The following is a 57,671-nucleotide window of genomic DNA, read 5'->3' on the forward strand; positions in this document are numbered from 1 at the left end:
GCAAAAACGTTTAAATGAATTACAGGGAATCTAAATGCCTGTCAAAAATATGACCAAAAAACAAATTCAGACTTTTTTTGAACGTTTGCGTACGCAAAGACCACATCCCCAAACTGAGCTGAATTATAACTCTCCTTTTGAGTTACTGATTGCTGTTTTGCTTTCTGCACAAGCAACCGATATCAGTGTCAACAAAGCGACTGATAAACTCTATGCAGTTGCCAATACTGCACAAGCTATTTTAAATCTAGGGGTTGATGGCTTAAAAGAATATATTAAGACGATTGGCTTATATAACGCTAAAGCTGAAAATGTGATCAAAACTTGTCAGATTTTAGTTGATCAGTATCAAGGACAAATTCCAGAAACGCGAAAAGAACTGGAAGCTTTACCGGGTGTAGGGCGTAAAACGGCAAACGTCGTGCTCAATACCGCCTTTGGTCATCCCACTATGGCAGTCGATACCCATATTTTCCGTGTTGGCAATCGTACTGGTTTGGCAGTAGGTAAAAATGTTTTAGAAGTCGAAGATCGATTAATTAAGGTTATTCCTAAAGAGTTTATTATTGATGCTCATCATTGGCTGATCTTGCATGGACGTTATTGTTGTATAGCACGTAAACCTAAATGTGCTGAATGTATCGTATCCGATGTCTGCAACTGGCCTGAGCGTTTTGAATTTGGAGCCGTAAAAACAATTCCAACAAAAAACCTCAGTTAATCCTGAGGTTTTTTACGCTGCTGTAATTTAGGATGTAGCTGACGTTCTCGACCATTTTTCTTATTTTCCAAAGCCTGTTGTTTCTGCACATGACGCAGCATTTTTTGACTTTGATACAATAAAAACAACAGTAAAGCTAAACTTAAAATTACCACCACAATCAAAATAATTTTCAGCAAAGACATATCCTCAATTTACTCATACGTTTCGACTTGCATGCCGTAACATCATCTTTAACCTCTATTATGTCAGATTTTGCTGGGTTGCATACCATGCATGAATATCTCGTTTTTCAATAGCCGTCGCCATGAGTTCTGGAAATTGATCAGGTGTGCAGGCAAACGTTGGAATCCCCATATCCGCAAAGATCTGTGCATGTTGAGTGTCGTACCAAGGTGCACCGTCATCAGACAATGCCAGTAACGTAATCACTTGCACACCACTATCTAGCATTTCAGCCACTTGCTTGAGCATTTGCTTAGCATCTCCACCTTCACACAAATCACTGATAAGAATAAAAATGGTATCTTCTGGGCGAGTGATTTTACTACGACAGTATTTAATTGCTTTAGCAATATCGGTTCCCCCACCCAACTGTGTACCGAATAACACATCCACTGGGTCTTCGAGTAAAGGGGTTAAATCGGCTAACTCAGTATCAAACACGATCATTTGTGTACTGACTGCACGAATACTTGCCATCACCGCCGCAAAAACACTGGAATAAATCACGGAAGGTGCCATCGAACCACTCTGATCAACACAGAGTACAATGTCTTTTAAAGCCGTTTGTTGGCGTGGATGCCCATGTAACTCATGTGGGATAATCGTTTTAAAATCTTCCTGCCAGTGTCTCAAATTGGACTGAATAGTGCGCTTCCAGTTAATGTCTTGCATGCGCTTAGGACGGCGTGTATGTGCTGAGCGATTAATACTGCCTCGAATCGCTTGCTGTAATGGTTGTTTTAAACGGTTTTCAAGCTGCTCTACCAACTGACGTACCACGATGCGCGCGGTTTCTTTAGTTTTTTCAGGCATCAAATGATTGAGTGAAATTAAGGTAGAAACCAAATGAATATCGACTTCTACACTCGCCAACAATTCAGGCTCTAACAACATTTGTTGTAAATTCAAACGCTCTAAAGCATCTTTTTGAATAACTTTTACCACAGAAGATGGGAAATACTGGCGAATATCCCCCAACCATTGTGCCATCCTAGGACTAGAATGCCCCAAACCACCACGGCGATTAGGCTGTTGCGCCTGATAAAGCTCATTCAGACATTCTTGCATTTTGGTATCTTGCACCGACCAATTCGGTAAATGCGAAGTCGAATTTGGGACTTGTCCTAAAATTAATCGCCAACGTCGTTCTTGTTCCGCAAGGTCAGGTTGCTCTAAAGTGATCAGTTCTTCATTCATATTCATCACTTAAACCTCGACAGCAACAGGCTGTAAATACGCGTAAATTTCATCTAATACCGTTTGAGCACGTGCAATATCTAAAGTACCGACCTCTTGTTTGACTGCGGTCGCTTTCTGCGTCACTTTCTGAATTAATTGCTGTGCTTCAGCAGGGCTAAAACTTGAAGCTGTTCTGGCCAAAATTGGCAATAACTCAATGAATTGCTGTTCTTGTAATTGATTGACCCATTGGCTCACGGTGTCCCAAAGACTTTGCTCATGAATCAATAACAAAGCTTGATGGGTCAAGAAACCTTCAAACCAAGCCGCACTATAATCCGCCGTCTGCCCAATCGACAAAGCTCGAGACAGAAATCCCTGTGTTTGCTCCACATCAATCAACTGCTGTTCTCGTGCTAAACGTACACAACAACCATGCAAATAACCTTGCATCTGTTCTAATTGCAATAACTGTTGCAAGGTCTCTTGCCAGAGCTGTAGCAATTCATCTTGTTGTAATTGTTCTAAAAGCTCATATAAAGTTTGTAGTTGTTGGGCAAATTGCTGTGCCATTTCGGCATTCAACTGTACACAATAACTTGGCAAACTCAACATTAACCGAATCGCTAAATGCTCTACCACTTGATGTAAATGCTGCATTGAAAATTGGCGCACACTGCCATAACGAATTGCAGTAATCAGTGGCTTTAAGGTCGCCAAAATAATACTTGGGTCTTGATGCTGAGTAGTGAGCTCATTCAATTTATCCAAAGCCAAATTTAGGCTTTGATCCAAACCAGACAATAAAATGCTTTCGATCAGTTGCGCAATTTGCGCCACATCTTCACATTGTCTAATCTGATGTTCGACATAACTTTGTGTGGCAAGCTGAATGCTATTGCCCCACAACGACATTTCATTCAGATATAAACTAGTTTCAGGCTGCCAAGACAACTGCCAAACTTCTTTAAAGTTACCTTGTTTTGAGCCTGTACCTGCTAACTCTGCCCAAGCGAGACCAAGTAATTTCACGCAATGTAAAAATTGACTTTTTGCCAAGTCGAAGGCTTCACGTAAATCCAGACTAATGTCACGATGAGGTGCTTCGAGCTTCAGACGGAAATGCTTCACTTGCTGTAAAAAGTCTTTTTGAATGGGCAACTCAATCAACTCATCAGGCACTTGCCCCAATTGCTCGTCTTCAAGCAATTTAGCTAAAATCGGTTGCGGAATATCTAAGCCGTGATTTAAGACCGAACGAGTTGCCTCAAATAAATCTTCCAAATCAGGAATACGTCGTCCACGTAATTGCAATAAAGATTGAATAAGTTGTACCGCATCAATAATCTGAGCACTAGAGGCATCATGACCTGCTTGGCGTAAGGCATGGGCAAATTTGCTTAACCAATCAATCGTAATTTTTTCGCCATCTGCCTCTGCATCTAAGGCTTGTTGGTAATGCTTCCAAAGATGGGTATACCATCCAACCGCTTGTACACCTGCACCATAGCCATTGTCCCTGCTCAATCGCCCATGTGTCCATGCAATCCATGCAGCATCTATCTTTACCTTAGGTAAGCCTTTGAGCAAGGCGGTATCTGCTTTATTTTGCGCTTTTAAATCCGCCAATACAGGTGCATGCCATGCACCACAAATCACCACAATATTTTGGTAGCCTTGCTTTTCTGCCTGCTTGATCACTTTGCGCATGTAGGCTTCGCGATACTGCTCTAGCAGTTGATCTTCACTACTATAATTTTCAGGTTGCTGGCTTAGCAAATAATCACGCAAAGCTGCCATGGCATCGCTAATTGCGGCAAACATTTGTCCAGCGTGCGGTTGCTGTTCGACCAAATGTTCCCAAAAGCGTTCACTGTCTTGATAACCTGCCTGTTCTGCCAAAAGTTGAATTGGATCTCGGCGAATCGAAAGATAATGCTGTTCCAAGTTCTGTTCTGGCTCAACATCACCTTGCTGATTAGACTCAATTTCTTGCTCGTCTACTAATGCTTGCTCGTCTGCTGAAGCTTGCTCTAAACGTTGTTCTGCCCATTGTTTTTCCAGCGCAAAACGATGTTGCAAAGGCAGATCCATAAACTCTACTGCAATTTGCTGACGCAACGCATATTGTAAGGCTTGCCACTCTGGTGAAAACTCAGCAAAGGGATAAAAAACCGCTTGTGAACGCACTTCTTTTTGTACAGGGGTATTCAACAATAATGCAACAGGCGGCTTAAAATCTGCATGTTGCAATTGAGCAATGATTGAATTGGCATCAGGTGGTCCTTCAATCAAAATACAATCAGGTTGAATCGAAGCCAAAGCATTACACACACTACGCGCCGAACCAGGCCCATGATGACGAATACCGAGAATATGCAGCATTTTTTATCCTTTATTCCGATCACAGCTTCTCCCTTTCAAGGAGAAGATTGGGATGAGGTTTTTATTATTTGGTTTTATTCTAAATCACGACAAGCACGATACAGGTCTTGCCAACCCTCACGCTGTTTAATCACGGTTTCAACATATTCTTTCCAAGGTACGATATCTTGCACAGGATCTTTTAATACTGCACCTTGCAGACCTGCAGCCAACTCATGATCAGTGACATCGCCCGAACCAAAATGCCCTGCCATCACCCAGCCATGACTCATCACTGAAATGGCTTCAGCCGTTGATAAAGTTCCTGTGGTGGTTTTAAGTTTTTGCTTGCCATCTAAGGTTTGCCCATGACGTAACTCTCTAAAAATCGTCACCAGTTTTTGAATTTGAGCATCCAAAGGCTGAATCTCAGGCAGTTGTAAACTTTTACCTAATGAATGAACACGCTTTTGAACAATCTCCACTTCTTCAGCGATGGTGGCAGGCGGCGGTAAAATCACCGTATTAAAACGACGCTTTAACGCAGAAGAGAGTTCATTCACCCCTTTATCACGGTTATTGGCTGTTGCAATCACACTAAAACCTTGTACCGCTTGATACTCAATTCCCAACTCAGGAACAGGCAAATTTTTCTCAGAAAGTAAGGTAATCAAGGTATCTTGGACATCGGCAGGAATACGAGTCAGTTCCTCCACACGCGCGATCTTACCTTCTTGCATCGCACGTAACATAGGACTTTTCACCAAAGCATCTTCACTTGGGCCTTTGGATAAAAGTTGCGCATAATTCCAACTATAACGTAAGGTATCTTCGCTCGTACCTGCCGTACCTTGAATCAATAAAGCACTATTACCTGAAATCGCCGCAGCCAAATGTTCTGATACCCATGATTTTGCCGTACCTGGTACGCCCAATAACAATAATGCGCGATCCGTCGCCAACGTTGCGACAGCAATTTCCATCAAACGGCGATTACCAATATATTTTGGTGAAATCACTGTGCCATCAGCTAAAGTTGTTCCTAATAAATAGTCAACCACTGCTTTTGGTGAAAGCTGCCATTGAGGAGGTTTAGCTAAACGATCATGTGCTTTTAATGCATCTAATTCATGAGAAAACTGTTGTTCTGCACGCGCACGTAAAACTTGTTGAGACATGTTGGTTATCCTAATTTATGATTTCTTGATCGTTAAGCAATAATTTTTTGTTTGTATTGATTCAATTGAATGAGTTGTTTCCACTCTGAAACAGAGAACAGCGGTTTTAAGCCACTAAAGTCGATTGGATAGGCTTGCAGAATCAGCCACTGTGCTCGCTCTTTTAAGATCGCAAATTTTTTCTGATCTTGTTGTAAATCCAAGAGTGCATAAGCATGTTGTAATAACACGACCGCCATTTCTGTGATGTTATGATCTTGATACAAAGACTTGGCACGTTGCCAAACAAACCAGAAATGTTCTAAATCTTGATTTTGGTAATGGGACTCGAGTTGCTTTAATAACAATCCAGTTGCTGGTTCTTGGTCTAGTAAAGTAAAGACTAACTCACGTTCAAACATGTTCCCACTTGATGTCGTCACAGCTTCACACCATTTGACTTGATGTTGGTAAAACCATAAAGCTAAATCACGACGTTGCTCTCGATAACAACACACAATAAACGCATTCCAAAGTGAATCTTTTTGCTGTGAATGCAATAAGAATAAATGTTCCCAAGCACCAAATAATTCTAACCAATACGCAAGTGGCAATTGGATTAAAATTCTTTTGAGATAAAGCACGCCCTGCGAACTTGCACAAAATGCCTGATAAGCTTGCTCGACTTGAGCACTTTGGTAAGCTGTTTTTAAACTTTTACGACTTTCAACCAAATTAGCTTCTCGATCAAAAAAGCCATAATCATTGAGTGCATCATCTTGATCTAAGTTAATGTTGAATTTAACTTTTTTAGCTTGGGCATCGTAGCTCAAACATACACGCAGTAACGCCATAACTTCATTATAAAGCGCGTTATCTTGATAATATAAATAGAAAGCTAATGCAGCATTACCACTTACTGTCGCTGCATTCTGTGGTTCTAATGTTTTTACATGCTGGTATAAAGCTTCAAATTGAGTCACTGGCATATTATATGTCACAAGACTTTCAGCATGACTTTGCAAATGATTTCTCTGAATCGATTCTGACCAAAACTCTGCAATATGTTGATGAATAAAGTTCGGCAATTGACCGCATAATTGGCTCATCAACAAGGACCATTCGCTACTTTTTAATTTCAGTAATTGGCAGATCAATGGTGCTGCGTCTTGTTGCTTCACATATTTCCATACCCTTTTTGCATCATCCAAACGCGTTGTCACATCGCCCTGAAATGCAAACTCAGGTAAGACTGATGCCAACAACACGGGGTTCCGACACAGTGGTAAAACTTTTAACACCAAATAACGAGGAATCACTTGCTGCTGCAGTTGAGCAAGTTTGAAAATTTGATTGACCCAATCCTGATACAAAAATGGTGACTCTTGTGCAACAACCCATTTCAAAATTTGAACAAGCTCATAATCCAATGGCTTTTCATTGTGTACCTGAGCGGTATTAGTCATGTTTTTTTGGATCGTTTCAGGTACACCTTGTGCTTGATAACCTGCTTGTTGCATGAGCACCCAATATTGATTCAAAACCAATAAGTCTTGAGCTGAATCAATCTGTTGAGGCGCATAAACTTGCAATTCATTCGGCACTTTTACAGTCTGTTTAAATTGCTGTCCTAGCGTCAGTTTGAGCAGTAATTGCTGGTTAAACTCACTGTATGATGTGCTTAAAGACATTCAAAGTGCCCTCCTTGCCAAATACTCACCAGTTTTAGTTGCAATCCATTCCATTCAACGCCTGCACTAAATGGCTCAGCCCCCACTAAAAACCATAGCTCAACAAATTGTTTAATTTCAATTTCACACATCTTTTGATCCTGATCGACCAAATAAATTACTTTGTCATGTTTGACTAAATGCAATTGCTCTAGCCAGAAAAAGCGTACTAACTGCAAAGGATATTGTTTTAAGCCATTCGCATATTGAGTAAATGCTTGATCAAAATTTTTAAAGCCTTTTGGCGCAACCAGCGTTAGGCTCAAATCATTGAATGACATTAAATTATCTTCCAAACGAAGACGTTGTTGGCTTACCACTGGATAAAGTTTGGCATTTAAAGCCAGTTGTTTTTGGAAAGGCAACGTTAAGCCAAAGTTTGAATAAGGCGGAATTTCAAAATCTAATATCAAATAGTCACGTAAATTTTGACTATCCCATAGCCATTGACGGCGATAACGTCCACGAGTATTGACCAATTCCTGCGTGACTTGTCCCAGTGCATACACATTTAAAGACTGTACTGCAATTTGATCCCACGCATCCGTGGGTAAATTCACACCAAAAAGCTGTTTTACTTCTTCACACAGTTCTGGCTGAAGCTGCTGACGGTTTTGCCATAAATGAACGGCTATTTGTAATTTAGCTAACCAAAATGAACTCTGCATTTGCCAATTGCTTTGATACAGCGCACTCGAAAACTCATCTAAATAACTAACTAAGCCAGCAACTTGGGCATCGACCAAACGGCTTTGAATATCGCGGAATTTTTCATGTTGTTGTTGACGTAATCGCCCAAGCCCCATCGTGACAACATCATTCAACCATGTTTGTAATGCCTCAATGCCTGCATCCATTTTTTTTTCACGTGCCAATTGGCGTTTCGCACGTGCTTCTTCATCAATCGGTTTATCAATCTTGTTTTCTTTTTTCTCAAGTGTTTTAGTTTTTTTATCTCGCCATTTTTGTACTCGATCAGGTATGCTTTGTTCATCTGATTGCACAGTAAATTTATCTTGATACTCGGTATAAACAAACAATAATGCTAAAGCATGTTTACAAGGTCGTTTAAAACTTGGACAACTACATTCGCATTTAAGTTCAGGTAAAAAAACTGCGCTTTGATAAATCGCACTACCCTGAATTTCTCCCCAAATCCACTGATCAGTCGAACCCGAGATATTGTTCCATGCTTCAAATTTTGCGAGTTTCTTGGCTGATTTTGCCGAACTTGCATCTGGAATAATTTGCTCGACTTGATCAGATTGAATCGTCAGCAACATAGTTAACCCTTTAAAATAATTCTAAGTTTCAGTATTTTTAAATTGTACGCTTGAATGAAATATAACGTTTTTTGTTTAGTTTTTATATCATTTAATCTGACATAGCGACATTTTATGTCGTAGATAATTATAGGTATAAAAAAACTGTCTTATGGCTACATAAGACAGTTCTATCAAAACTAAATTATTTATCTAAAATAGCAAATAATTCTTTTTGAACTTCTTCGATTGCACGTAAGCCATTCAATTTATCATAAGTTGGTGCATTTTCACCTGAAGCAGCACGACCTTGATAAAAACCTACTAGCTGTTCAGTTTCACTATGGTATGAACCTAAACGCTTGCGAATCGTTTCTTCTTGATCATCTGGACGTTGTACCAAGTCTTCACCAGTTTCATCATCCTTACCTTCTACTTTAGGTGGATTATAAACAAGATGATAAACACGACCAGAAGCTGGGTGCTGACGACGACCTGAAAGACGTTGAACAATCTCTTCATCTGGAACATCAATTTCAATCACATGATCAATTGAAATACCCGCCGTTTCCAAAGCTTCAGCTTGTGGAATCGTACGTGGGAAACCGTCAAAAATACAACCGTTCACGCAATCTGGTTGAGCGATACGCTCTTGAACCAAACCAATAATGAGTTCGTCTGATACTAAACCACCAGACTCCATAACACTTTTCGCTTTAAGACCTAGTTCAGTTCCTTCACGAATTGCAGCACGGAGCATATCACCGGTTGAAATTTGTGGGATATTGTAGCGCTTACAGATCAACTGAGCTTGAGTACCTTTACCTGCCCCAGGTGGTCCGAGTAAAATAATGCGCATAAAAGAACATCCTCATTTAAAAACAATAAATCTTAAATTGAGCAATATGATACAGATTTATTGCTCAACCAACATCAAATTAATTATAAGAAAGCAACAAATAAGTGGATTAAACCTGCAAAAAAACCAGTCACACCACCCAATACAATTAGGATCCACTCATCTTCTTGGAACGCAGGTCGCAATAAATTCTGGAACTCTTTCGGTGTTAGTTCACGGATGCGGTCTCTAAACATTTGAAAGATCTTCTGCGCACGACTTGCATTCAGAGCTGGGTCACATACTGGACCCATAGTAATTTCAATTGAGCGATCAATCAAGTCGGTCTTGAGTCTAGCATATTCTCTTGGCCCCAATGAAAGCTGCAGTGAAGTTCTGACCAATGGAGTTTCCATAATTTCATTGATATGGCGCTTGACAATCCGACGAGTTTTATCTTTTTTACTACCATACATCATTTCAGTCATGATGGATTTCAGAGTAATTAAGTCTTCCGTTACCACGCTTGCAAATACATCTGAAACTTCCTCTTGGCGTTTCATAAATGCACCTTGAACGTTATATGTACCAATCCTTAGCACAGGAACGATCCATGGAAACTTACGGTCTTTGGTCAAACGGAAAATCTGTGGGTAACGGATATAGTGCGGTTCAATTGGGTTAAATACCATCCAAATCGCAATCCAGTTGGTTAAAAAGCCCCAGATTGATGCCCAAAAAGGAACTGTCCAATGCCACGGCACCACAAACCAAACGATCATTTGGAAAACACCAAAGAACATTCCAATTAACGCACTGATATGCCAAATAAAATTAATTTCTTTCTGACCAACTTTAAGGAACATACGTACCATTAAACGGCGATCACCTTCCATTTGGCTGACCACCATTTCCCGCATGTCCACAAGTGACTCGACGTTCATGGTCAGCTCAGTCACAAGTTCTTTTAATGTATTTGGCAACTGTTTATGGGCTTGCGCATAAATTCGACGTTTAATCGAGTATGGTAAGTTCTCCCACAACACCGCATTACGATCAACCATAACTTCATCAATTAAGTGTTCAAGTTCAAAACCAACTTGCTCACCTATGATCATTGCCATATCTTCTGGATCCATTGCCTCTAAAAACTCACGCAATGAACCCAACTTAGATAATGTATTATCGGTAATGATGCCCGAAATACGCCCTGCTTTACGCGGCACAATCCCCTGCCAACCTACAGGTAAAGGTCCTAAATGGAATCCCCAAAAATTAATTGGGTAAAACACCATTTTTAAAGCCATCCATACATGAGCCCATGTTACTAGGGCTGTCACTGGAATAATACTTAGGACCGCCAGATGGTCAGGTCGATTTAAAAAAATCTGCCACAATTCATTGACGTAATCAAACATGCATGACTCTCAGAATTATTGATACATTAAGACTTATAGAAGAATGAACAATCAGTCACACTCCTATAAGCCAAAACTTAACGTGTAAGAAATCTGAAAAACGGGCTCTACTTTTTTAACAGTATTCCCATTTCCATCTTCTATCTTGTCACGCACTCCCGCTCCCACACTAAATGTACTAATTCGATCACTATTCAACCAAACAAATGCTAAATCAGTACCAACACCTAAATTCCCTTTTTGTTTACCGCCATAGTTTTTACTATCTAAATGACCAGCATAAAGACCAAGGTAATAACCATTTTTATCTGTACCTGTTAAATAATATGGATAACGAAAGCCAATTTGCGCACCAGGTTCATTATCATCATTTAAAAAAGCGCCTACTTTTGCATAAGCAATACCGTATGGATTTACCCATTCAAGATTGGCATGTAGTAATTTTTTAGTAAAACCAGCACCAATATTCCAAGTTGCTACGTCTTTTGCCCCTTTTAATTTTGCTTCAGGCATATATGGATTTTCTTCAGCATGGACAACGCCGTTGAATGCTAAAACCGCTAGTAAAAGGTAAGATTTTTTCATTATTTTCTCCATTTTCCCTAAGAATGTATCTTGGACAATCCTATTTCAAACAGTTTGAGACTTTAACAGAATTATTTTGCATCTAATATACAAGTCCCTACAATTTTAATGTCTGCAAAGTCAAAAACTGTTGCGTCATCATTCAGATGATGTATTGAAAATACTACAGTATGATCATGCAACTTACGTTAAAATGATGCGCCTTTTATATTTTCTCCCTTGTAATTTAAGTCGACACCCTATGAAACAGCACTTTCCTTTAAAAAACATGCAGCAAGAAAAGCGCATTTACAAGGGTCGAATCTTCTTTGCTATATTTGTCGTCGCTATTTTTCTACTTTTATTAATTTGCCGTTATGCATATTTACAGATTATTCATTACGACGACTTTACAACAGCCTCTGATAAAAACCGGATTCGTTTACAACCTCTTCCACCCGCACGTGGCTATATTTATGATCGTAATGGCGTACTCTTAGCGGATAATTATCCTGTTTTTACAGCAACACTAAGTCGTACAGATGTCACAGATATTGATGGAACTATTGCACGTTTAATTCCAGTCCTGAGCTTAACCCAAGAAGATGTCGATCGTTTTAAAAGTCGTGTAAAAACTGCACGTAAAACGGAAAGAATTGCCATCAAGTTAAATCTAACTGAGGCAGATATTGCGAAATTCAGCGAAGTTAAATACGACTTTCCGGGTGTAAAAATTGAAACACAAATGACACGTTACTATCCTCATGGCGAATTATTTGCGCATGTGATCGGTTATGTGGGGCGAATTAACGACAAAGAACTAAAATCTATTGATAAAGATTTATATGCAGGCACAAACCTGATTGGAAAAATTGGTGCAGAAAAAAGCTATGAAGAGTTATTACATGGAACACCGGGCTATGAATCAGTTGAAGCCGATGCACATGGTAATGTACTCCGTCATTTAGGTCGTCAAAACCCAACGCGTGGAAATGATCTTTATTTATCGATAGATTATGGTCTTCAAACCATTGCAGCTCAACAGTTGGCCGATCGTCGTGGTGCAATTGTAGCAATGGATCCTCGAACAGGAGAAATTTTAGCACTGGTATCTAGCCCGAGTTTTAATCCAAATTTATTTGTTACAGGCATCAGTTCAAAAGATTATAGTGGTTTACGTGACAACTTAGACCAACCACTTTATAACCGTGCCGTACAAGGTGTTTATCCACCTGGTTCGACGATTAAACCGATGTTCGGACTTGGTGGAATTCATTACGGACTTGTCGATTGGGGCACAGCAATTTCTGATCCTGGTTATTTTAATTTACCAGGAGATAGCCACCGCTTCCGTGATCATAAAAAGACAGGTCATGGTGCTGTAAATTTACATAAAGCTGAAGTTGTATCCTGCGATACCTATTTCTATATCCTGTCTTATCGTATGGGTATCGAAAAAATGAATGACTGGATGCGACAATTTGGCTTTGGCGCAAAAACAGGTGTAGATTTACCAAGTGAAAGCACAGGTTTATATCCTAGTCCTGACTGGAAAATGCGTACACGCAAATCGAAATGGTTAAAAGGCGAAACCATTTCTGTGAGTATTGGACAAGGTGCATTTACTGCTACCCCGTTACAACTTGCGATGGCTGTAGCAATTACTGCCAACAAAGGCTCTCACGTTACACCTCACGTTTTACGTGATAATAAGGGCGCAAAAAAATATTCTGTGCATAATGCTCCTGACGGTAAAATTCAATTTAATGGTACAGAGCAAGATTGGCTCAACATGCATGCAGCCATGATTGATGTCATTCAATCTGGAACAGGGCGTGGCATTAAGGGCGGATTACAATATTCTATTGCGGGTAAAACAGGTACAGCTCAGGTCAAAAGTATTGCTCAGGGCAAACGTTATAATGAAGCCGCTCTTTCCTCTCGACAATGGGACCACGGTTTATTTGTTGGCTTTGCACCAGCGGATAATCCTCAAATCGCAATTGCTGTCGTTTGGGAGAATGGTAAACATGGCGGATCGGCAGCTCAACTTGCACGTCCAGTCTTTGATTACTGGTTAGTCACTCGTAAAAATAATCCTATTCGTCCAGCCAACCATCAAGTGAGTGGCGGTTTAATGACTGCGGGTATTAAACCCGGTGAACTACCAAATAGTTCTGATTCACCTGCATCAACACCAGCAGCGTCAAGTCCAGTTACAACAACTGCTGCTTCTCAGTCCAATGATGGAGTTACTGAATAATGAAAAATCAATTACGTATCATCGGTGGTGATTGGAAACGTAGAACGCTACCATTCGCTAGCATTGAAGGTTTACGTCCGACACCAGATCGAGTAAGAGAAACATTATTTAATTGGCTCATGTGGGATATACAAAATTCACAAGTTTTAGATTTATGTAGCGGCTCTGGTGCACTGGCTTTTGAAGCTTTATCACGCGGCGCTGCAAAAGTCGTCATGATCGAACCCAACCCGATTCAAGCTCGCTTTTTGAAAGAAAATATTCAATTGCTAAAAGCAGACAATTGTCAGCTACTGACACTCACTGCACAACAAGCATTAAAGAAATTAAACACTCATTTTGATGTTGTTTTTTTAGATCCCCCTTACGACCTAGCATTATGGGAAGAACTTGCTGAATTAGCTGATCCAATTATTACGGAGAATGCGTTTATTTATGTAGAAGCGGATCGAGAATTATCTCAATTGCAACTCCCATCAACATGGCAAAAGATCAAAGAAACCAAAGCTGGGATTGTGAGAGCTGGGCTGTATCAAAAAAATGCTTAGAAAATACGCAACCAAAACAAACGAATTAACTGCCCACGATCAAATGGAAAACTGGAAAGATATTCATAACCAATCCGATTATTTTTATTCAATTGATACACCATACCGTATCCAAGTGAAATCGAAAAATCATCTAAAGATAGATTGCTCGTATCTCCCGTTAAAATCTTTTGATTAAATTGATTCGTTTGGTAAGCGGTATAGTTATAAACACGCCAACGATCATCTTGGAAAAAAAGATTATGCAAGATTGAATAATCTGTTTTAATTTGCGGATAAGCAGCATCAAACATACTCTCCGTTTCATCATGATCTTCTGCAAAAAAATCATAATCTTTGGCACTTGCCAAACAAGAGCAACAGATTAGCAAGACATATAAAATAATGTTTAAAACTCGCATAAGAATTTGGATTGATGATGCTCATACATAGCATAACGTGAAATCTTAGTCTTTATAAATATTCATATTCTAGATCGTGTTAGAAATACCATTCCATCCGTCTACCATTTGGCATTCTTTGAGTGTTTTCATCTTTAAAAGCTGTTTCTTCTACGACCTTAAAACCGATTCGCTCATATAAGCTTTGCCCTTTTGGATTTGCTTTAGAAACATCTAAAGATAACCCTGAATATCCTTGTTCAATGGCGTGCATTTTTAGATGTTGTAATAATTGAGTGCCGATTCCTTTACTACGATAATTTGGATGCACACCAAAATTTGCCACATGTAAGCTCGTCTCACTGGGTTTTGTTACAACTGAACTAGAATTTAGTGCTCGCATCAACACACGAGGAAACCTAAATTTATACATTTTTAAAATATTTTTAATAGTTCCATTATCCATACGAGACAAATCTTTTGTTGCATAGCATGCCACGACAGCAATCACTTTCCCCTGATCCTCAACAACCCAATGTAAGTTATAGCTGGTATACCCATATTCAGACAAAAACTCTTTGTGAATAAAATGCTCCGCCGTAATTTGTTCATGCCCATAAATGTAATCAAATAGAGGCACGCCCGCACTATAGATCAATGGAACACAATCATATACGTCTTTTTTCTCTGCTTTTCTTATGTACATCATGATTCTCAGGTTATTTATCTTTTTTAAAAAACAAAAATAAATTATTAAAAATTACTTAATTTTTTTTGTGTTGGACATTAAGAATTAATTTATTAAATTAATTTAATATACAATAATACAATAACTCAAATTTTACCTTATTTATCATGAAGCTTTTTTTCTCGTTTGTGCTCACAATCTGTTTAACTGGATGTGTTTTTGGCAAATCCAGTGAAGTAAAACGTGCAGAAAAAATTTTACAGAATTTCGAATGTAAAAATATTGAGACAAACCAAGTTGCCCCATCATCAATGTCTAACTTTTACCAAGAAACACTTGCGGTCAATAAGGAAAAAGTCTCAACTTATATCGAACAATATAAAAATGGTGAAGATCTTTTTGATATCCCACTAGATGAGGTTGTACAACAAAAATATCAATTATATAAACAAGCTTGTCAGGCACTTGGTGGTATATCTACAGAAAAACAACCAACCGACTTAAATACAAACAAGTAAGGTAAATCATATTTGCCTTAATTCATTTTGGATATGGCATGATAGAAAAAGAACTGAATTTAAAACACTACCTTGCTTTAGCTAGCATTGTACTGAGTGTCATCATCGCAAGCATTCAACCTTTAGAGTTTGAATCCTATTTATTGCATCAAGCAGGTACTGTTCTGATGCTGATTGCCTTGTTAGTTACACTGAAAAAGATTGGCATCAATTTTTATAGTTTCTGTCTCTATCTCGCCTTCCTTTTCATTCATATTATTGGTGCACATTACCTATATTCTTATGTTCCTTATAACGATTGGATCAATACGCTTTTTCACTTCGACCTAAATCAAAGTATGGGCTGGTCACGTAATATGTATGATCGCTTTGTGCATTTTGCTTATGGCTTGTTGCTGTACCCATTTTTTTATCGATGTTTTCAAGTATGGTTACCCAAGGTAAAACCATTCTCTCTATTTTTATTGGTGATTCAATTTGTAATGGCAAGTAGCTTATTTTATGAATTGATTGAATGGTGGATTGCGATGGGTTTATCTCCTGAAGATGCTGAGAATTACAATGGACAACAAGGCGATCAATGGGATGCTCACAAAGATATGTTTCTTGCTACGCTTGGTGCGATTGTTATGGGGATGATTCAACTCTACAAAAATAAAACGCTTATCGATAAATAAGCGTTTTATTTAAAAATTCCAATTTAAATGATCGCGTGTTGCAATATATCGAATTGATCAAAAATCTCTGGTTTAATGCTTGGAATAAAATCAGAACCTATTAAACTCTTATCCACGACATCGTTGGTAGATGTAGATGATGTGGAAGCAAACTGGTTTAACACCTCATCAAGTTGGTTATCATGTTGATTTGACGAAACTAATATATCATTTAATGAAACTTTTTCGACTGAGGGTAATGGTGTAACAGCTATTTGTTTCGTTTCTAACGAACTTAAATCAATCTGATCTACGAGCGAAGCATGACTCAAATTAACATCAATATTTTCATTTTGCAGCAATACCAAGGTCGTCGTTGGAGAAACGATCGTAAAACTAAATACATCACTCATTTCACTAGTATTCCCAGCGGCATCCGTCTGAGTCAATGTAATTTTATGCAGACCTAATGCTAGATCATGATTTGGATTAAAGACCCAACTTCCATTACTATTAACACTAACAATTCCTATAGCCTGCCCATTATCATAAATCGTTAATAAAGCCTTAGATTCTGCTGAACCCGCTGCTCCAGAAATGGTTGGTCTAACATCATCCGTTGTACCACCTGCATTAATAGGACCTTTAACATCACCAATATCATCAGTTAATTTTGGAATTATGGGTTTTGTCGGAGGTGTAATATCTTTCGCGCCATCAATATCCATCGCTCCAGATGAGTTACCAGACGCGTCAATTACATATATTTTTGTCTCTTTTGACACAGTTAATCCTGTTGAAATTGCAATCGTAAATTTACCCTGTGCATCAACAACTCCACTTGCAATTAATTTACCACTTGAATCTTTAATTTGAATTTTTGCATTTGCTTCAGCGGTGCCCGTAATCAAGTCACCTGCCGCATTTAATTGTGCTACGGCTTTGTCAGGTGCAATGGTATCTTTTCCTACACTAATTTCTAATGGCTTAGACTGATTTCCTGCCACATCTTCGAGCACAACTGCTGCTTTTTGTGTTGGCGTCAAAGCTGGCGAAAGTGTAATGTTAAATTTACCTTGTGAATCTGTAATACCACTTCCTATAATTTTTCCATCTAAATCTTTAACTTGTACTTTTGTATTTGCTTCAGCTCGACCTAAAATTGAAGTCCCTTCTTTATTTATTTCTACCAACGGTTGATCAGGAGATATAGTATCTTTTCCTGCAATCACCTTAGACGGCGTAGACTTATTACCTGCCGCATCTTCAGCAATCACTATTCCACCTTTATCACTCGTTAACGCAGGTGAAATTTTAATTGAATATAAACCCTCTTTACTCGCTTTGACTGAACCAAGTAATTTTCCATCCGCATCATAAATGAATACTGTCGCATTTGCTTCAGCATTACCATTTACCAATGTTCCATCTGCATTTAATTGAGCACTTGGCGCTTCTGGTGCAATCGTATCTTTATTACCAATCACTGCTATTGCTTTAGATGAATTACCAGCAGCATCAATTGCAATCACCGTTACTTTGCTATTATTCACTAAAGGTTGATCAAGTTTAATTGTATAATTACCTTGCTGATCGGCGTGTGAGGTTGCGATTACTTTTCCTGTCGTATCTTTAATTTCAATTTTTGCACCTGCTTCCGTTTTCCCTGTAATAGTTTGCGTATCAGTAGCTAATGTTGCGGTTGGATCAATTGGCGGAGTGATATCAATAGAATGATTCTGATTCGACTGATCCTCATCATCTTTAACGGCCCATAAGTACACGCCTTCTGCTGCTAAAGCAACTAAACCGACTTTCAATAATTGTGACTTACTAATACCTAAATCATCTACCCCACTCTCTGTTTTAATAGTTTGAGTCGGCATTTCACTATCGATAAATTGAGACAATTGAGTTGCAGGCATGTAACGGATAAATCGACCTGAATCATCAAATTGAGCAATTGCATAACTACCATCTTCATTTGGAATTGCAAGTGTATGTTCAGTCTGATTGCTATCCTTGTAAAAGTCACTAATAATGATTTTCTCACCATTTTTTAATGTAATAACCAGATCATTACCTTGCTTGATAATTGATTTAATATCCGCCTGATTTACACCAATTTGTACAATTGAGGGCTGATCCAAAATAATACTTTTCATTTGCGCATCTTGTAAAACATGCAAATTCTTCTTAGATGAGACAACAACTCGTGTCATTTTTATACTCTCTTATCAATTATTTTTTATGTATTTATTGAATACTAATTAGTTAAAGAATTAACCTAATGGTTAAAATAACAAATGATCGCGATAACAACAATCTTCCCTAAAACAACTTTTGTGGTTTTTATATAGCTGATTATTTATATATTCTTAGGATTGAATTTCATGATCAATCTCTAAATAAAATAAACCAGTCTATTTAGACTGGTTTATTAATATCAAAAATGCAATCTTATTAGAACTTTGGATCACGCATTTGAACGATTGAACTATTTGTTCTGTGAATACTATCAACGAGTTTCCCTAAAACTGTAGGGATTAAATTCTCAGCCATTTGAGCAGCTTGTAAACCTAATTTTTCACCAAAAGTTGGGCGCTTACGAGTATTAATCACATAAACATCATGTTTTGGTAATAAACTTAACAAATATTCATCAGAGGTCTGTAATTTATCGACCAAGTTCAATTCACGTGCATCTTCACCATACCAATGTTCACCCGTTGCAACTTTAGCAACATCTAATTGTGGACGATACTTCTCAACAAAGTGCTTAAATAAAGAATGAGTTTGTTGTAACTCTTCTTCAAATTTCGCTTTACCTTCTGGCGTATTCTCACCAAACATCGTCACAGTACGTTTGTATTCACCTGCGGTATAAAGCTCGAAATCAACATTGTGTTGCTTCAATAAACGATTGAAGTTTGGAACTTGAGCAACCACTCCTATCGAACCTACAACAGCAAAAGGAGCAGAAATAATTTCATTGGCAATACATGCCATCATATAACCGCCACTTGCAGCGACTTTATCGACACAAATAGTGACGTTAAAACCGGCATCACGTAAACGAACCAATTGAGCCGCCGCTAAACCATAACCATGAACCATGCCACCTGGGCTTTCTAAACGTACAACGACACGGTCATGACCTGCTTTTGCAGTTGCTAAAATTAAAGTAATTTCTTCACGAATGGTATCTACCGCAGATGCCTGAACATCACCTTTAAAGTCAAGTACATAAATTTTTTGATCATTCTTTTTTCGAATCTTTGCTTCTTTAGCAAGTTGTTGAACGAGTTGTAGTAATTCCAAACGAGATGCTGTTGTTTGTGCAATTCTTTTTCTTTGTTCATTCACACGCGCATTTAAATGACTAATACGAATTTCAGCAGGAAATTTAGGTAAATGGAATAACATAAAGTAAGTGCTCTATAAGTTCGGCTTTATTCGACTAAGATGTGGTCTATTGAATAAAAATTCAATAGTGATTTTGCAAAATAGATTCATTTTCATCTGTAGCACAAAAAAAGAGCCCGAAGGCCCTTTTGATTTATAGAAGATCAATCAGCCAAAACGACCCGTAATATACGCTTCAGTCAATTGATGATCTGGTTGAGTAAAGACTTTCTCAGTCGAGTTTACTTCAATCAAATCACCTAAATGGAAGTAAGCAGTACGATCAGAAACACGTGCAGCCTGTTGCATAGAGTGCGTTACAATCGCAATGGTATATTGTTCAGAAAGTTCTGAAATCAATTCCTCAATTTTTGCTGTCGCAATCGGATCAAGCGCTGAACAAGGCTCATCCATCAAAATCACTTCTGGGCTAACAGCAATGGTACGTGCAATACACAAACGCTGTTGCTGACCACCAGATAAACCTGTACCTGGTTGGCTAAGGCGATCTTTCACTTCATCCCACAGGCCTGCTTTACGTAAGCTGTTTTCTACAATTTCTTCTAAATCATATTTATCACGTGCTAAACCATGCAATTTTGGTCCGTAAGCAACGTTATCAAAAATTGATTTTGGGAATGGGTTTGGCTTTTGGAACACCATACCCACTTGAGCACGTAGCAACACCACATCAAGGCTTGGATCGTAAATATCTTGATTATCCAGTGTCACTTTGCCTGTCACACGACAACTATCAATGGTGTCATTCATACGGTTTAAGGTACGCAGAAATGTCGATTTACCACAACCCGATGGTCCAATAAATGCGATCACTTCATTTTGATAAATATCGATATCAATACCTTTGATTGCTTCAGTTTCACCATAATAAACATGCACATCTTTGGTACTGATTTTCACATCATTTACTTTTGGCTTTTTATTCGATGAAGCTGTTTCAAACTGAGAAACAAACGCAGTATTAGATTGCTGAACTGGCGCTTCAGATGAAGTAAATTCTGTTTGCTGTGGATTCACTGACTTATCCTTTTCTACGGCGTTCATAATATCAATCGTATTCATTGTACTCTCCTCAACTACCAACGCACTTCAAATTTCTTACGAAGCCAAATTGCAAGGCTGTTTAAACCAATCATTAATGCAAGTAACACAATAATCGCAGCAGCAGTACGCCCTTCAAAGAAGTTACGTAACTCATTTCCCTGCCATAAATAAACTTGTACAGGTAATGCTGTTGCCTGATCCAGTGGCGTAGCTGGAACACTTGCAACGAATGCACTCATACCAATTAACAGTAATGGTGCAGTTTCACCCAAAGCATGTGCAACACCAATAATTGATCCTGTCATGATTCCTGGCAACGCGAGTGGTAGCACATGATGGAACACTGTTTGAACTTTTGATGCACCTAAACCAAGCGCTGCCTGACGAATTGAAGGTGGCACAGCTTTTAATGAAGCACGTGTGGTAATAATCACGGTTGGTAGAGTCATGAGACTGAGTACCAGACCACCAACCAACGGTGCAGACAATGGTAAATGCATCCAACCAATAAAGATCGCCGCGCCGAGTAGACCAAATACAATCGAAGGTACCGCAGCCAAATTATTGATATTGACTTCAATGATGTCAGTCATGATGTTTTTAGGTGCAAATTCTTCAAGATAAATCGCACTTGCAACCCCGATTGGAATTGAAATCAAGATTACAATCAACATCATGAATAACGAACCCATAAACGCGCCCGCTAAACCACTGGTTGCTGGTGAGCTACGAGAGTCTGGGCTGATAAATAAATTCGTATTAAATGTATTTTCAATAATACCATTTGCTTTTAATTTATCTGCAAGTTGACGAACTTCTGGATCAAGCTGCTGTTGGTCATCTGGTAAAGAACGATCAATATTACCTGCTAACCACACATCCACATTGGCGTCCGCTAAGAATTTAATCTCTTCTTTAGTACCAATTAATGCTGGATTCTCAAGTACCATGTCACGTAAACGATAGGCTTCTGAACTTGTGTACAAACTATTCAAATAATCACGTTGTGACTCTAGTGCTGGATCTTTAGCAACAATACCATTAACAATAAGTGCATCCCAATCCACCATGCCCATTTCAGTTTGCCAAGCCACAAAGCGCTCTTCAAAATGAGCAGGTGTCTCACCAGCAGTCTGCTTCGGTTTTGCTCCTACATTAATAATTGTAGGATCAAAATACACAGGAACAGTCATACTACTTTGCCAAAATGAAGGCAAACCTTTTGCTAAAATACTACCGAAAAGTAAAGCAACAAATGCAAGACCAATCATCACCGCAGAGAAACCTGCAAAGCGAAATGCTTTCTCTTTACGATGACGCTTTGCTAAAGAGCTTTGAATTATTGCTTTACGCTGCTCACGTTGTTCAGCAGCTACTTGTGGATCAAATACGTTCTGATCCAGAGGAGATGTATTTGAACTCATTCGTATTGCTCACGATATTTGCGCACGATATATAGTGCAATAATGTTTAAACCCAAAGTAATCACAAACAAAGTTAAACCAAGTGCAAATGCCACCAATGCTTGTGGGCTCGCAAAATCTGTATCACCAGTTAACTGTTTAACAATTGTCACAGTCACTGTTGAAACTGCTTCAAATGGATTTGCATGCAATAATGGACTGTTCCCTGCGGCAAGTACCACGATCATGGTTTCACCTACCGCACGTGACACCGCAAGTAAAAATGCACCTGTAATACCCGGTAATGCTGCTGGCAATACAACTTGGCGAATCGTTTCTGATTTGGTTGCACCTAAACCCAACGAACCATCACGTAACGCGCGAGGAACTTGAGTAATAATGTCATCTGAAAGCGATGAAACAAATGGGATGATCATAATCCCCATGACAAAACCCGCAGTCAGTGCACTTGTTGCATTAATATCAATACCAACAATTTCACCAATCATTTTGAAGAATGGGCCAATGACCATTAAAGCAAATACACCATAAACGATGGTTGGAATACCCGCTAATACTTCAATTGTTGGTTTTGCCCAAGAGCGTAAGTTTGGAGATGCATATTCAGCTAGATAAATAGCTATCATCAATCCCACTGGTACTGCAACTAATAATGCAATACCACTGACCATTAAAGTACCCCAAATTAATGGCAAGATACCGTAACTTCCCTCTGCATTACCCGACGTGCTAAAACCTGGATTCCATTCTGTGCCAAAGAAAAAATCTGCTGGACTAACAAAACGGAAGAAATGTAATGCTTCACTCAACATTGACAGTACAATACCAATCGTTGTGAGAATCGCCACACCAGAACATAGGATCAAACCAACATTAATGGCTTTCTCAACCTGATTACGAGCACGAAATTGCTGACTCACATGACGTTTTGCCCAAACCAAACCTGCTAAACCAGCACTAATTACGATTGCCAATTTTGCAAAAGAACCTATGGTTTCAAATTTAGCAAGTTGTTGTGCAGCTGCTAGCTCATAAGCTGCTGGCTGATCTGTAACCCCAAAACCAGACGCAATCGCTTGAACACGATCGATTAAAACATCACGGCTTGCTTCATCTAAAGTTGCACTGACCGATGCTGGAATATTGTTAAAGATAATATGTTGCAAGACACTTGGTTCGACCAAGTTCCAAATGATCAAAATTAAAAAAGCAGGAACACCACACCACAAAGCGACCAACGCACCATAATAACCTGGACGTGAATGCAAAGTTGCTGAGTTATTTCCCTTACCTGCTAGGTTACGGCTTTTGCTCAGCCCGATTTGATATGCAATTGCCACAAGGGCTAATAACACACCGATAAGTAGCAGATTCATGTAATCTCCACTGTTTTCTCAATTTTCATCATTTGAAAAAACTTAGTTAGACAAAAAGGCTGATGAACCTAAGTCGCACCAGCCTCCCTTTTAACAATATTACTTAACTGTTTTACCAGCTTTGAAATCAGCTAGAACTTTTGCACGTTCTTTATCGCTCATAGTGATCAAGCCAGCTTTTTCTAATTTAGAACCTTTACCAGAAGCTTTCTTATTTAAGAAATATTCTACGTATTGTGGTAAACCTTTAATTGATTTTAAATGCTCGCCTTTCACATAGAAGTAAAGTGCACGAGATACTGGGTATTGACCACTTAAAACTGTTTTCTCAGAAGGTAATACGCCATTTACTGTTGCAACACGTAATTTATCGCGGTTTTGATCATAGAAACCTAAACCAAATACACCTACTGCATTAGGAGAAGTTTTTAAACGAGCCAGTGTTTCAGTGTAATCACCTGCAATTTCAATTACACGACCATCTTTACGGAAGTTTGAACATGCTTTTTTCTGTTCTTCTTTATCTAAATTTTTGAAATAAGCAAATGATTCACAACCCGCATCAACCATTTTTTCTTGGAAAACTTCACGTGTACCGTGGTTTGTTGCTGGAATAACTAAAGTAATCGGTTCATTTGGTAAGTCATCATCAATTTGGTTCCATCGTGTATATGGGTTTGGAACCAATTTACCACCTGAAGGAAGCTGTGCAGCCAATGCAGTAAATACATGTGCTGGATCTAAGTTATAAGCACCTTTTCTTGAGTTAGACGCAAATACAATGCCGTCATAACCAATTTTGATTTCTTGAACTTGATTTACGCCTGCTTTTTTACATGCAGCAAGCTCTGAATCTTTGATTTTACGTGAAGCGTTTGCGATATCGATGGTATTATCACCAACACCTTGACAGAATTGCTTTAAACCACCTGAAGTACCACCTGAACCAACAACGGGTGCTTTAAATTGCGGGAAAGTATTACCAAACTCTTCAGCAACAATACTTGCATATGGCAATACAGTTGAAGAACCAGCGATTTGAATCGTATCACGAGCTGCATTCGCAGTTGTTGCTACGGCTACTCCAGATACAGCTAATGCAATTGCGATATGACGTGGATTTAAGCGCATTCTGTTTTCTCTCATTTATACAATTTGATTTACAACTCTTTTTAATTCAAGTGTTGTACTTTAGTTAACTGCATTTTGAGGAGATAATATGACAATTAAGTGACAACTTTATGACGCTTTTATGATGATCATTTTTATTTGAAAATTTTCAGTCATAAAGAAAAGTGTTTTTTGAAAAAAATGGTGAAAGAAAATTATCTTAATGATTGTAATTTATAATTTTTTACTTACAACACGACATATAAGAAATCAAACTAGAAATACAAATTTGACGACCTTAGTAATGAAAACTATATGACAAATATCTATGTAATATTAGTTTGAATCCTTCAATTCGGTTCTAAATGAACTAAAATTAGGTTTCCAATAGCCATTTACACGTCTATCTTAAGCTATTCAGAAAATTACTTGAGATTAAATTAAAGGTATATTCAGATGAGCTAAATCTTTCTAAGCTCAATCACACAGACTAAAAATGAAAAAGGCACATGAATGTGCCTTTCTCTTAGAAAGCAAATCGATTAATCAATCGCTGGAACATAAGTTCCTGCAACAATTGCATCTTTAATACGATCAGCTTCTGCCAACACAAGTGCAAGCAAGTTTTGAACGTTTTCAAGCGTTGCAACTGGGCTTAAAGTGGTCATCTTCAATGATTGAACATTACCCACTTTGGTTACACCAATATTCGCTTCACCACGAGCAAACAATTCATCTGCCACGTTTTGGTTTAAGCTATCGATAAATTCAGCAGGATAAGCTTCTGGTACTACACGGAACAGGACTGAAGCGAATTGTGGTTCAACCAACAATTCAAGACCCGCTGTTGCTTTAATATAATCTGCAACTTCACGTGTTAATTTCACACCATGATCAATCATTGAACCATAAAGCTCTTCGCCTAATGCTTCAACTGTCATCCATAATTTCAATGCATCAAAACGACGTGTCGTTTGTAATGATTTAGACACGAGGTTAGGTACACCGTGTTCTTCGTCATAAGCAGAGTTTAAATATTCTGCTTCATAATGCATAAAGCGATAGTTTGCTTCGTCTTTCAACAAGAAAGCGCCACAGCTAATGCTTTGGAAATAATGCTTATGGAAATCAAGCGTGATTGAGTCTGATAATTCAATTCCATCTAACATTGAACGATGGTCATTTGAAAGAATCAGTGCACCGCCCCAAGCTGCATCAATATGCATCCATGAACCATACTTCGTGGTAATTTCACGGATTTTCTTGAGTGGATCAATCGCACCAGCATCAGTCGTACCCGCTGTTGCAACAACACAGGCCACGATTTTGCCTTCAGACTGAAGATGCGCCATAGTTTTTTCCAGTGCATCAACATCCATCTGTGCATTTTCATTCACAGGAACAGTGACAACAGACTGGAAGCCCATACCCATCATCGCCATGTTCTTTTGCACAGAGAAATGTGCATTTTCAGAACAGATGACTTTGACGTTCTTCATTGCTTCTGCTGGAATACCATCACGCTGAACCGACCATGGCTTACCATTTTCGTCTTTCCAGTTTTTCGAGATACACCAGTCACGCGCCAGCAATACACCCATCAAGTTTGACTGTGTGCCACCAGACGTAAACACCCCAGCTTGACCTGCACCATAACCGACTTTTTGACGAAGCCAATCAATGAGTTGAACTTCCATCAAAGAACCCGCTGGGCTTTGATCCCATGAGTCCATCGACTGGTTGGTTGCATTGATCAACACTTCCGCAATCTGGCTCATCACCATGGTTGGGCAGTGTAAGTGTGCAAGTGAATGCGGGTGATGTACTTTTAAGCTTTTATTGAGAAAAAGCTCAACCATACGTTGTAATGATTGCTGTACACCTAGACCTTCTTTTGAAGGAGCAAAAGAAATTGCTTCACGCAAATCCTTAATGCTACCGCCAGTGTACATTTTATCATTTTGCAACCATGCTGAAACGGCAGTTACCGCCTCTCCCATTGCTGACTGATAGTCAGCAATAGATTGAGCATCATTGCAGAGTAACGCTTTACGATGTTCTGCAAAATCAACCATGAATTAGCCTCGTACTGCTTTTAATGCTTCAGCAACAGCTTTCTTGAAGCGAGCAACCGCCTCTACGCACTCTTCTTGATTGATAATCAACGGGCAAAGTAAACGAATGACTGTACCGTTACGGCCGCCTTTTTCAAGCAATAATTTATTGTTGAAACAAGCAGTCTGGATTGCAGCAGCCAATTGCGCATCAGCAGGTAATGAACCCATATGATCCGCAGGTTTACGCTCGTCAACGATCTCAACACCGATCATCAAACCACGACCACGTACGTTACCGATACATGGGAATTCTTGAGCAAGTTTCTTAAACTCTGCTTGTAAGAAATCACCACGCTCTTGCGCATTTTGAGCAAGGTTTTGTTCTTTGATCACTTGAAGTGATGCTAAACCTGTACCCATCGCAAGTTGGTTACCACGGAAAGTACCCGTGTGACCCGCAGGCTGCCAAGCATCAAACTTACGTTTAATACCCAATACTGCAAGTGGTAAGCTACCACCGACCGCTTTCGACATCACCACAACATCAGGCTCGATTCCAGCATGTTCAAAGGCAAACATTTTACCTGAACGTGCAAAACCAGCTTGAACTTCGTCCAAGATTAAAACGATGTTGTGCTTTTCAGTCACTTCACGGATTTTTTGCAACCATTTTACAGGTGCAGTAACAACACCACCTTCACCTTGAATCGCTTCAAGGATCACAGCAGCAGGCTTGGTTACACCACTTTCAACATCTTCAATGAAGTTTTCAAAGAAATAAGTTAAAGCGTCAACACCTGCTTCCCCACCTAAACCAAGTGGGCAACGATATTCATGTGGGTATGGCATAAATTGCACGCCTGGCATTAAGCCATTCACCGCATTCTTTGCAGACAAGTTACCTGTCATTGCAAGCGCGCCGTGCGTCATACCATGGTAGCCACCAGAGAAACTAATCACTGTGCTACGACCCGTATAAGTTTTCGCTAATTTAATCGCTGCTTCTGTACCATCTGCACCAGATGGACCACAGAATTGTAGGCAATATTCTTCTTGACCGCCTGGCAAATAAGCCAAAAGCGCTTCAGTAAACGCATCTTTTAAAGGAGTCGTTAAGTCTAAAGTATGCAATGGCAAACCGCTTGCCAATGTGTCTTGAATACTTTGAATCACCGCAGGATGATTATGGCCCAAAGCCAATGTCCCTGCCCCAGCTAAACAATCAAGGTACTCTGTACCTTCAACATCAGTAACCCAACAGCCTTGTGCTTTTGCTATCGCTAACGGTAATTTACGTGGATAACTACGAACATTCGATTCCATCTGACTTTGGCGAGTCAGATAATATTCGTTAGTTGCATTAGCGGCAGGATTTACGGAAGTAACGCTCATATCGAATTACCATCTCTGATATGGGTAAAAGAAATAAGTCTGGTGACTTGCGGTCGTTTGACTCGGTGCTTTTTAGAATCTAGTGAGACACAAATTTTATATCTTTCAACTAGGAGCGAGATGATACCTAATTTTGAAATAAAATAAACTCTTTTTATGCCTGACATTCATCTAATATTATTGAAAAAATGCTTCATTCCAATAACTATGATGAATTATCATCATACTATGTGACAAGCGAAAGAAAGTAAGCTTTTTTTAACAGCCTTAATTTTTTTAGATAAATGGTCAAATATATGAAGCTAATTATTTAATTTTAAATATTTTTTAATTAATTTTTCTGTTGCAAAACACTGTTAATATATTACAAAGACACCACAAAATATGCAAAAGTTCCCCATCAGTTGTTTCTAATATCAGACTTGTAAAAATAAATGTTTAATACCAAATTTTAAGGAATTTTTTATGCGTACTTTAGCACTTGCAACATTAATGATCGGAGCTGCACTTAGCCCAAGCCTTTTTGCTCATGAGACTGAAAACTTGAACTATAATATTGTGAATATCCAAGCAGATGCAGCACGCCAAGTTGCCAATGATGAAATGCGTGCTGTGCTTTATATTGAAAGAAGCAATAAGCAACCCGCAGAACTTTCCAATCAAATCAATCAATTAATGAATCAAGCGCAAGCTATTTCCCGTAAATACACACAAGTAAAAGTCGAAACAGGTGCTCAAAGCACTTACCCTATTTACGACAATGATAATAATAAGTTAAAAGAATGGCGCGCGCGTGCAGAAATCCAAATTGAAAGTAAAGACTTTAAAGCAGCAAGCCAGTTGATTAGTGAACTACAACAGAGCTTTCAGACCCAATCGATTAGTTTTAGCGTATCTGACGAACAACGTAAAAAAGTTGAAAATGAACTGATGATTGAAGCTTCTAAAAACTTTCAGCAACGCGCACAAGCGATTACCCAGGCTTGGAATAAAACGCAATATAATCTTGTCAGTTTAAATTTGAATACAAGTAATTATTTCCCTCAACCAATGATGCGTGGTGGCATGGCAAAATTTGCGATGGCTGAGGCAGCTCCAGCACAAGACATGGCAGCTGGTGAATCCAAAATTACTGTCAGTGCTAATGGCTCAATCCAATTTAAATAAAAGTACGATTTTATTTAAATTAAAGCAGAAAATTAATTTTCTGCTTTTTTTATTCATTGAGTTCAAAATATTCTTGAAGCTGTCGACCAGTTGGTAATTCATCAAATGAAGTATGTGCTTTATTCTCGCCAGCCCAGCTGGTTTTAGAAGTCATACAAAAATTTAACTCTTTATTTGGTTCAAAATCTTCGTGAATTAAACCTAGCGGAATCCACATTACTTTAGGATTAGTACCTAATACATTAGGAATATGCGAACCACATTTTCTGCAAAAGGAGCTAGTAAAACCTGTGGCTTTGATATAAGTGCAAATAAATTGCTCGCCTTGCTGCCAATAAAATTGATCAGATGAAATCAATGTCGCAGTGTTGGACGCGGCCCCACTCTGCTTGCGACATAAACGACAATAACAACGATAGATCGTTTTAATTTTCGATATATGAAAATGAAATTTTATTTCCCCACACAAACAAGCGCCATTAAATTGTTGTTCTTGTTCTAATACTGTCATGACTTTTTGATCCAGATGATTTTGTTTATCTTAGTCGTTTATGCGGGATGTCTTAAATTTTGCAATGAATCCCAAGCAGCCTGAGCCAAGTTTTCGCGATACACTTTCGGATTGGTAAGCACTTTTTCAGATAACCATGCTCGGCAATAACTTTCAGTTGCACCAATCACTAATGACATCATCAATTCAGACGGAACCGATTGTAATAATTTCGCATCACTATAGGCTGCAATATTATTTACGATCTTTTGATTTCTGATTTTATTTTTTTCATTTAATGATGGGCGGTGCTCACCTTGCATCACTGAAAAATGCGCTAACATTAAAAACTTAGCAAAATGAGGTTGATCAGAAACCCAATCAACGTAACTATAAATTAAAGCATTCAAAACATCTCTTAAAGACTGCGCACGCTCAAGATATTGATCTCGTAATGATGCTTGATCATCTAAAGCAGCAAAAACAAGTGCAGCGATAACACCTTCTTTATTTTTAAAATGATGATAAATTGCCCCAACACTACTTTCAGATTTATCGCGAATCATTTCAATGCTAGTCGCATCGAGACCATATTCAAGAAAACATGCCAATGCATCCAATAAGATTTGTCTTTTTAACAATGATCTACGTTGTGGATATAAGCGTTCTAATAATTGCTGAGCCGTTTGCATAAGTTATTTAAATTTACCAATCATCGGAACTATTGTGTATGACTTGACCATAACTTGTAAACAGAATTATATTCTGCAAAAGAATTTAATTCTGTTTTATAGGAAATCATCTAATGGCATCAACTTTGGAATTATGGAATAAGGTTTCAGTTTTACCTGCTGGAAAATGGACGTTCACACGTATGCTTTGTTTAAAAGCACCTTATTTCAGTAGCATTTCTCCTTTATTTGAGGAGTTAAAACCGAACTCTTGTAAAATATCCATTAAGAAAAAACGCGCAGTGCTGAATCACATTGGTACAGTTCATGCGATTGCAATGTGTAATATGGCCGAACTTGCAGGCGGTACGATGACTGAGGTTACTGTTCCAACTTCACATCGCTGGATTCCAAAAGGCATGACCGTAGTATATTTAAAGAAAGCGGAAACTGATTTAATTGCGATCGCTACCCCAGTAGAGCAGCACTACGATTGGGATAAAGCTGGAGAATATCTGGTGAATGTTGATGTACTTGATCAACAGAATGAAAAAGTCTTTCACGCCACCATTACCATGTGGATTTCAAAAAAGAAAAAATAAAAGTAAAAAGCCCCGAACACGGTATTCGGGGCTTTTTACTTGAGTTATTTTTTTACTTTTTAAAAGGAAGCGCATATTTAAAAATACGCCCTACCACTTCACCGAATTGTTTTACAAAGCTAGCATTATTGTAATTTAAACCATATTTCTCACATACAGCTTCCACTTTAGGTGCAATTTGACGATAGCGGCGAGCAGGAATATCTGGGTATAAGTGATGTTCAATTTGATGGCTCAAATGCCCTGTCAAAATATGAAATGCTTCTGAACCTGTTAAATTAGAAGAACCACGAATTTGACGCATGTACCAATGACCGCGACTTTCATTCTGTAAAACAGTTTTTGGGAAGACCTCAGCATCTTTAGTAAAATGACCACAAAAAATAATACTAAAAGTCCAAATATTACGAATCCCATTAGCAACTAAATTTCCAGTAAAAACTGGGATCGCTGAAGGCCCTGCAATCAATGGGAAAAATACATAATCTTTAAAAAGTTGCTTCGCTATTTTTTTCTGCGCTGGTTGCCATTCTCGTTTAAATTGCGCGATTGATTTACGCTTATAAATCACTTTGCCGAGTTCAAGATTTTGAATTGCAACTCCCCATTGGAATAGTAAGCTGAATGGCACAATATAAATCGGTTGAATTAAAGTAAACTTTGTCCAACGTTGTTCTGGAAATAAGCGAAATACACCATAACCCACATCATCATCCATGCCTTTCACATTGGTATACGTGTGATGTTTGTAGTTATGCGTTTGACGCCAATTATCTGAGGTTCCAACGGTATCCCATTCGTAAGTCTGACCATTAAATTTTGGATCATTCATCCAGTCATATTGTCCATGCATCACATTATGACCTAACTCCATGTTTTCCATAATTTTGGCAAAACCCAATAGCCCCGTTCCTAATAACCATGCTGGTGGAAACCATCCTGCAAACAACAAAGCTCGTCCGAGTAAGCTGCTATAACGGATTGAGGAATAAACACGGCGAATATACTTCGCATCTTTTTCGCCTAAGTCATCTAATACTTCTTGCTTGATCTGATCTAATTCTCGAGCAAAAGCATCTAATTCTGAAGCAGTTAAATCACGATTTTTTGGATTTTTAAAATATTCAATTTTAACAGGCATATTCATAATTAATTTCTCATTTATAGATCAATCACTAGATCAGACTGAGCGGAATTTACACAAATTTTTAATAGTTGAGTTGGTTCATGATTCGCTGAACCATTCAACAAATTCTTCGTTGAGCCTTGCGCTTTTGTGCAGGCGCATTTATTACAAATGCCCATACGACAACCATGATTAGGTTTAATCCCTTGATGTTCCAAACTAGAAAGAATGGATTGCCCTTTAGGTATCGCAACCGTTTTGTTGGATTGAGTCAATCTCACATTTATAAAACCAGTTTCCGAAGCATCCACATCAATTTGGCTTAAACTAAAAGCTTCAGTTTGAAGCAAAGCAGCACAAGAAAATAATTTTTCTGCTGTACTCACAAAACCTGATGGACCACAGGCATATACAGTGGTTTCATTTAAAGCTGAAATTTGATCAACATAACTTTGGTTCAAACGTTGATCTTGCGCTTGGGTATAAAAAATTTGATAACTGAAATGGGGAAAGTTTTCCGCTGTTTCTTTTAAATATTCAGCATAGGCTGCATCGGCCTGAGTTTTCACCCAATACATCAACTGTACAGATGTCGTCAAAAACTGCTTGGTTTGACTCAAGCTTTCGATCAGGCTCAGCATCGGGGTAATGCCGCTACCTGCTGCAAGTAATAACAAGTTAGGAGTTTGAATATGCTGCTGCATATCGCCATAAGGTTGCCCTAAATAGACAATATCCCCTACTTTAGATTGCTCAACCAACCATGAACTCACCAAACCTTGATCAACTTTTTTGACGGTTAAACAGAGATGATCTGCATCTAATTGCATCAAGCTATACGTGCGTTCGTAATGACGCCCTGCAATTTCAACAGTGACAGGATGATGTTGTCCTGCTGCACCACGCTGTACATGACGATTGCATTGCAAAATAAGACTCACCGTATCTTTAGCTACCGTTTGTTTTTTTACAACTTTGGCGAGTGATTGATTCAAAGACCACAGTGGATTGATTTTTTGTAGCCAGAAATTGGCATCATGGTTCGTAATTACGCTTTGGGCTATTGAATTGAATAGAGAAATTCTCTTTTCGACTGCTTGCATGAGCGGGAACTCTGATCATTTTTTAATTATTATACATATGTATATATATTTGTATATATATTCGTATAAGAATTTACATTTCCCAAGTAGTCAGACAATCGCTATAATCCCGAGTAGCTTACTTATATTTTGAAAATAATGGTTCAGTCTTCTACTTTTTTACCGCTCGGTCATGACACACTAAATGAACAAGATGTCATTGCTATGAAATCTCCTGTACGTTCGGTTGGTAGAAAAGCAACCATTACCAAAGAAGAACTTTTTCAGGCGACACTGAATCTAATTGGTCCACAAAAAAGTATTGCATCTTTGAGCTTACGTGAAGTAGCGCGTGAAGCAGGTATTGCACCAAATAGTTTTTATCGACATTTTAAAGATATTGATGAACTGGCTATCGCTCTGATCGATCGTGCAGGTTTGGTATTACGTAAAATCATTCGCGAAGCGCGTTTGCAAGCATCTATGCAGCAAAGCATTATTCGAAGTTCAGTTGAAGTTTTTATTCAACAGTTAGATGCCGATGAAGGTTACCTCAGCTTATTATTACGCGAAGGATATACGGGCTCAACCTCATATAAACTCGCTGTAGACCGTCAGCTGAATTTCTTTCAGCAAGAATTACAAGAAGACCTGATTCGCCTAGAACAAATGAATAATAGTAAAATCAGTCATGCTGACATTGCGGCTAAAGCGATTACCCAATTGGTATTCAATATGGGCGCAAAAGTGATTGATTTACCTGCTGAACAACGAACTGACGTTGCAGAGCAAACCATGGTAATGATTCGTATGATTTTAGAAGGCGCTCGTCATTTTGATAAAATGGAAATTGATTAAGCAATTTCATCAGCATAGACTATCGTCATTAAGCATATATCTTTGTCATTTATCATAACTACAAGCAAATTTAGGCATACAGATCATGACCCTTCTCAATGACCGTCAAAGCATCATCGCTAGTTTTATTCTGATGTTTTTATTTTTAATGATGGTCATTCCCCTGCATTTGTTGCCTAGTTTTTTTGTAGGTTTCTTGATTTTCGAAATTATTAACAGTCTAAGCTCAATTGTTGAAAAACATATTGATGGACAACGTGCGCGCATCTTTATCAGTATTATTCTTGGAATTTTGACCACATTTTTGATTGGCTTTTTTATTACCAGTTTAATTAGCTTTGTGATCTATGATTTAAAAGGAACAGGTCTTAACTCGTTTAACTTTAAGATTGATCAAACCCTCATTAAATTCCAAGCAGAAATGAGCCATTATGTCCCTGGTTATCTTCCTCATAGTGTTGCAGATATCAAGAATCAGATCTTGTCCTTCATCAAAAATAATATTTCGATTGTTAAAAATACAGGTACCGATATTCTGCATAACTTAGCAACCATGCTGATCGGTTTAATTGTAGGTATCTTGGTTTCCATTCAGAACTTTAAGCAGCACGCACCACAACCTGTCTTTAAAGCTGCTATTTTACATCGTATTCAGAAGCTTTCGATTTCATTCAAAAATGTTGTCTTTGCTCAAGTAAAAATCTCTTTAATCAATACAGCACTATTCATCATTTTTGTTTTTATCGTTTTACCTCTATTCCATATCCATTTACCTTTTGCTAAAACACTGACTATTCTGACCTTCATTTTTGGTCTTTTACCTATTATTGGTAACTTGATTTCCAATACTTTGATTATCATGGCTGGCTTAACCATTTCACTCTCTGTTGCAGCCATCGCTTTAGCATATTTAGTCATCATTCATAAACTTGAATATTTCGTAAACGCAAAAATTATTGGTACAAAGATTAATGCGAGTGCATGGGAAGTACTCTTGGCTATGCTCATTTTTGAATCAATTTTTGGCTTGAGTGGCTTAATCGTTGCACCGATTTTTTACGCTTACATTAAATTAGAATGCAAAGATGCTGGTTTGATCTGAATTATATTCGGGCTATTCAAATTCAATAGATCAATCTATTATTTCGACTGATTGAGCAAAGTAATAAAAAGAAAAATGATGATAAGGAAAATTACAAAAGCCTTGCGAATTAAAACATTCATTCAGGCATTCTGCGCTTAAGCTAGAACAGAATGGTTTTTATTCACGATGTTTCATTACATTATAATTGAATGAGGTAACTATGAATTCTTCAGCAGCGGCTTTGAAAGTATATACACGTAATAATTTAGATGATTCTATCAAAGAAGCCACCGTTAAAATTTTAAATCAAATTCTTGCAAATCTTATTGATCTATCATTGCTTACCAAACAAGCGCACTGGAATATGCGGGGTAGTAATTTTATTGCGGTACATGAAATGTTAGATATGTTCCGTACTTCATTGATCACCCATTTAGACAATGTCGCAGAGCGTGCTGTACAGATTGGTGGAACAGCGCTCGGAACAACCCAAACGGTTGCTGAAAGTTCGCATCTTAAGCCTTATCCTGTTGCAATCCATGCAGTGCAAGATCACTTAAAAGAGCTAGCTGATCGTTATGGTGTCGTTGCAAATCATCTTCGAGATACAATCGAGCAAATTAAAGATCCAATCTCTGAAGATATTATCCATGCAGCACTCGAAGATCTGGATCAATATTTATGGTTCTTAGAAGCTAATATCGATCAAAACTAAGTATATTCACGACATAAAAAAGAGGACATGATTTGTCCTCTTTTTTTATTACATCAGTCGTAATTATGGTTTAACTACAACTAAGACTTGAATCGCTTCTGGAGTCACAGAAAGACCATCTAATAAGCCTAGACCCTCTTTCTGGAACTTTTGTAAACGCTCAATTTCATCTTGACGAATACTTGGGTTAAATTGCTTAAGATAAGTTAAACGATCAATTTCATATTGCCATTTACTGCCATAATGCTCTTTAGCTTGTTGCATCAATTCAGGCAAAGAGGTTTTGGCAATATCTAAAGCTTGTGCGTAACGCTCTTCAATTACATCACGGCGTGCTTTCACAACTTGACGGCAGCTATTGCCATCGAGATGATGCAAATATGGGCGCAAAATACTTGGATCGATCTTGGCAGATAAATCTTGACCTGTTTCACTCAGTAATACGCGAATCAACTGCTTCGGCAAACTTGACGGTAAGTTCAACCCTTTTGGTGCAACTACATCGACCTTAAACCAAACTTCGAGTAAGACCGAACCTTGTTTTAACGCATTCGATTTGAGTAATGCAACGTTAGTGCTACCAAATGATTGTGTGCGGATCATTTCCATAACACTTTCAATAAATGGGTGTTCCAAGGTCAAATATTGTGCATCTTCACGGATCTGAGCCTGATCACGATAGAAAGTTGCTGTCATGCCTTCTTCGTCCAAGGTAATTCCTTGGACTTGCATTTGATCCGTTGGTTTGATGATCACAGTACCGTTGCTTTGCTCATCAAAGTCAATATTGGTCGATGACATGAAACGCTTCACGAACATTGGCAAAGTCGTGTTGTCATCATAGTCTTCAAGTGCTTGTACAATGCCCTGTGCAACGACTGGGCGACAAGAGTTGTACTCAAGCAAACGGTCACGACCAGCTTGTAACTCAGCTTCCAAAGCTTGACGTTGTACATTCACTTCTTCAAGTAAATCCTCAAACGTCTGACCTTGATCTGCCAATAAACAGTCTTTCAATTCAACAATAAAGTTCTCTTGCAGCGTTTGTGCGGTTGGAGAAATATTGCTAAAAATATTGAGTGCTTCGTTATACCAGCGGAACATACGCTCTTGCGCTGTACCCATCAAATATGGCACGTGAATTTGAATGCGATTTTCTTGACCAATACGATCTAGACGACCAATACGTTGTTCAAGTACGTCAGGGTTTGCAGGTAAATCAAATAGGATCAAGTCACTGGCAAACTGGAAGTTACGTCCTTCTGAGCCAATTTCAGAGCAAAGTAGAATTTGCGCACCATAACTGTCTTCGGCAAAGTATGCCGCAGCTTGGTCACGCTCTAATAAACTCATCCCTTCATGGAACATCGCGGTACGAATACCCGCATGTAAACGTAATACGTTTTCCAATGCTTCAACCACTGGCCCACTACGCGCGATCAATAACACTTTTTTGTGTTTTAATTCTTTGCGCAGCACTTCCATCAACCAAGGTACACGCGGGTCATTTTCCATCCATGCGCCATCCAGTTGCCCTTCTTCAGGCCACATTTGCTCACGCATTTTGCCATCAAATGACCAGTCTTCTGGTGCCGGCAAAGGTGCAGGTTGGCAATCACGACCTGGGAAACCTTGAATCGCTTCACGTGTATTACGGAATAAAATACGACCTGTACCGTGACGGTCTAGCAACTCGTGAATTGCACGCATACGCTGTTCAGGCTGATCATCAATACGATGACCCAATAAGCCATCCAGAGCAGCAAGATGTTCTTCAGTCAGTGCTTCATCTGACATTAAGACTTCGGCAACTTTAGCTGTTTGCTGATATTGTTCTTCTTCGTCAAGGAAACGATCTAAGCTACTAAAACGTTGCGGATCAAGTAAGCGTAAACGCGCAAAATGGCTCTCAACACCTAATTGTTCAGGCGTTGCCGTAAGAAGTAAGACACCAGCTGTTTGTTCAGCCAACTCTTCGACAAGATCATAACGATCATTACCGCCTTCTTCTTCACTCCACATTAAATGGTGTGCTTCATCGACAACTAGTAAATCAAAACCTGCCTCAACCGCTTGCTCACGCAAATCATCATGGTCAACCATCAAATCGACACTCGCAATAATGCATTGCTCAGTCAGGAATGGGTTGAGATCAGGATCATGTTCTTTGATCGAAGCAGTACGGGTTAAATCAAATAGAGAAAATTGTAAATTGAAACGACGACGCATCTCAATCATCCACTGATATTGCAGCGAATCGGGCACTAAAATCAGGATACGCTCTGAACGCCCTGTTTTCAGTTGTTGATGGATAATCAAACCCGCTTCAATGGTTTTACCAAGACCGACTTCATCTGCTAACAATACGCGTGGTGCAAAACGTTTACCCACTTCGTGTGCGATATAAAGCTGGTGAGGAATCAACCCAACACGCGCACCTAAAAAACCGCGTAAAGGACTGGTATGCATCTGCGCTTGCAATAACATCGCTTCAATACGAAGGTCATACCATTCTTTATAATCAATTTGGCTTGCTAACAAACGCTCTAAAGGTTTTGATAGCTGAATTTGCGCACCGATACGAGTTTCGTTCAATGACTTACGTTCTTGTTCGCCATTTTCTAGGCTACGAACCACATCGTAACGAAGCACGCCATGACGGTCTTCAACCGATTCAACAATCCACTTAACACCTTCTTGATCTTGCACTTCATCTTTGACATTAAAGATGATGCGAGATAAAGGCGCATTGTTTCGTGCATATACACGAGTTTCATCACTTTTAGGGAATAAAATACTGATAGAACGCTCATCTACATCAATAAGAACACCTAGACCGAGTTCAGTTTCTGTATCTGATAACCAACGTTGACCAATAGCAAACGGCTGCAATTTATTCCACCTTTTCTCATGTTAGCCCACATATTGTATGCCTTAAACTGACGAAAGTTTAAGCTACTTTATGTAGTTTTAAATTTGGTATTTACGTGAAATTCAGCCACGCAAATAGCCCTAATATTTTGACATAAAGCTGACTGAAATAGCGCGCTTTACATCTCTTTAGATCAAAAAAATACGATTAAAATGGTACAGAACAATCAAAACTCAGTTGAACGCCTGTTTTAGGATGAGTGAAGCTGAGTTGTGTTGCATGAAGACACAAACGTGCATAAAGCTGCTGCTGTTCAGGACTTGCATATAAGGTATCCCCTAGTATTGGATGACCTAGATATTGCATATGCACACGAAGTTGATGTGAACGACCTGTAATCGGAATCAATATAACTCGAGTTACCGCTTGCCCTTGAATTTCTAAATGCTCAATAACTTGCCATTCTGTTAATGCAGGTTTGTGATATGAGGCATCAACAATATGCAGCGGTGGACGACTTGGATCATAAATCACAGGAATATCGACTGTGCCCTGACCTTCTAAATGTCCAGCAACCAAAGCTTGATAAATTTTTGAAGTTTGTCGATCTTGAAATTGACGTGAAATATTGCTTTGTCCAAATTTAGATAAACCAAAGACTAGAATACCTGAAGTGTCACGATCTAAACGATGAATGAGTAGAGTTTTGGGTTCTAATTTTAATAAACGATTGATCAAACAGTCTTGTAAATCGGGTGTTTTCCCTGGCACTGTTAGAAGCCCAGCAGGTTTATGGATCACCATAAAATCTTCATCACGATGAATCAAATGTTCACTTAGAAAATTACTCAAGCGTACCTTCCAACGACTGGATGAAAACAAGCGGGCAATCATAAAAAGCTTGGAGGTAAATTACAATTAAAATTAAAACTTTTTTAGAGAATATTTAAAGTTTAGCTAAATCCGACTTAGCAAAAAATTTATGCTTCTTAATCTTTTTAAAGTAAGCGATTAGGAATCGATATATGCTAATAACTGTTTCCTCACAGATCTTGGTGGTGCTAATAAAGTCTTGACTAGCCTTTCGCTTAAGATACCTGCGACAAGACCACCTCCGATTAAATAACCAGCAATTCCTAAAACAATAGCTAACAGAATGATTCCATCAAATAATAAGCTAACTCCAGAAGGTATCGTTGTTTCATCCGCCTTAGAAGAAAAAAATAGTTCTATGAAATGTAATACCCATGGCTGTTTAGTGGATAATTCATAAAAATTTATATCACTCAGAACAATACACGGTGCGATAAGGATACTAAAAAAGATAAATGAACGCTTTTTATTTAATACTAACCTATTAAAAATAATCATAAAGGATGATAACGCTATAGCAAGAACAAATGCTGGCGCTGCATAGATCAAATAAGAAAGTGGTATTGTAAAAACTAACAGATTTAGAAGCCAACCTGCACAAAGTGGGAAAATAACAAGAGAATTGATTGACACATATCCAACCAAAATTAGGCGTAAGCAAACCGTATAAGTTAACTCTTTACAAAATAAAAGAATTCCTAAGAAAACTGTCCAAGGTGTTAATTCTAATTTCATTGGATACACCTCATTATTTTTTAAAATCATACCTCATCGTAATCGTAAATCACAGGTTAAAGCTATAAAAAAGCCCGAATAAATCGGGCTTCTATATGCATCAGAAGGTTATTTCATTTCTACAAAGGTTTCTTTGGCAGCTTGAATGGTCTCTGCAATATCTTGATCTGAATGCATAGATGAAATAAATCCAGCTTCAAATGCCGAGGGTGCCAAATACACACCACGCTTTAACATGCCATGGAAGAACTTCTTAAATGCTTCAACATCACACGCTAACATCGAATCAAAGCTGGTAATGTCCTCTTGATCGGTGAAATACAAACCGAACATGCCACCGACTTGCTGAGTTTTAAATGGAATACCCACTTCATCTGCCGCAGCTTGTAAACCTGTAAGCAATTTCGCTAACTGTGCCGAAAGCTTGTCATAAAATTCAGGTTCACGTAGATGTTTAAACATCGCGATACCAGCACGCATTGCCAATGGATTCCCTGACAATGTACCTGCTTGATAAACACCGCCTAAAGGTGCGATGCATTCCATGATTTCACGTTTACCACCGAAAGCACCGACAGGTAAACCTGCACCAATAATTTTTCCTAAAGTCGTTAAATCTGGTTTTACGTTATAAACTGATTGTGCGCCACCTAAAGCAACACGGAAACCTGTCATCACTTCATCAATAATAAACACTGATTTGTACTCATCGCAAACATCACGAATCGCTTGTAAGAAGCCATCGATTGGCGTCACCAAGTTCATATTTCCTGCCACAGGCTCAATGATGACCCCTGCAATCTCATGACCGAACTTACTAAAGCATTCTTTTAAAGCTTCAATATTGTTATATGGCAACGTTAAGGTATGTTTTGCAAAATCAGCAGGCACACCTTTTGAAGTTGGTTCACCTTCACCTAAAGTGAGTAAACCTGAGCCTGCTTTCACCAATAACGAATCTGAATGGCCGTGGTAACAGCCTTCAAATTTTACAATTTTGTCACGTCCAGTATAACCACGCGCCAAACGAATCGCAGTCATAGTCGCTTCAGTACCTGAGCTGGTCATTCGTACCAATTCAATTGAAGGCATAATCTCACAAATGGTGTCTGCTAAAGTGGTTTCATATACTGTTGGTGCACCAAAACTTAGACCATCTTCTGCTGCGGTTTGTACCGCTTGGATAATATCGGGATGCGCGTGACCTAAAATCATTGGTCCCCATGAACCAACATAATCCACATAACGCTTCCCATCGACATCCCACAAGTACGCACCTTTTGCCTTTTCGATAAAGACAGGCGTACCACCAACACCGTTAAATGCACGTACAGGTGAATTGACACCACCAGGAATATGTTTATTTGCTTGTTTAAATAACTGTTCTTGCTTTGGAGATAAACTCATAAAAGACTCAACCTAGAATCGAAGAATAAAATGTCGAAACGATGCAAAAAATTATGCAAATAACTTTGCCCATGCATTTACACGAGCAGGAATTTCGGCTGTTGATCGCCCTAATATATCACTAATTACCGCACAAAGGCTTGCTCCTGCCTCGATGACCACTTGGGAATTTTCAACGGTCAAACCACCAATGGCACATATTGGTACTTCAAACTTCTGCTTTGCCTGTTGAATGACTTCAATTCCAACATTACCTGCTTCAGGTTTAGTTGAAGTGGCATAGACTGCGCCAAAAGCCACATAGGTTGCACCTTCAGCAATTGCCTTTTCAGCCAGTTCTAAGGAGTTTAAGCAAGTTCGCCCAATAATGACACCTTTCGATAAACGTGTAGCGGCATCCGTAATTTCACCATCGGACTGTCCAAGATGTACACCTAAACCAAATTGTTCTGCCAAAGCTAAATCATCATTAATTACAAATGGAACTTGGTATTTTTCACAAAGTGCTATGATTTGTTGAACTTCGGATGCTTGAGCAACTCTCGCCACTTTTTTACGGCGGTATTGTAAAATAGCAATATTGCCCGTCGCCAAAGCCACATCTAATTTTTCTAATAATAATTGGAGGGGATCATCATTGGTAATCAGATAAAGACCGCGCATAGTTCAAACTCATCAATTTCATGTATTAAAGTATAAAGCAAAAAGATTACACGCTTTTAATAAAGCGCCCACGTGTACTTGCTAATATTACTAATAATAAAATCATGAAAATACCAACACTTCCACCACCTGATTGATTTGTTTGGCTAGTTTTTTGTTCTGGAATAGTACTTGGATGCAGATAGTTGTTTATCCAATCAGAGTAATTTGCAACTCGCGTATAAACACCAGGATAACCCACCCTGGCACAACCGACACCCCAACTTGCAATCCCAAGCAGATATGGCTTTTCTAAATTGTTTATCGTTAAACCCGCACCACTATCACCATAACAAGCATCTGTAAGACTGTCTTGCATCGGTGATTCTGCACAAAGCATATTCTGAGTGATTTGTTGCGCGCTATATAATGATGATGAAGATAGACAATTGGCTAATTTTAGCGTGGTATATCTTAAAGTTATTGGATACAGCGCAGGGTTTCTAATGCTTTTTCCTTCATAATCTTTACAAGTCTGAGATTGAGTATTGTCACAATCCTCTAATACTCCCCACCCTGCGATTTGTACCATATTCACAATCAATGCATTTTGTTGTTCTAAGATGGGATTCATAATGTCAATCGTTTGGCAATTTCTATCACATTTTATAAAATCCACATCACCTTCTAATTCTAATAATGCAATATCGTTATCATAAATACGATTATTATATTTCTCATGTATATGAGCCTTTTTAACTTTGATAATTTGCCCTAATTGAATACTTTGCAAATTTTGTGCGCCAATCAAAATATAATAATCACTGTTTTGTTTTTCGAGTGGTTCAATACAATGTGCTGCTGTCACCACCCAATGATCTGCAACTAAACTTCCTGAGCAATGGTAAGATTGGTAAGGTTTTAAAGGGTCGAGTACAACTGCAACTTGCCAAGGGATTTGTGCTTCTGTAGTCGTATTACCATTGATAATTCGAGCTTGAAGAGCTGTATTTGCCCATACAAATTGAGTAAAACTGAATAACAAGAGGCTAAAAATAAGAGAATATTTTTTCACAAATATAAGTCTCAAAAGAATAATATTGAGTTAATAATTAGATAATAGAGCATAAACTTATTTATTTAAGAGATTTAACCCAAATATATCTAGAAAATAAAAACATTAATTAGATTTAACTTTCTAAGCTGCCTACATGGCAGTGAACTGACAGAGACAGCAATAATGCACACTCTGAAATTTCTAAGCTGCCTACATGGCAGTGAACAAAAAGTAAGGAAATTGTGCAGATATTTGCTCTTTCTAAGCTGCCTACATGGCAGTGAACGTTCATCTTTATTTTTTAATGGATCGGTGACATTTCTAAGCTGCCTACATGGCAGTGAACTCTACACCTACAAAATTTTGATTTTTAGCTGTTTTCTAAGCTGCCTACATGGCAGTGAACTCCAAACGGCAGGAAAATTCCTAACAGTTTGTTTTCTAAGCTGCCTACATGGCAGTGAACTCCAAACGGCAGGAAAATTCCTAACAGTTTGTTTTCTAAGCTGCCTACATGGCAGTGAACACCGTGTATTTGTATAACCATAACCCGTGATATTTCTAAGCTGCCTACATGGCAGTGAACTGATTCTTATGATATTTATTGCGGCTTTGTTTTTTCTAAGCTGCCTACATGGCAGTGAACATGTATTTAGCAAAATACTAGGCGGTGTTGTTTTTCTAAGCTGCCTACATGGCAGTGAACAAACCTTACAAGCCATCCCCGTGTAATGTGTATTTCTAAGCTGCCTACATGGCAGTGAACTTTCCTCAAGTAAGGCATTTTCTACAATGCAATTTCTAAGCTGCCTACATGGCAGTGAACCCCTCAAATGCTTTAAAGATAGATGCGTTTGCTTTCTAAGCTGCCTACATGGCAGTGAACGAATACCGTTCTTCAGTTTGCAATTGATTCAGCTTTCTAAGCTGCCTACATGGCAGTGAACGACAGCTATTTCTGATTATGCATTTAATGCTTTTTCTAAGCTGCCTACATGGCAGTGAACATTCATCAAATGATTTTGTTACTGGTTCATAATTTCTAAGCTGCCTACATGGCAGTGAACGCAGAAGATCACGCAAAAGATATGTTCTATACTTTCTAAGCTGCCTACATGGCAGTGAACTTCTAAACTGAATAAAATCAGGGGCACCATTATTTCTAAGCTGCCTACATGGCAGTGAACGGTATCCATTAGATCGATTAGAACAAATCAAATTTCTAAGCTGCCTACATGGCAGTGAACTGAGGAGTGCTTCTATCGTCGTGCTATTGACTTTTCTAAGCTGCCTACATGGCAGTGAACCAGGTTTAGTTCGTGGTTTGTCAATTGGCTTTTTTCTAAGCTGCCTACATGGCAGTGAACAGTCCTAAGTGCACACATTCAAAGTTGTCATATTTCTAAGCTGCCTACATGGCAGTGAACCTGGTACGTTTTACTATTTGGGTTCAAAAAAATTTCTAAGCTGCCTACATGGCAGTGAACGAGGGCTATGCAACAGGGGCAAGTACGCATGATTTCTAAGCTGCCTACATGGCAGTGAACAGTGGCCAGACAAAACTCAGTGAAAAGCAAATTTTCTAAGCTGCCTACATGGCAGTGAACACTCATTTGATCAGACTTCCTCATCAGAATATTTTCTAAGCTGCCTACATGGCAGTGAACGTCGTAAAGCCAAATGAGTTAGAGACATTGTCTTTCTAAGCTGCCTACATGGCAGTGAACGCTCAAGCGCACGATGTCGCTTCGATTACATTTTTCTAAGCTGCCTACATGGCAGTGAACATTCAGAGCAATGTGCTTAACAGGTTCTTGGTTTTCTAAGCTGCCTACATGGCAGTGAACAATGGTTGCCTGAGTATTTAGGTTATATCGATTTTCTAAGCTGCCTACATGGCAGTGAACATTCGACTCGATGTAGTTCGACAAATGGAACATTTCTAAGCTGCCTACATGGCAGTGAACCCGTTACCGCTTCGTCGTCATTCTGCGGTACATTTCTAAGCTGCCTACATGGCAGTGAACTTTTACCAATGGTTTATCGCACTGAAAAAGATTTTCTAAGCTGCCTACATGGCAGTGAACTGACAGATTGGGTCGTTTCTTGCCGTGTAAGCTTTCTAAGCTGCCTACATGGCAGTGAACGCACCCACGTTTGACTAATGTTTTTAAGATAATTTCTAAGCTGCCTACATGGCAGTGAACTGAAGCGCGATTGTTTTCTTTTTCAATTCTTTTTTCTAAGCTGCCTACATGGCAGTGAACATTGGTACTGGAGCTGCTGTTGTGAAACCATCTTTCTAAGCTGCCTACATGGCAGTGAACACATGCAAGATGGGTTAGGGGGTTTTCAACTATTTCTAAGCTGCCTACATGGCAGTGAACGCATTAAAAATGGTTTCTGTTATTAATTCAGGTTTCTAAGCTGCCTACATGGCAGTGAACCGATACTGTTAACAGATTGAGTGACCGTGTCATTTCTAAGCTGCCTACATGGCAGTGAACAATAAAATTAACACAAAAAATAAAGCTATAACAGTGAGTTAAGCTTTAAATCTAGTAAAAGACCCAAGTTTCAACCCACGTTTATAACTTATTGATTTTATTAAGCTGTTAAAGAGTATAAAAATATTGGGTTAAAATTCGGGTACAGAACTCTGTGAACTTAAACCATAGGTACTAAAAACCTGAGTTTCAGATTTTTCAACAGATTTCTTTTCAATAAACAACTTAAACCGTTTCTTATCCTGTTCAACAGAAGTACTTAAACTTTGCAATTGGATATAAGGTAAATCCGTTGTTGTGACAATATTACTATAACGAGCCAATGCTTCATCAAAACCAATATCACCACGCTTCACACGGTGACGAGCCAAACGCTGTGGATTAGTTTTTACCTGTTTACGCTTATAAATGGCATAGCCTGTAACCCTACTTTCAGGAACAGGACGTATACTTGTAATATGGGTATAGTCTAACAAACGATCTAGCCATTTTCTGATGTCCAATTTTTGTAAATCTATTTCAGATATAGCAAAAATACGTAGTTTCCCGCCTAAACTAACTTTAGGTTTTTTATTTTCCTGTGTTTCATAGACATAGTCGGGAAAAGAAATTCCTATCGGCACTTGATTGTGCTGATCTTTCATTTCTACCAAAGCAAAATGTAACTGCATATAGATTTTTGACCAAAGGAAATAAGGTGAAATCTCAGCTTGATCAATCAAGGTGATTTCTTGGTAATAATCCATTGATTACTCCTTGCCACTTTGACCAAATACTCCACCACGAACTAAAACTGCCATAACATAATGTTCTTGTTCAGCATTAGCCAATGATTCACCTAAAGCATACTTATCAAATAAATTGAAAAAATCGACTTTATCTTTCGGTGTTCTATACGCTTTTCCTAGATTTGTAACCGCGCCATACGGTTCTATCGCAATTGCTGTTTTTTTCTCATCAAATTCAGGATACCAAGTATCAATTGTACGTAGTGCATTACCAATTTTTTGAGAATGCATTGCAGCAACATCATTCACTTGATAAAGAATTTTACTCTTATTGCCTTTTCCTTTATCTAATACCAACTCTTCACTTGGATAGACTTCTTGCGCTTTCCCAACTAATGCATAAGCTTCAACTTTAATTAATAGATAAGCAGTTTCACCTTTCAAAGCCTGTGCAATTTGGTTCGCTAAGGTTTGTACTTTCTCATCAATCTGATCAAAGTCATGCAATGGATATTCCAAAGCATTAAAAATGATTGCTGCTTGATCATTAATCGTAACAACAACTTCTACTTTTTCAGCTCCAACACGATTACGCCATAAAAACCGAGCATTGGCTATATTGAGTGCATAGCGTTTAGCAAGCTCAGTAAAACCATATTGTTCAATATAGTTTTTTGCTACAGCTTGATAAGAATCAAAGAAATTTTCATTGTTACAAGCAGATGGATTTTCAATTCCACCGAGTACTTTTAAGGTAAATGCAACTTTTAAAGTGTCCTGATTTTCTCCCAAAGCACATGCATCTACAGTCTGTAAATTGGCTTTCTCAACCTCTGCATTCAGTTTCATTGGGTCACCTGCAACGGCAGGTTTTAAACGGTTTGAAATCGTTCCTCGTACCGATTTTTCAATCAGTTTTAATGCTGTTTGTTCATTACGATTAATCCAAGTTGTTCCGTAAAAATAACCATCAGATGGAACAAGTTTCTTTTCAAATGCCAGTACACTTGCAACTACTTTTTCATTTTTAGCCATGAGTTTTTCCTTTTTCAATATCAAGTTAGTTTGTTGTAAAATTTTCACAAAGGTATAAATTATTTTCTAAATCAACATGATACTTCCATAACAGTTGATCAATGTGTTCTATACGATACGGCATCACAAATTCACCTAAAGTTAAAACACTTTCTGCAAATCGATGCGGAGTATTAGCATCACGTTGATTTTTTGCTTGTCCCAATTCGGAAATTCCCTGAAAACCAACAGCAATAGGCACAAGCCAACCTTGAGCTTTACGCTTTGATGTCCATGTCACTTTGTCATTTTCATCTCTGGCAGAACTATGGGTGACCTTCAAATATTCTAAAACCGCATCTAGCGCATCTTTGCCCTGATTCATGCTTTCTATAACAAGATCACGGCGCTCAATGATTACGTGTCCAAGCATTAATTTATTTAAGATGGGTCTTAACTCTTTATCCTGACTTTCATCTTCATCAAAATCCAATATTTGACAATTTTTGACTGCTAAAACATCTCCACTCGCAAATTTCATGCTGCACACGAGATCAGGGATAAGCTCTAAAAGTTGATCTCTTTTTTTCTTACTCAAATTCTCAATTTCAATTAAAAGTGACACTTCTAAATGACAACGAGCCTCTTCAATAAAAGCAGATCTACTCCCATCCTTATCTAATGGATTCGCTGTACCTATAATCGAATGAACAAAATCCCCTTGCCCTTTATAGGTTTGCAAATGAAATTCATGACAGCTAATTGCCACTTTAGTTAAAGCCACATCACACGTTTTAGTTTGTAATTTACGTTGCAAGGCATGAACTGCACCGAGCCACGCTGTCATTGCAGGAAATCCGATGGTATATGGACTACTCATTGCATTGGCATTGTGAAGTTTTAAATGTGAAATCAATAAAAAATGACGCATTAAAAGAACTCCTTTGCTTGTTGTAATGATTTTTCTACACGTTGTTTGACATCAAGCAATTCACCTGTTCCTAATGTATAAGCATCGTTAATAACTTTTTCATAGTTCAGTAATATCCAACGAGCAATTTCCCTACTTAATTCATCACGCCAGTCATTATCTTCTTCTCGTTTCGTTTGATAAACTTTATCTAACCAGATACGCTGTATTTTAGGTAAACTTACGTAATAATCTTGATTTGACCAACCTTCGGCTGCATATTCTCTCGTTTTTAATGCCTGTAGTAATATTTGATCAATCACAAATTGAATGATATTCCGTATCACATTTCGAATATCAATATTATTTAAATCAAGCTGCATAAATTTATGCAACTGAATAAAACTGTCCTGATAGTTTTTCCGATACAAGCATTGAAGAAAAAAATCTGTTTTAGGTAGTCGAATTGCTCTTTTTTCTAATACAGGCGGACAACTTGATAATAAATAAGCTCGTCCTGCATTTTGACTATTTAAGACACTGACATTTTGTGGTTGAGTTCCACCATAACCCGTTACAGTTAAACCAAAAATATCGGAATAGCCTATTTCATGATGTTCATTTTTCTTACGCGACTCTTTAGCTTGTTTAGTGTCTTCAGAAAAACGTATCGTATCAATGGATTGTTTTAGTCGAGTGATTAATCCCGATGGCGTTAAAATAGAGAGTAAATGATATTGTGCTTCACGAACTGGGAAATAAACTTGTTTCACTAAGTGATCTGTTTTAACAGAATGATCTGTTACTTTTATTTTTAAAAATTCTGTACTTAAAGTATCAAAGTTTAATTTTGCATGAGTAATTAGAGTTTTCAATGCTTGATCTTGCTGTTCAAAACCGTCCAATACAGTGAACTTTTCATTTAATGGTAAGGACAAAAACTTAAATACATCCATTGCAGCAGCATTGCCAAATACATCTAATGAATAATCCACATTCCCACTTCGTAAATAGCCATCATTAGATTGTTCTACTTTAGCAATCACGCTTGAAGTTTTTGCACTTGGGTGACTGAATTTACTTGGGTGACTGACCATAGAAAGCTGTGTAACTCGCTTTGCTGCGTCAGGTAACCACTCATTTAAACTAAATTTATCATTTGCTTGTTGTTGTAATTCAGCTATTACATTTTCATTTTCCGCCTTTTTTATCCGATCTTTTAACCAAAGTTCTTTTCGCTCATTCAAAAAAGCATAAATACTTTCTGCCATATTTCCCCCATTTATTATTTATCTAAAACTACAAGTCCAAATTGTTCCGAATAAACAAGTCTTTTATTCTCATCATATTCAGGTAACATGATTTCCCCATAACGTTCTGATAATGTTTCTATCTTTTCTTCAATATCCTCATTTTCATTCACTTTATCAAGAGCAAAATGACACAAAATGTCGTAATAATTTCGATTTAACCATAATCTTTGTTGTTCTAATTCGTTTAATTGCATGTGATGAATATTATAAAAACCATTACGATCAATATACTTTCCAAAATCATCTTTTACACAAAATACAAGCTTGTGATTTTTTAATACTGCAAAAAGCTGAATATTAGGTGAACTTTGTCTAAAAGGCGTAAATCGCAGAGGTAAAGCCGTTAAAAACCAGTTTTGAGTCAACCACGCATTCAGGGGCTTCGCACCCACTTTATTATATGAAGTTAAAGCATCAGCCATGACAGCATGTTCAAGATCAGCCAATTTTTTTATAGCTTGTAAAGGTTGATTTGCCTGAATACGTGGAACGGCATTAATATTAAAATCAACATTTGAAATATCGAGTAATTCTTTTAGATCTTTGGTCTGTAATTTGAATTTATCATTATTCATTTCAAAACCTGGCTTTTCAAATGCGACCTTCGCCTTTCGTACGCCTTTCAAATTATATTGCATCAAAGCAATATTCGGTTTTTGAATATCCTGTTCCAGTTTTCGATGCCGTAATACCCGCCCAGCAAGTTGAATGATAGAGCGATAAGAGGATGGCTCTACAATTGCCCAATCAAAATCATGATCTCGGCCAACCTCCTCTACTGGCGTAGCAACCAAGATAAAAACAACATGTTCATGCTCTGTTGAATCTAAATGCTGTCGAATCACATTTTCTGAAAATGCAGTTGCCTGCTCTCCTACTTTTTCTTTGCGCTTCAAAACCTGATCTAAATGTCGCTCCTGCTCACTACGTAATAGCAAAACTTGACGACTATGATATGTCATGACACGAGGTGCAATTCCTTGTGACCACTCGGCATTTAATAGATATTGAGTGAGCGCGACACATGGCGAAATATTCGCTATGCGTACCACACCAAAAGAAACTTTTTTGCCTGTCTTAATATCGATGCTGTAATGATTTAGATGCAATTGTTCAGCATTCTGCTTAATTCGTTCAAAATATTGCGACTGTAAACTTTGATCTAAACGTTGTACTTCTTTTTCTGCAACAAGGTCAGCGCAATCTATAATATAAGCTCGATGTTTTACGATTTGTTTACTTAATGCATTTACTCGAAGCTCAATAAATTGATCATGTGTATTCTTATATTGCTGTATCGTTTCTTTTGATTTGCTTGCATCAATCATTTGAATTTTAGTTTTAAATTCATCGACCCACATTGCAGTCATATTTGTATTTTTAAGTTTTTTAAACGCACAATACAATGACCAACCTTGCTGATACGCATTAAAGAAACCCTCAGCTAATGCAGGTGGAATGGTTGCCGAGGAAATCATCACTTTTCGCCCTAGCATCCCTGCCAAATGTACCAGTCGGGCAATCGCAATTAAATCCTGACCATTAAAATCATCAACTTCATCAATCACCAAATCTGAAGATGACAGCCTTAAACTGGGTAAAATATATTTCCCACCACGTTTAGTTTCCGTGGCTGCCATCATATGATCAATGGTACAAGCTAAAACAGGTTTATATAAAAAAGCTTTATTACGTTGTTCCTGATGCTTTGGAAATAAAGCATTCATAAACTCTGCTTGAGGCATAGCGTCATAATCAAGTTCATTGTCTAATAGTTCTTCTAGTGACTCTGAACCTATTTCCTCAATACTGACTTCATCTTGTTGAGTATTTTTTATATTTTGATGATGTAATTCCTGAACAGCTTTTGAACCAATTAAAACAGCAAGCTCATCATTGCTCAAACCAATATCATGACGATATGAATCACCAGTTTGTAAAGTTAATGTTCTGAGTCCTAAAGCTAAGATATAGCGTAATGATTGCCCATCTTTGGATAGAGCTTGCATAATTTTAGCATTGGCAATCGTTTTACCCTTACCCGTACTCGCCATATTGACAATAAACCAACCTTGTTTCTCCACTCCCTCATTTTTTTGAATAAATTGTTGTATCCCTTTCACTGCCTGATCTTGCCATTCAAAACCTTGAGGACTTTTCTTTTTTAATTTTTGAATATCATAAGCGGGTTCCATGTCATCGGCTAAGCGACTTAAAGACTGAGCAACTCGAATTGCATTGTCACTGACCCGTACTAAATGCTCATCTAAAAATTGTTTGGCTTGTTTCGTTTTTGGGTCAGTATTTGCAACGAGTGATAAATTGGTTTTCCACGTTTTATCAGCCTCACAAGATGAATAATAGTGATCACCCAACATGAGACATAACCGTGCATGATGTAAAATCACTCGCCAACTGCCATCAACAAAAATCTGTTGTGATGCTTGAGACTCTTGAAATAAACGTGTTGACCATTTTTTAATTTGCTTGTTCCATTCAGATGACTGAGTCAACAAACCTTGTTTAAACTCAAAACACAATTTAAGACGTTGTTGATACTCTTTTTCCTCAAATTTATTTTGGTAGCCCCAATCTGCTTCGATAAATTCAAACAATTCAACGATGCTATTTGCAGGTTCAACCGTATATTCTTTTAATGCTTTATCATCTTTTAAACTAGGTAAGCGATGATGTGACACAATCAACCATGCGACCAACTGTGCTAAAGGTGGAAGTTGATCCAAAACTTTTGATTGATCTGAATTTTTCACAATCGTTTGTTTGAGTAATTCTTCATTCCAGCTTTGACTGATAAATAAATTTAGCCATGCTTCATCAGATTTAATATTGCCAGATGATTGAACCAATGCATTGAGCAAAAGACAGGAAATCCATTCATGCCGTAAAGGATCACCTTTAAATTGATTGTTTTTACTGAGGAGTTTCTGCTGAAATAAAACCGTTGCTTTGCCCCAATCGTGAAGTAGTGCGGACACTGCAACCAACGCTTTAATAAGAGGTAAATAATGCCAATCATTTTCCCATTTATTTTGATCTAGTTTTTTCTTCGTGGTATTTACAGGCACAATCCCCTGCGTATTAAACTTATTCCGATTTCCAACGACCCACAGCAACTCACTTCTACGACGACCACGAATCCAGTGGCAACTGACCGCTGTACTTTTAGTAACGGTCTTTCTCAACAATTTTTTAACAGCAATCAAACCATCTTCGGTAATGACTGTTTGCCAAGTGTTATCCCCGATTCGATCAGCAAAAGCATCGAGTACACGGCGAGTTCGAGGAATCGCTTTCTTTTCACACTGGCTAATGAAGGTCACAATCATAATTCACTTACCTCTGTATTAAAGTTTTTACAAGCTTGCGTTTTCACCTGATCAAACATCCAATCGAAACAGCGATATTCAGTGAATTTTTGCAGTAACTGCTGTCTAAACTCTTGCTCAGTCAGACCCTCTTTGGCACAAATAAATGCCCAAGGTAAAACCACAGCATCTTTAATTAAATCAGCGACATCAAACACCAAAGCACCACGTCGAGTTTTACCGTGCATCACAGCAAATGAATGAGAAATACCTAACACCCAAAGCGTGGTTGCGGCTAAACCGTAGGCGAGATAATTACCATGATTCAAAAAATCATTGGCTAAATCTCCTTGTTCAGGATTGCGTTCAAAACTGAGTTTGCAACGTGTTGCCGCAATCTTATAAAGTTGCTTGGTCATTTGTGCTTCAGCAAGCAATAAATCACCAGCTTTGCTTTGATGCGGAATTTTCTTTTCAAATCCTATTAACGCTTGAGTGATATCTTGGTCATCCAGATAAAATCCTTCGGCTTGTAAATCCCGATCTTTAGCCCAAACTTTACGAATAAACTCAATACGGGCGAACTGAAATTGTTTTGCGACCTCTAAACGTTTCGCATCATCAAACCAAAAGCTCATCCACCCCTGCATATATTCCGTAGGGCGATATTCACTTTGTGGCATCATCCATTCAATTTCACTCCCCATAAATAAAGGCGTTCCACCGCCACCTGTAAAACCGACCAACACCCCTGCACTGGCGAGCATCCGCATTGCAGCTTGGGTAATGGATGTGCCTGTACCCAATAAAATGACCGTGGTATTGGCGATTGGAATGTTCCAATATTGGTTTTCATTTTTGGCTTCTGTGAGATATAAAACTCGACCATCTTTTTGCATAACACGTGCATGTTCAAGGTAGTAAAGATTGGCACGTTTAGAATGTAAAATTGCTTTTAAATCGGAAGGATTAAGTTGTTCCATTATTATGATTTCTCTTGTTTTTTCTTATATTACTTAAACAATTGGTAATAAAAAAGCTGCCAAAGCAGCTTTGCGACAGTAGATGTCGTTTATCGTATTAAAAAAAATTTTTTTTAAGAATCAATTTTATCAAACTGACGATCAACCAAACTTAATCGCCCACGCGCAACGTCTGACAACATCCGCCAGTCAGAAATGAAGCTATAAAATGGCTGTTTAAAGCTAGCAGGTTTATTGTGTTCAAAGAAGAAATGACCAACCCAAGCGCAGGCATAACCCGAAACCAAGCCATAAGCGAAGTATTTTGCTTTGCGCTGACGAATTGCTTTACTAAAGAAATATAAGCCAATTGAACTGCCTGCGACATGCAATCGGCGGCTCATAATACTACGATGCTCCGTCAGGTAGAAATAATAGAATTCATTATAATTTTTAATCGGTAATGAAAATTCAACTGGCTTAGTTATATTTGCTGGTGCATTCATTTCTTGATCATCCTAATCGTGCAAGATTGTTCACACGTTAATTCATTTTTTGCACAAAATAAAGTCATTAGGTGTCATCGTATCCGGACTTAAAACAACTTTACAATTATTCTTAAGATCAAACCGTTATACTCATTTTATATTTATCATTGTTTACGCTCAGGAGTTATAACATCATGGAAATAGAGCTTAAATTTCAACTTCCTGAATCTAAGAAAAAAACGGTTTTACAAACATTAAATAAGCAAAAAGCGCAAAAAATTCAGCTCCAAGCCAAATATTATGATACCGCTGACCGCTTACTTGCCAAAAACCATGTCGCTATCCGTTTACGCCAAGAAGGTGAGCATTGGGTACAAACCTTTAAAGCCGCCAGTAAAAATCATTTACAGCGCATTGAAGAAGATATTTATCTGGGTAAATGTGAACAAGAACCAGAACTCGATTTATCACTTTATCAGCACAATCGAACCGTTCAAACGGTGCTACGTGAGATTTTAGGTGATGCTCCTGCTAAGCTAGAATTACAGTTTCAAACAGACGTACAACGAAGTTTCCATGTGTTTGAGTTTGAAGGTTCACAAATTGAAGTTTGCTTAGATGATGGTGAAATTCGTACTCCAACCGATCAAGCCAAAATTTGTGAAGTCGAATTTGAACTCAAACAAGGAGCAGCACAGGACTTAATTGATTTTGCCAAGACATGGGTAGATAAATATCAATTATGGCTTGATGTACGTAGCAAAGCAGAACGCGGTAATTTACTGGCGGTTGGCAAACGTGTTTCTCCTGCGACCAAAGCCAAAATGCTAAATTTAGAATCTGAACTTAGCGCAGAACAGTCGCTTAAACTGATCGTCGAAAATACCTTAAACCAGATATTGCCGAATGCTGCCGCAATTGCCGATGGTGTCGCTGAAGCCGATCATATTCATCAAGCACGTGTCGGTTTGCGTCGCTTACGTTCGGCTTTAAAACATTTTTCAAATTGGTCAGCACAGATTGATCCAACGTGGGAAAATGAATTAGCAGAACTTTTTAGGGCTTTGGGGCAATCACGTGATCACGATGCAATTCAGGATTCTGTGATTCCGCTTATAAAACAAAGCTGTGATTTTGAATTTCCTCTTGGTGCTGAAATAGATTCCAATATCTCCAAGCTTTTCAGCGGAGCTAAAACAACACAGCTATTCTTAGCATTATTTAGTTTTATATATTGTGGTGATGAATCGAAATCAAAATTATCTAAACAAGTGAATAAAAGTTTGAGCAAGCTTTTTCATAAAATTTTAATGGACGCGACTCAGTTTTCTACACTTACAGTTAAACAACAACATCGTACTCGTAAGCGTATCAAGCAATTGCGTTATTGCATCGACTTTATTTCTGGGCTTTATCCTGAAAAAGAGGTTCAGCAATTTCTAAATAAACTTGAGCCAATTCAGGAATATTTAGGTTTTTATAATGATCTCTTTGTGGCGGAACAGATTTTTGAAAAACAGGCGCTAGAACAACCACAATTTTTATTTGCTTTAGGTTGGGTAAAAGCACAACAGCCTCATGTCGCGAAGAAAGCTAATAAAAAGTTACAGCATTTATCGGCTAAAGATATTTTTTGGAAGTAGCAATCTCTACTCAAACCCACATACTGATCAGTATAAATCTCCTCTAACCCCTCTTTGAAAAAGAGGGGGGATGAAAAGCGTGACTTGATAAGAAATTATCAAACCCTACCGATATTTCCCAAAAATCTTCCATGTCCCATTATCAGCAAGCGGGTCACTATAACTATCATTACGCTGCTTACGCGGCTTATCACGCGCATCTACCAATTTAAAATGCGGCTCAACACTTAAAATCACGCCATTCATATAAAAACGGGTACGCGTATATTCACTTTGTCCATGTTGAAAGACATAAGTTCGTAAATCAATAAACTCACGATGTGCCACCAAAGCCGCAGTATCATCACTCCCCAACCATTCCTGCATCGCAAAAATCTGATCGGTCTCAAATTGCCCACATTTTTCGAGCAAAGCCGCCACGCCACGGAAAGTCTTAGATTCTTTAGCTCGTGTTTTATTAATTCGAATACGATCTACATGAAAGAAAAATAGTGGCAAATTTAGATGGCTCGGTAAATGAATTGCATCAACGACATCATCCTCCATAAAAGGCTGACAGAGTTGTTGCGCCCTTTCAATCAAAGGTTGCCATTGTCGATAATATTCATTGACCTCGTCCTTTAAACCATAATAAATCGGCAAACCTTCGACATGCTCTAAATATTGTGGTGGATGAATATGTTGACGTAGTAAAGCGATATCTGTTTTAAGGCTTTGAATTGCAATCGCATCTTGCATAGTGATTATTCTAATTACTTAGGCTATTTTAGATTAAGCCAAAGGTTTAGTTTCCACAAGGCTTTGTCTATAATATCGTGTCTTATTTGTTGTTGGGAAAAATCATGTCTCAAAAAATTAATGCCACTGATGTGACAGAAGAAGAAGCTTTAAATGCGATATTTTTTGAGCGAGCAGATGAATTTATCAAACAAGCCAATGAGTTTTGCCGCCCACAAAAAGGACAGCAACCCAAACCAGAAGAGTTACGCGGACAAGTCAGCGCTGCCATGTTATTTGCAACGGCTCGCTTTAATACGTGGGTTGCAGCAAATAATTTTA

At 38.3% G+C, this 57,671-nt stretch carries 49 protein-coding genes and 1 CRISPR repeat array (1 of these 50 running past the window's edge); of the genes, 12 read left to right on the plus strand and 37 right to left on the minus strand.

Annotation, left to right across the window (positions count from 1 at the left end):
- Positions 1-34 precede the first annotated feature (34 nt).
- Positions 35-721, plus strand: coding sequence for an endonuclease III (gene nth / locus AAV96_RS13755; protein ID WP_046739707.1), 687 nt, complete (start codon positions 35-37; stop codon positions 719-721).
- On the opposite strand, the gene AAV96_RS13760 is transcribed toward nth, so the two are convergent.
- The 9 genes from AAV96_RS13760 to AAV96_RS13800 all read right to left on the minus strand — a co-directional run bounded on the left by AAV96_RS13760 (position 718) and on the right by AAV96_RS13800 (position 11,479).
- The gene (locus AAV96_RS13760; protein WP_034602651.1) at positions 718-900 is read right to left on the minus strand and encodes a hypothetical protein; all 183 of its coding nucleotides are present in this window, start codon (positions 898-900) and stop codon (positions 718-720) included. The genes nth and AAV96_RS13760 overlap by 4 nt on opposite strands.
- A 64-nt stretch (positions 901-964) precedes the next feature.
- Complete coding sequence (locus AAV96_RS13765; protein ID WP_046739708.1) at positions 965-2,149, minus strand: VWA domain-containing protein; 1,185 nt, start codon at positions 2,147-2,149, stop codon at positions 965-967.
- Between the two features lie 3 nt (positions 2,150-2,152).
- A complete protein-coding gene (locus AAV96_RS13770; RefSeq protein WP_046739709.1) occupies positions 2,153-4,510 on the minus strand; it encodes a DUF5682 family protein in 2,358 nt (785 codons plus the stop codon).
- A 74-nt stretch (positions 4,511-4,584) separates the two neighbouring features.
- A complete protein-coding gene (locus tag AAV96_RS13775) occupies positions 4,585-5,667 on the minus strand; it encodes an ATP-binding protein (RefSeq protein WP_005217609.1) in 1,083 nt (360 codons plus the stop codon).
- A gap of 32 nt (positions 5,668-5,699) precedes the next feature.
- The gene (locus tag AAV96_RS13780) at positions 5,700-7,337 is read right to left on the minus strand and encodes a hypothetical protein (RefSeq protein WP_046739710.1); all 1,638 of its coding nucleotides are present in this window, start codon (positions 7,335-7,337) and stop codon (positions 5,700-5,702) included.
- On the minus strand, positions 7,328-8,659 hold the full coding sequence (locus AAV96_RS13785) for an SWIM zinc finger family protein (protein WP_046739711.1): 1,332 nt from the start codon (positions 8,657-8,659) through the stop codon (positions 7,328-7,330). Before AAV96_RS13785 ends, AAV96_RS13780 begins: the two co-directional genes overlap by 10 nt.
- A gap of 184 nt (positions 8,660-8,843) precedes the next feature.
- Positions 8,844-9,497, minus strand: a complete 654-nt coding sequence (gene adk / locus AAV96_RS13790; protein ID WP_004663203.1) for an adenylate kinase — start codon at positions 9,495-9,497, stop codon at positions 8,844-8,846.
- Between the two features lie 83 nt (positions 9,498-9,580).
- Positions 9,581-10,894, minus strand: coding sequence for a membrane protein (locus AAV96_RS13795; protein ID WP_046739712.1), 1,314 nt, complete (start codon positions 10,892-10,894; stop codon positions 9,581-9,583).
- A gap of 63 nt (positions 10,895-10,957) precedes the next feature.
- Positions 10,958-11,479, minus strand: coding sequence for a hypothetical protein (locus AAV96_RS13800; protein ID WP_005217615.1), 522 nt, complete (start codon positions 11,477-11,479; stop codon positions 10,958-10,960).
- A gap of 241 nt (positions 11,480-11,720) precedes the next feature.
- On the opposite strand from AAV96_RS13800, the gene mrdA reads away from it, so the two are divergent.
- On the plus strand, positions 11,721-13,721 hold the full coding sequence (mrdA, locus tag AAV96_RS13805; RefSeq protein WP_046739801.1) for a penicillin-binding protein 2: 2,001 nt from the start codon (positions 11,721-11,723) through the stop codon (positions 13,719-13,721).
- On the plus strand, positions 13,721-14,269 hold the full coding sequence (rsmD, locus tag AAV96_RS13810) for a 16S rRNA (guanine(966)-N(2))-methyltransferase RsmD (RefSeq protein WP_046739713.1): 549 nt from the start codon (positions 13,721-13,723) through the stop codon (positions 14,267-14,269). The genes mrdA and rsmD overlap by 1 nt, the downstream gene beginning before the upstream one ends.
- Here rsmD and AAV96_RS13815 read toward each other — a convergent pair.
- Complete coding sequence (locus tag AAV96_RS13815; protein ID WP_046739714.1) at positions 14,266-14,670, minus strand: hypothetical protein; 405 nt, start codon at positions 14,668-14,670, stop codon at positions 14,266-14,268. The two genes, rsmD and AAV96_RS13815, sit on opposite strands and share 4 nt — an antisense overlap.
- A gap of 79 nt (positions 14,671-14,749) precedes the next feature.
- Positions 14,750-15,355 carry a GNAT family N-acetyltransferase gene (locus tag AAV96_RS13820; RefSeq protein WP_046739715.1) on the minus strand — a complete coding sequence of 202 codons (606 nt, stop codon included), beginning with the start codon at positions 15,353-15,355 and terminating at the stop codon, positions 14,750-14,752.
- A 149-nt stretch (positions 15,356-15,504) separates the two neighbouring features.
- On the opposite strand from AAV96_RS13820, the gene AAV96_RS13825 reads away from it, so the two are divergent.
- Together AAV96_RS13825 and AAV96_RS13830 are read left to right on the plus strand one after the other, a co-directional pair.
- The gene (locus AAV96_RS13825) at positions 15,505-15,855 is read left to right on the plus strand and encodes a hypothetical protein (protein ID WP_046739716.1); all 351 of its coding nucleotides are present in this window, start codon (positions 15,505-15,507) and stop codon (positions 15,853-15,855) included.
- A 38-nt stretch (positions 15,856-15,893) separates the two neighbouring features.
- Positions 15,894-16,532, plus strand: coding sequence for a DUF2238 domain-containing protein (locus tag AAV96_RS13830; RefSeq protein WP_046739717.1), 639 nt, complete (start codon positions 15,894-15,896; stop codon positions 16,530-16,532).
- Between the two features lie 23 nt (positions 16,533-16,555).
- Here the strand turns inward: AAV96_RS13830 and blp2 are convergent, their stop codons facing one another.
- From blp2 to AAV96_RS13870, 8 genes are all read right to left on the minus strand, one after another.
- The gene (gene blp2, locus AAV96_RS13835) at positions 16,556-18,733 is read right to left on the minus strand and encodes an Ig-like repeat protein Blp2 (protein ID WP_046739718.1); all 2,178 of its coding nucleotides are present in this window, start codon (positions 18,731-18,733) and stop codon (positions 16,556-16,558) included.
- Between the two features lie 241 nt (positions 18,734-18,974).
- The gene (gene sohB / locus AAV96_RS13840; protein ID WP_046739719.1) at positions 18,975-19,937 is read right to left on the minus strand and encodes a protease SohB; all 963 of its coding nucleotides are present in this window, start codon (positions 19,935-19,937) and stop codon (positions 18,975-18,977) included.
- A 147-nt stretch (positions 19,938-20,084) separates the two neighbouring features.
- Entirely contained in the window at positions 20,085-20,999 is a 915-nt protein-coding gene (gene pstB / locus AAV96_RS13845) for a phosphate ABC transporter ATP-binding protein PstB (RefSeq protein WP_004663218.1), read from the minus strand.
- 14 nt (positions 21,000-21,013) lie between these two features.
- Positions 21,014-22,405, minus strand: a complete 1,392-nt coding sequence (gene pstA / locus AAV96_RS13850) for a phosphate ABC transporter permease PstA (RefSeq protein ID WP_004663221.1) — start codon at positions 22,403-22,405, stop codon at positions 21,014-21,016.
- Entirely contained in the window at positions 22,402-23,781 is a 1,380-nt protein-coding gene (gene pstC / locus AAV96_RS13855; protein WP_004663223.1) for a phosphate ABC transporter permease subunit PstC, read from the minus strand. Before pstC ends, pstA begins: the two co-directional genes overlap by 4 nt.
- A gap of 99 nt (positions 23,782-23,880) precedes the next feature.
- Entirely contained in the window at positions 23,881-24,912 is a 1,032-nt protein-coding gene (locus AAV96_RS13860; protein WP_005217628.1) for a substrate-binding domain-containing protein, read from the minus strand.
- A 521-nt stretch (positions 24,913-25,433) separates the two neighbouring features.
- The gene (locus AAV96_RS13865; protein WP_046739720.1) at positions 25,434-26,966 is read right to left on the minus strand and encodes a pyridoxal phosphate-dependent decarboxylase family protein; all 1,533 of its coding nucleotides are present in this window, start codon (positions 26,964-26,966) and stop codon (positions 25,434-25,436) included.
- A gap of 3 nt (positions 26,967-26,969) precedes the next feature.
- Positions 26,970-28,340, minus strand: a complete 1,371-nt coding sequence (locus tag AAV96_RS13870) for a diaminobutyrate--2-oxoglutarate transaminase (RefSeq protein ID WP_004652118.1) — start codon at positions 28,338-28,340, stop codon at positions 26,970-26,972.
- A 465-nt stretch (positions 28,341-28,805) separates the two neighbouring features.
- Here AAV96_RS13870 and AAV96_RS13875 point away from each other — a divergent pair, with 465 nt between their 5' ends.
- The gene (locus tag AAV96_RS13875) at positions 28,806-29,507 is read left to right on the plus strand and encodes an SIMPL domain-containing protein (RefSeq protein WP_046739721.1); all 702 of its coding nucleotides are present in this window, start codon (positions 28,806-28,808) and stop codon (positions 29,505-29,507) included.
- Between the two features lie 49 nt (positions 29,508-29,556).
- Here the strand turns inward: AAV96_RS13875 and AAV96_RS13880 are convergent, their stop codons facing one another.
- Positions 29,557-30,018: a GFA family protein gene (locus AAV96_RS13880; RefSeq protein ID WP_046739722.1), complete on the minus strand. Its 462-nt coding sequence runs from the start codon at positions 30,016-30,018 to the stop codon at positions 29,557-29,559.
- A gap of 38 nt (positions 30,019-30,056) precedes the next feature.
- Positions 30,057-30,689, minus strand: coding sequence for a TetR/AcrR family transcriptional regulator (locus tag AAV96_RS13885; protein WP_046739723.1), 633 nt, complete (start codon positions 30,687-30,689; stop codon positions 30,057-30,059).
- A 113-nt stretch (positions 30,690-30,802) separates the two neighbouring features.
- On the opposite strand from AAV96_RS13885, the gene AAV96_RS13890 reads away from it, so the two are divergent.
- Positions 30,803-31,270, plus strand: a complete 468-nt coding sequence (locus tag AAV96_RS13890) for a hotdog fold domain-containing protein (protein ID WP_046739724.1) — start codon at positions 30,803-30,805, stop codon at positions 31,268-31,270.
- Between the two features lie 52 nt (positions 31,271-31,322).
- Here AAV96_RS13890 and AAV96_RS13895 read toward each other — a convergent pair whose 3' ends face one another.
- Both AAV96_RS13895 and AAV96_RS13900 read right to left on the minus strand, forming a co-directional pair.
- A complete protein-coding gene (locus AAV96_RS13895) occupies positions 31,323-32,417 on the minus strand; it encodes a fatty acid desaturase family protein (protein WP_046739725.1) in 1,095 nt (364 codons plus the stop codon).
- A 14-nt stretch (positions 32,418-32,431) separates the two neighbouring features.
- Positions 32,432-33,499, minus strand: coding sequence for a ferredoxin reductase (locus AAV96_RS13900; protein WP_046739726.1), 1,068 nt, complete (start codon positions 33,497-33,499; stop codon positions 32,432-32,434).
- Between the two features lie 138 nt (positions 33,500-33,637).
- Here AAV96_RS13900 and fabR point away from each other — a divergent pair, with 138 nt between their 5' ends.
- The 3 genes from fabR (at position 33,638) to dps (ending at position 36,135) form a co-directional block, all read left to right on the plus strand.
- The gene (gene fabR, locus AAV96_RS13905) at positions 33,638-34,336 is read left to right on the plus strand and encodes an HTH-type transcriptional repressor FabR (RefSeq protein WP_004663232.1); all 699 of its coding nucleotides are present in this window, start codon (positions 33,638-33,640) and stop codon (positions 34,334-34,336) included.
- Between the two features lie 85 nt (positions 34,337-34,421).
- Positions 34,422-35,438: an AI-2E family transporter gene (locus AAV96_RS13910; RefSeq protein ID WP_046739727.1), complete on the plus strand. Its 1,017-nt coding sequence runs from the start codon at positions 34,422-34,424 to the stop codon at positions 35,436-35,438.
- 202 nt (positions 35,439-35,640) lie between these two features.
- Complete coding sequence (gene dps / locus AAV96_RS13915) at positions 35,641-36,135, plus strand: DNA starvation/stationary phase protection protein Dps (RefSeq protein WP_046739728.1); 495 nt, start codon at positions 35,641-35,643, stop codon at positions 36,133-36,135.
- A gap of 63 nt (positions 36,136-36,198) precedes the next feature.
- Here dps and rapA read toward each other — a convergent pair whose 3' ends face one another.
- From rapA to AAV96_RS13980, 13 genes are all read right to left on the minus strand, one after another.
- Entirely contained in the window at positions 36,199-39,027 is a 2,829-nt protein-coding gene (gene rapA / locus AAV96_RS13920; protein ID WP_046739729.1) for an RNA polymerase-associated protein RapA, read from the minus strand.
- 187 nt (positions 39,028-39,214) lie between these two features.
- Complete coding sequence (locus AAV96_RS13925) at positions 39,215-39,859, minus strand: RluA family pseudouridine synthase (protein ID WP_171249161.1); 645 nt, start codon at positions 39,857-39,859, stop codon at positions 39,215-39,217.
- Between the two features lie 159 nt (positions 39,860-40,018).
- Complete coding sequence (locus AAV96_RS13930; RefSeq protein WP_046739731.1) at positions 40,019-40,615, minus strand: hypothetical protein; 597 nt, start codon at positions 40,613-40,615, stop codon at positions 40,019-40,021.
- 108 nt (positions 40,616-40,723) lie between these two features.
- Positions 40,724-42,022, minus strand: coding sequence for a glutamate-1-semialdehyde 2,1-aminomutase (gene hemL / locus AAV96_RS13935; protein ID WP_046739732.1), 1,299 nt, complete (start codon positions 42,020-42,022; stop codon positions 40,724-40,726).
- Positions 42,023-42,073: 51 nt separating this feature from the next.
- Positions 42,074-42,685 carry a thiamine phosphate synthase gene (thiE, locus tag AAV96_RS13940; protein WP_046739733.1) on the minus strand — a complete coding sequence of 204 codons (612 nt, stop codon included), beginning with the start codon at positions 42,683-42,685 and terminating at the stop codon, positions 42,074-42,076.
- Positions 42,686-42,731: 46 nt separating this feature from the next.
- Entirely contained in the window at positions 42,732-43,739 is a 1,008-nt protein-coding gene (locus AAV96_RS13945; protein WP_046739734.1) for a S1 family serine peptidase, read from the minus strand.
- Between the two features lie 120 nt (positions 43,740-43,859).
- Positions 43,860-46,228: a CRISPR direct-repeat array (repeat unit 28 nt; unit sequence TTTCTAAGCTGCCTACATGGCAGTGAAC).
- 131 nt (positions 46,229-46,359) lie between these two features.
- On the minus strand, positions 46,360-46,974 hold the full coding sequence (cas6f, locus tag AAV96_RS13950) for a type I-F CRISPR-associated endoribonuclease Cas6/Csy4 (protein ID WP_046739735.1): 615 nt from the start codon (positions 46,972-46,974) through the stop codon (positions 46,360-46,362).
- A gap of 3 nt (positions 46,975-46,977) precedes the next feature.
- Positions 46,978-47,991 carry a type I-F CRISPR-associated protein Csy3 gene (gene csy3, locus AAV96_RS13955; protein ID WP_046739736.1) on the minus strand — a complete coding sequence of 338 codons (1,014 nt, stop codon included), beginning with the start codon at positions 47,989-47,991 and terminating at the stop codon, positions 46,978-46,980.
- Positions 47,992-48,016: 25 nt separating this feature from the next.
- A complete protein-coding gene (gene csy2 / locus AAV96_RS13960; RefSeq protein ID WP_046739737.1) occupies positions 48,017-48,901 on the minus strand; it encodes a type I-F CRISPR-associated protein Csy2 in 885 nt (294 codons plus the stop codon).
- Positions 48,901-50,151: a type I-F CRISPR-associated protein Csy1 gene (gene csy1, locus AAV96_RS13965; RefSeq protein WP_046739738.1), complete on the minus strand. Its 1,251-nt coding sequence runs from the start codon at positions 50,149-50,151 to the stop codon at positions 48,901-48,903. The genes csy2 and csy1 overlap by 1 nt, the downstream gene beginning before the upstream one ends.
- Positions 50,152-50,165: 14 nt before the next feature.
- Positions 50,166-53,540 carry a type I-F CRISPR-associated helicase Cas3f gene (cas3f, locus tag AAV96_RS13970; RefSeq protein ID WP_046739739.1) on the minus strand — a complete coding sequence of 1,125 codons (3,375 nt, stop codon included), beginning with the start codon at positions 53,538-53,540 and terminating at the stop codon, positions 50,166-50,168.
- Positions 53,537-54,502 (minus strand): type I-F CRISPR-associated endonuclease Cas1f, encoded by a 966-nt coding sequence (cas1f, locus tag AAV96_RS13975; protein ID WP_046739740.1) that lies wholly within the window; start codon positions 54,500-54,502, stop codon positions 53,537-53,539. Before cas1f ends, cas3f begins: the two co-directional genes overlap by 4 nt.
- A gap of 113 nt (positions 54,503-54,615) precedes the next feature.
- The gene (locus AAV96_RS13980; protein WP_046739741.1) at positions 54,616-54,987 is read right to left on the minus strand and encodes a DUF962 domain-containing protein; all 372 of its coding nucleotides are present in this window, start codon (positions 54,985-54,987) and stop codon (positions 54,616-54,618) included.
- Positions 54,988-55,163: 176 nt separating this feature from the next.
- On the opposite strand from AAV96_RS13980, the gene AAV96_RS13985 reads away from it, so the two are divergent.
- A complete protein-coding gene (locus AAV96_RS13985; protein ID WP_046739742.1) occupies positions 55,164-56,612 on the plus strand; it encodes a CYTH and CHAD domain-containing protein in 1,449 nt (482 codons plus the stop codon).
- 105 nt (positions 56,613-56,717) lie between these two features.
- On the opposite strand, the gene AAV96_RS13990 is transcribed toward AAV96_RS13985, so the two are convergent.
- Entirely contained in the window at positions 56,718-57,350 is a 633-nt protein-coding gene (locus tag AAV96_RS13990; protein ID WP_046739743.1) for a hypothetical protein, read from the minus strand.
- Between the two features lie 104 nt (positions 57,351-57,454).
- Between AAV96_RS13990 and AAV96_RS13995 the strand changes: the two genes are divergently transcribed.
- On the plus strand, positions 57,455-57,671 hold the 5' portion of the coding sequence (locus AAV96_RS13995) for a DUF3144 domain-containing protein (RefSeq protein ID WP_046739744.1). It continues 170 nt past the right edge of the window; 217 of the gene's 387 nt are visible here — the first part of the coding sequence; it begins with the start codon at positions 57,455-57,457; its stop codon lies off the right edge, out of view.

Source organism: Acinetobacter sp. AG1 (assembly GCF_001005525.1).
Taxonomy (GTDB): domain Bacteria; phylum Pseudomonadota; class Gammaproteobacteria; order Pseudomonadales; family Moraxellaceae; genus Acinetobacter; species Acinetobacter modestus.

Excerpts from the sequence above, each read along its gene's own strand:
- nth (WP_046739707.1), top strand. The coding sequence starts at position 35 with ATGCCTGTCAAAAATATGACCAAAAAACAAATTCAGACTTTTTTTGAA.
- AAV96_RS13765 (WP_046739708.1), bottom strand. The coding sequence starts at position 2,149 with ATGAATATGAATGAAGAACTGATCACTTTAGAGCAACCTGACCTTGCG.
- AAV96_RS13770 (WP_046739709.1), bottom strand. The coding sequence starts at position 4,510 with ATGCTGCATATTCTCGGTATTCGTCATCATGGGCCTGGTTCGGCGCGT.
- AAV96_RS13775 (WP_005217609.1), bottom strand. The coding sequence starts at position 5,667 with ATGTCTCAACAAGTTTTACGTGCGCGTGCAGAACAACAGTTTTCTCAT.
- AAV96_RS13780 (WP_046739710.1), bottom strand. The coding sequence starts at position 7,337 with ATGTCTTTAAGCACATCATACAGTGAGTTTAACCAGCAATTACTGCTC.
- AAV96_RS13785 (WP_046739711.1), bottom strand. The coding sequence starts at position 8,659 with ATGTTGCTGACGATTCAATCTGATCAAGTCGAGCAAATTATTCCAGAT.
- adk (WP_004663203.1), bottom strand. The coding sequence starts at position 9,497 with ATGCGCATTATTTTACTCGGACCACCTGGGGCAGGTAAAGGTACTCAA.
- AAV96_RS13795 (WP_046739712.1), bottom strand. The coding sequence starts at position 10,894 with ATGTTTGATTACGTCAATGAATTGTGGCAGATTTTTTTAAATCGACCT.
- AAV96_RS13800 (WP_005217615.1), bottom strand. The coding sequence starts at position 11,479 with ATGAAAAAATCTTACCTTTTACTAGCGGTTTTAGCATTCAACGGCGTT.
- mrdA (WP_046739801.1), top strand. The coding sequence starts at position 11,721 with ATGAAACAGCACTTTCCTTTAAAAAACATGCAGCAAGAAAAGCGCATT.
- rsmD (WP_046739713.1), top strand. The coding sequence starts at position 13,721 with ATGAAAAATCAATTACGTATCATCGGTGGTGATTGGAAACGTAGAACG.
- AAV96_RS13815 (WP_046739714.1), bottom strand. The coding sequence starts at position 14,670 with ATGCGAGTTTTAAACATTATTTTATATGTCTTGCTAATCTGTTGCTCT.
- AAV96_RS13820 (WP_046739715.1), bottom strand. The coding sequence starts at position 15,355 with ATGTACATAAGAAAAGCAGAGAAAAAAGACGTATATGATTGTGTTCCA.
- AAV96_RS13825 (WP_046739716.1), top strand. The coding sequence starts at position 15,505 with ATGAAGCTTTTTTTCTCGTTTGTGCTCACAATCTGTTTAACTGGATGT.
- AAV96_RS13830 (WP_046739717.1), top strand. The coding sequence starts at position 15,894 with ATGATAGAAAAAGAACTGAATTTAAAACACTACCTTGCTTTAGCTAGC.
- blp2 (WP_046739718.1), bottom strand. The coding sequence starts at position 18,733 with ATGACACGAGTTGTTGTCTCATCTAAGAAGAATTTGCATGTTTTACAA.
- sohB (WP_046739719.1), bottom strand. The coding sequence starts at position 19,937 with ATGTTATTCCATTTACCTAAATTTCCTGCTGAAATTCGTATTAGTCAT.
- pstB (WP_004663218.1), bottom strand. The coding sequence starts at position 20,999 with ATGAATACGATTGATATTATGAACGCCGTAGAAAAGGATAAGTCAGTG.
- pstA (WP_004663221.1), bottom strand. The coding sequence starts at position 22,405 with ATGAGTTCAAATACATCTCCTCTGGATCAGAACGTATTTGATCCACAA.
- pstC (WP_004663223.1), bottom strand. The coding sequence starts at position 23,781 with ATGAATCTGCTACTTATCGGTGTGTTATTAGCCCTTGTGGCAATTGCA.
- AAV96_RS13860 (WP_005217628.1), bottom strand. The coding sequence starts at position 24,912 with ATGCGCTTAAATCCACGTCATATCGCAATTGCATTAGCTGTATCTGGA.
- AAV96_RS13865 (WP_046739720.1), bottom strand. The coding sequence starts at position 26,966 with ATGGTTGATTTTGCAGAACATCGTAAAGCGTTACTCTGCAATGATGCT.
- AAV96_RS13870 (WP_004652118.1), bottom strand. The coding sequence starts at position 28,340 with ATGAGCGTTACTTCCGTAAATCCTGCCGCTAATGCAACTAACGAATAT.
- AAV96_RS13875 (WP_046739721.1), top strand. The coding sequence starts at position 28,806 with ATGCGTACTTTAGCACTTGCAACATTAATGATCGGAGCTGCACTTAGC.
- AAV96_RS13880 (WP_046739722.1), bottom strand. The coding sequence starts at position 30,018 with ATGACAGTATTAGAACAAGAACAACAATTTAATGGCGCTTGTTTGTGT.
- AAV96_RS13885 (WP_046739723.1), bottom strand. The coding sequence starts at position 30,689 with ATGCAAACGGCTCAGCAATTATTAGAACGCTTATATCCACAACGTAGA.
- AAV96_RS13890 (WP_046739724.1), top strand. The coding sequence starts at position 30,803 with ATGGCATCAACTTTGGAATTATGGAATAAGGTTTCAGTTTTACCTGCT.
- AAV96_RS13895 (WP_046739725.1), bottom strand. The coding sequence starts at position 32,417 with ATGAATATGCCTGTTAAAATTGAATATTTTAAAAATCCAAAAAATCGT.
- AAV96_RS13900 (WP_046739726.1), bottom strand. The coding sequence starts at position 33,499 with ATGCAAGCAGTCGAAAAGAGAATTTCTCTATTCAATTCAATAGCCCAA.
- fabR (WP_004663232.1), top strand. The coding sequence starts at position 33,638 with ATGGTTCAGTCTTCTACTTTTTTACCGCTCGGTCATGACACACTAAAT.
- AAV96_RS13910 (WP_046739727.1), top strand. The coding sequence starts at position 34,422 with ATGACCCTTCTCAATGACCGTCAAAGCATCATCGCTAGTTTTATTCTG.
- dps (WP_046739728.1), top strand. The coding sequence starts at position 35,641 with ATGAATTCTTCAGCAGCGGCTTTGAAAGTATATACACGTAATAATTTA.
- AAV96_RS13930 (WP_046739731.1), bottom strand. The coding sequence starts at position 40,615 with ATGAAATTAGAATTAACACCTTGGACAGTTTTCTTAGGAATTCTTTTA.
- hemL (WP_046739732.1), bottom strand. The coding sequence starts at position 42,022 with ATGAGTTTATCTCCAAAGCAAGAACAGTTATTTAAACAAGCAAATAAA.
- thiE (WP_046739733.1), bottom strand. The coding sequence starts at position 42,685 with ATGCGCGGTCTTTATCTGATTACCAATGATGATCCCCTCCAATTATTA.
- cas6f (WP_046739735.1), bottom strand. The coding sequence starts at position 46,974 with ATGGATTATTACCAAGAAATCACCTTGATTGATCAAGCTGAGATTTCA.
- csy3 (WP_046739736.1), bottom strand. The coding sequence starts at position 47,991 with ATGGCTAAAAATGAAAAAGTAGTTGCAAGTGTACTGGCATTTGAAAAG.
- csy2 (WP_046739737.1), bottom strand. The coding sequence starts at position 48,901 with ATGCGTCATTTTTTATTGATTTCACATTTAAAACTTCACAATGCCAAT.
- csy1 (WP_046739738.1), bottom strand. The coding sequence starts at position 50,151 with ATGGCAGAAAGTATTTATGCTTTTTTGAATGAGCGAAAAGAACTTTGG.
- cas3f (WP_046739739.1), bottom strand. The coding sequence starts at position 53,540 with ATGATTGTGACCTTCATTAGCCAGTGTGAAAAGAAAGCGATTCCTCGA.
- cas1f (WP_046739740.1), bottom strand. The coding sequence starts at position 54,502 with ATGGAACAACTTAATCCTTCCGATTTAAAAGCAATTTTACATTCTAAA.
- AAV96_RS13980 (WP_046739741.1), bottom strand. The coding sequence starts at position 54,987 with ATGAATGCACCAGCAAATATAACTAAGCCAGTTGAATTTTCATTACCG.
- AAV96_RS13985 (WP_046739742.1), top strand. The coding sequence starts at position 55,164 with ATGGAAATAGAGCTTAAATTTCAACTTCCTGAATCTAAGAAAAAAACG.
- AAV96_RS13990 (WP_046739743.1), bottom strand. The coding sequence starts at position 57,350 with ATGCAAGATGCGATTGCAATTCAAAGCCTTAAAACAGATATCGCTTTA.